This is a genomic window from Micromonospora sp. AKA38 (genome assembly GCF_027925725.1).
Lineage (GTDB): Bacteria > Actinomycetota > Actinomycetes > Mycobacteriales > Micromonosporaceae > Micromonospora.
The window spans coordinates 1,370,841-1,426,988 of record NZ_BNEI01000005.1; the positions used below are offsets into that span (position 1 = coordinate 1,370,841).

53 protein-coding genes (2 of these 53 running past the window's edge) are annotated in these 56,148 nt (G+C 73.8%); 27 read left to right on the forward strand and 26 right to left on the reverse strand.

Annotated features, from left to right (window positions below):
* From TPA0908_RS22910 to TPA0908_RS22970, 13 genes are all read right to left on the reverse strand, one after another.
* On the reverse strand, positions 1-750 hold the 5' portion of the coding sequence (locus TPA0908_RS22910; RefSeq protein ID WP_281941126.1) for an ABC transporter ATP-binding protein. Its footprint begins 258 nt before the window's first position; only the first 750 of its 1,008 coding nucleotides appear in the window; its start codon is at positions 748-750; its stop codon lies beyond the left edge, outside the window.
* A 55-nt stretch (positions 751-805) separates the two neighbouring features.
* Positions 806-1,840, reverse strand: coding sequence for an ABC transporter permease (locus TPA0908_RS22915; RefSeq protein WP_281941128.1), 1,035 nt, complete (start codon positions 1,838-1,840; stop codon positions 806-808).
* A gap of 3 nt (positions 1,841-1,843) precedes the next feature.
* A complete protein-coding gene (locus TPA0908_RS22920) occupies positions 1,844-2,821 on the reverse strand; it encodes an ABC transporter permease (protein ID WP_281941130.1) in 978 nt (325 codons plus the stop codon).
* A complete protein-coding gene (locus TPA0908_RS22925; RefSeq protein WP_281941132.1) occupies positions 2,818-3,918 on the reverse strand; it encodes an ABC transporter ATP-binding protein in 1,101 nt (366 codons plus the stop codon). Before TPA0908_RS22925 ends, TPA0908_RS22920 begins: the two co-directional genes overlap by 4 nt.
* An 88-nt stretch (positions 3,919-4,006) precedes the next feature.
* Positions 4,007-5,686, reverse strand: coding sequence for an ABC transporter substrate-binding protein (locus TPA0908_RS22930; RefSeq protein ID WP_281941133.1), 1,680 nt, complete (start codon positions 5,684-5,686; stop codon positions 4,007-4,009).
* Between the two features lie 123 nt (positions 5,687-5,809).
* The gene (locus TPA0908_RS22935; RefSeq protein WP_281941135.1) at positions 5,810-6,811 is read right to left on the reverse strand and encodes a LacI family DNA-binding transcriptional regulator; all 1,002 of its coding nucleotides are present in this window, start codon (positions 6,809-6,811) and stop codon (positions 5,810-5,812) included.
* Between the two features lie 224 nt (positions 6,812-7,035).
* Positions 7,036-7,806: an FkbM family methyltransferase gene (locus TPA0908_RS22940; protein ID WP_281941137.1), complete on the reverse strand. Its 771-nt coding sequence runs from the start codon at positions 7,804-7,806 to the stop codon at positions 7,036-7,038.
* Positions 7,807-8,058: 252 nt separating this feature from the next.
* Complete coding sequence (locus tag TPA0908_RS22945) at positions 8,059-8,439, reverse strand: YccF domain-containing protein (RefSeq protein WP_199199704.1); 381 nt, start codon at positions 8,437-8,439, stop codon at positions 8,059-8,061.
* Positions 8,440-8,624: 185 nt separating this feature from the next.
* On the reverse strand, positions 8,625-11,450 hold the full coding sequence (locus TPA0908_RS22950) for a DUF5682 family protein (protein ID WP_281941140.1): 2,826 nt from the start codon (positions 11,448-11,450) through the stop codon (positions 8,625-8,627).
* Positions 11,447-12,559, reverse strand: a complete 1,113-nt coding sequence (locus TPA0908_RS22955) for an ATP-binding protein (RefSeq protein ID WP_281941141.1) — start codon at positions 12,557-12,559, stop codon at positions 11,447-11,449. The genes TPA0908_RS22950 and TPA0908_RS22955 overlap by 4 nt, the downstream gene beginning before the upstream one ends.
* Positions 12,560-12,572: 13 nt before the next feature.
* Positions 12,573-13,892, reverse strand: coding sequence for a vWA domain-containing protein (locus TPA0908_RS22960; RefSeq protein WP_281941144.1), 1,320 nt, complete (start codon positions 13,890-13,892; stop codon positions 12,573-12,575).
* Entirely contained in the window at positions 13,889-15,286 is a 1,398-nt protein-coding gene (locus tag TPA0908_RS22965) for a hypothetical protein (protein ID WP_281941146.1), read from the reverse strand. The genes TPA0908_RS22960 and TPA0908_RS22965 overlap by 4 nt, the downstream gene beginning before the upstream one ends.
* The gene (locus tag TPA0908_RS22970; protein ID WP_281942660.1) at positions 15,286-15,756 is read right to left on the reverse strand and encodes a hypothetical protein; all 471 of its coding nucleotides are present in this window, start codon (positions 15,754-15,756) and stop codon (positions 15,286-15,288) included. Before TPA0908_RS22970 ends, TPA0908_RS22965 begins: the two co-directional genes overlap by 1 nt.
* Before the next feature lie 246 nt (positions 15,757-16,002).
* On the opposite strand from TPA0908_RS22970, the gene TPA0908_RS22975 reads away from it, so the two are divergent.
* The 3 genes from TPA0908_RS22975 to TPA0908_RS22985 are packed head-to-tail and all read left to right on the forward strand — an operon-like array spanning position 16,003 to position 17,936.
* Entirely contained in the window at positions 16,003-17,145 is a 1,143-nt protein-coding gene (locus tag TPA0908_RS22975; protein WP_281941148.1) for an acyl-CoA dehydrogenase family protein, read from the forward strand.
* Between the two features lie 9 nt (positions 17,146-17,154).
* Positions 17,155-17,370 (forward strand): DUF433 domain-containing protein, encoded by a 216-nt coding sequence (locus tag TPA0908_RS22980; RefSeq protein WP_107156812.1) that lies wholly within the window; start codon positions 17,155-17,157, stop codon positions 17,368-17,370.
* A gap of 59 nt (positions 17,371-17,429) precedes the next feature.
* Positions 17,430-17,936: an Lrp/AsnC family transcriptional regulator gene (locus TPA0908_RS22985; protein ID WP_281941152.1), complete on the forward strand. Its 507-nt coding sequence runs from the start codon at positions 17,430-17,432 to the stop codon at positions 17,934-17,936.
* Here the strand turns inward: TPA0908_RS22985 and TPA0908_RS22990 are convergent.
* Positions 17,866-18,477, reverse strand: coding sequence for a histidine phosphatase family protein (locus TPA0908_RS22990; RefSeq protein WP_281941154.1), 612 nt, complete (start codon positions 18,475-18,477; stop codon positions 17,866-17,868). The genes TPA0908_RS22985 and TPA0908_RS22990 overlap by 71 nt on opposite strands.
* 158 nt (positions 18,478-18,635) lie before the next feature.
* Between TPA0908_RS22990 and TPA0908_RS22995 the strand changes: the two genes are divergently transcribed.
* Entirely contained in the window at positions 18,636-18,830 is a 195-nt protein-coding gene (locus tag TPA0908_RS22995; protein WP_091057359.1) for a CsbD family protein, read from the forward strand.
* A 61-nt stretch (positions 18,831-18,891) separates the two neighbouring features.
* Here TPA0908_RS22995 and TPA0908_RS23000 read toward each other — a convergent pair whose 3' ends face one another.
* On the reverse strand, positions 18,892-20,298 hold the full coding sequence (locus TPA0908_RS23000) for a KamA family radical SAM protein (RefSeq protein ID WP_374709240.1): 1,407 nt from the start codon (positions 20,296-20,298) through the stop codon (positions 18,892-18,894).
* A gap of 143 nt (positions 20,299-20,441) precedes the next feature.
* Between TPA0908_RS23000 and kdd the strand changes: the two genes are divergently transcribed.
* The 9 genes from kdd to TPA0908_RS23045 all read left to right on the forward strand — a co-directional run bounded on the left by kdd (position 20,442) and on the right by TPA0908_RS23045 (position 30,643).
* The gene (gene kdd / locus TPA0908_RS23005) at positions 20,442-21,503 is read left to right on the forward strand and encodes an L-erythro-3,5-diaminohexanoate dehydrogenase (protein ID WP_458575196.1); all 1,062 of its coding nucleotides are present in this window, start codon (positions 20,442-20,444) and stop codon (positions 21,501-21,503) included.
* Between the two features lie 4 nt (positions 21,504-21,507).
* On the forward strand, positions 21,508-23,079 hold the full coding sequence (locus tag TPA0908_RS23010) for an amidohydrolase (RefSeq protein WP_281941157.1): 1,572 nt from the start codon (positions 21,508-21,510) through the stop codon (positions 23,077-23,079).
* Positions 23,076-24,635 carry a lysine 5,6-aminomutase subunit alpha gene (gene kamD / locus TPA0908_RS23015; protein WP_281941159.1) on the forward strand — a complete coding sequence of 520 codons (1,560 nt, stop codon included), beginning with the start codon at positions 23,076-23,078 and terminating at the stop codon, positions 24,633-24,635. The genes TPA0908_RS23010 and kamD overlap by 4 nt, the downstream gene beginning before the upstream one ends.
* Positions 24,632-25,384, forward strand: coding sequence for a lysine 5,6-aminomutase subunit beta (gene kamE, locus TPA0908_RS23020; protein ID WP_281941161.1), 753 nt, complete (start codon positions 24,632-24,634; stop codon positions 25,382-25,384). Before kamD ends, kamE begins: the two co-directional genes overlap by 4 nt.
* Complete coding sequence (gene kal / locus TPA0908_RS23025; RefSeq protein WP_281941163.1) at positions 25,381-25,779, forward strand: 3-aminobutyryl-CoA ammonia lyase; 399 nt, start codon at positions 25,381-25,383, stop codon at positions 25,777-25,779. The genes kamE and kal overlap by 4 nt, the downstream gene beginning before the upstream one ends.
* Before the next feature lie 46 nt (positions 25,780-25,825).
* Positions 25,826-27,160 carry a glutamate mutase L gene (locus tag TPA0908_RS23030; RefSeq protein WP_281941166.1) on the forward strand — a complete coding sequence of 445 codons (1,335 nt, stop codon included), beginning with the start codon at positions 25,826-25,828 and terminating at the stop codon, positions 27,158-27,160.
* A 555-nt stretch (positions 27,161-27,715) separates the two neighbouring features.
* A complete protein-coding gene (gene lnt / locus TPA0908_RS23035; protein WP_281942666.1) occupies positions 27,716-29,263 on the forward strand; it encodes an apolipoprotein N-acyltransferase in 1,548 nt (515 codons plus the stop codon).
* 22 nt (positions 29,264-29,285) lie between these two features.
* Positions 29,286-30,062 carry a polyprenol monophosphomannose synthase gene (locus TPA0908_RS23040; protein ID WP_281941168.1) on the forward strand — a complete coding sequence of 259 codons (777 nt, stop codon included), beginning with the start codon at positions 29,286-29,288 and terminating at the stop codon, positions 30,060-30,062.
* A 56-nt stretch (positions 30,063-30,118) separates the two neighbouring features.
* Entirely contained in the window at positions 30,119-30,643 is a 525-nt protein-coding gene (locus tag TPA0908_RS23045) for an FxsA family protein (RefSeq protein WP_281941170.1), read from the forward strand.
* Between the two features lie 69 nt (positions 30,644-30,712).
* Here the strand turns inward: TPA0908_RS23045 and TPA0908_RS23050 are convergent, their stop codons facing one another.
* Entirely contained in the window at positions 30,713-31,054 is a 342-nt protein-coding gene (locus tag TPA0908_RS23050) for an RNA polymerase-binding protein RbpA (protein ID WP_007460094.1), read from the reverse strand.
* Between the two features lie 198 nt (positions 31,055-31,252).
* Between TPA0908_RS23050 and TPA0908_RS23055 the strand changes: the two genes are divergently transcribed.
* Positions 31,253-32,734: a peptide MFS transporter gene (locus TPA0908_RS23055; RefSeq protein WP_281941173.1), complete on the forward strand. Its 1,482-nt coding sequence runs from the start codon at positions 31,253-31,255 to the stop codon at positions 32,732-32,734.
* Positions 32,735-32,768: 34 nt separating this feature from the next.
* Here TPA0908_RS23055 and TPA0908_RS23060 read toward each other — a convergent pair whose 3' ends face one another.
* The 3 genes from TPA0908_RS23060 to TPA0908_RS23070 all read right to left on the reverse strand — a co-directional run bounded on the left by TPA0908_RS23060 (position 32,769) and on the right by TPA0908_RS23070 (position 36,028).
* A complete protein-coding gene (locus TPA0908_RS23060) occupies positions 32,769-33,359 on the reverse strand; it encodes a pyridoxamine 5'-phosphate oxidase family protein (protein ID WP_281941175.1) in 591 nt (196 codons plus the stop codon).
* Positions 33,360-33,466: 107 nt separating this feature from the next.
* Positions 33,467-34,666, reverse strand: coding sequence for a hypothetical protein (locus TPA0908_RS23065; RefSeq protein ID WP_281941177.1), 1,200 nt, complete (start codon positions 34,664-34,666; stop codon positions 33,467-33,469).
* 12 nt (positions 34,667-34,678) lie between these two features.
* On the reverse strand, positions 34,679-36,028 hold the full coding sequence (locus tag TPA0908_RS23070) for an MFS transporter (RefSeq protein WP_281941178.1): 1,350 nt from the start codon (positions 36,026-36,028) through the stop codon (positions 34,679-34,681).
* Positions 36,029-36,100: 72 nt separating this feature from the next.
* Between TPA0908_RS23070 and TPA0908_RS23075 the strand changes: the two genes are divergently transcribed.
* The 7 genes from TPA0908_RS23075 (at position 36,101) to TPA0908_RS23105 (ending at position 42,138) form a co-directional block, all read left to right on the forward strand.
* Positions 36,101-36,751 (forward strand): TetR/AcrR family transcriptional regulator, encoded by a 651-nt coding sequence (locus TPA0908_RS23075; RefSeq protein ID WP_281941180.1) that lies wholly within the window; start codon positions 36,101-36,103, stop codon positions 36,749-36,751.
* A gap of 55 nt (positions 36,752-36,806) precedes the next feature.
* Entirely contained in the window at positions 36,807-38,114 is a 1,308-nt protein-coding gene (locus TPA0908_RS23080) for a flavin-containing monooxygenase (RefSeq protein WP_281941182.1), read from the forward strand.
* Entirely contained in the window at positions 38,111-38,935 is an 825-nt protein-coding gene (locus TPA0908_RS23085; protein WP_281941184.1) for an SDR family NAD(P)-dependent oxidoreductase, read from the forward strand. Before TPA0908_RS23080 ends, TPA0908_RS23085 begins: the two co-directional genes overlap by 4 nt.
* 10 nt (positions 38,936-38,945) lie before the next feature.
* On the forward strand, positions 38,946-39,455 hold the full coding sequence (locus TPA0908_RS23090) for an NUDIX hydrolase (RefSeq protein ID WP_281941186.1): 510 nt from the start codon (positions 38,946-38,948) through the stop codon (positions 39,453-39,455).
* Between the two features lie 105 nt (positions 39,456-39,560).
* Positions 39,561-40,802 (forward strand): sensor histidine kinase, encoded by a 1,242-nt coding sequence (locus TPA0908_RS23095; protein ID WP_281941188.1) that lies wholly within the window; start codon positions 39,561-39,563, stop codon positions 40,800-40,802.
* A gap of 41 nt (positions 40,803-40,843) precedes the next feature.
* On the forward strand, positions 40,844-41,440 hold the full coding sequence (locus tag TPA0908_RS23100; RefSeq protein WP_281942668.1) for a LuxR C-terminal-related transcriptional regulator: 597 nt from the start codon (positions 40,844-40,846) through the stop codon (positions 41,438-41,440).
* Positions 41,441-41,448: 8 nt separating this feature from the next.
* Positions 41,449-42,138, forward strand: a complete 690-nt coding sequence (locus tag TPA0908_RS23105) for a hypothetical protein (protein WP_281941189.1) — start codon at positions 41,449-41,451, stop codon at positions 42,136-42,138.
* Between the two features lie 11 nt (positions 42,139-42,149).
* Here TPA0908_RS23105 and TPA0908_RS23110 read toward each other — a convergent pair whose 3' ends face one another.
* The 4 genes from TPA0908_RS23110 to TPA0908_RS23125 form a co-directional block, all read right to left on the reverse strand.
* On the reverse strand, positions 42,150-43,163 hold the full coding sequence (locus tag TPA0908_RS23110; protein WP_281941190.1) for a LacI family DNA-binding transcriptional regulator: 1,014 nt from the start codon (positions 43,161-43,163) through the stop codon (positions 42,150-42,152).
* Entirely contained in the window at positions 43,160-45,580 is a 2,421-nt protein-coding gene (locus TPA0908_RS23115; protein ID WP_281941192.1) for a beta-glucosidase family protein, read from the reverse strand. Before TPA0908_RS23115 ends, TPA0908_RS23110 begins: the two co-directional genes overlap by 4 nt.
* A 236-nt stretch (positions 45,581-45,816) precedes the next feature.
* Entirely contained in the window at positions 45,817-47,064 is a 1,248-nt protein-coding gene (locus TPA0908_RS23120) for an ROK family transcriptional regulator (RefSeq protein ID WP_281941194.1), read from the reverse strand.
* Between the two features lie 80 nt (positions 47,065-47,144).
* Positions 47,145-49,478 carry a TIM-barrel domain-containing protein gene (locus TPA0908_RS23125; RefSeq protein WP_281941196.1) on the reverse strand — a complete coding sequence of 778 codons (2,334 nt, stop codon included), beginning with the start codon at positions 49,476-49,478 and terminating at the stop codon, positions 47,145-47,147.
* Positions 49,479-49,592: 114 nt separating this feature from the next.
* Here TPA0908_RS23125 and TPA0908_RS23130 point away from each other — a divergent pair, with 114 nt between their 5' ends.
* Positions 49,593-51,599, forward strand: coding sequence for a beta-galactosidase (locus TPA0908_RS23130; protein WP_281941198.1), 2,007 nt, complete (start codon positions 49,593-49,595; stop codon positions 51,597-51,599).
* Between the two features lie 49 nt (positions 51,600-51,648).
* Entirely contained in the window at positions 51,649-52,197 is a 549-nt protein-coding gene (locus tag TPA0908_RS23135; RefSeq protein ID WP_281941200.1) for a GNAT family N-acetyltransferase, read from the forward strand.
* A gap of 4 nt (positions 52,198-52,201) precedes the next feature.
* Here the strand turns inward: TPA0908_RS23135 and TPA0908_RS23140 are convergent, their stop codons facing one another.
* Complete coding sequence (locus TPA0908_RS23140; protein ID WP_281941201.1) at positions 52,202-52,597, reverse strand: YkvA family protein; 396 nt, start codon at positions 52,595-52,597, stop codon at positions 52,202-52,204.
* 112 nt (positions 52,598-52,709) lie between these two features.
* Here TPA0908_RS23140 and TPA0908_RS23145 point away from each other — a divergent pair, with 112 nt between their 5' ends.
* Genes TPA0908_RS23145 through TPA0908_RS23155 form a run of 3 tightly spaced genes read left to right on the forward strand, consistent with a single transcriptional unit; the run spans position 52,710 to position 54,238 of the window.
* Positions 52,710-53,186, forward strand: coding sequence for a DnaJ family domain-containing protein (locus TPA0908_RS23145; RefSeq protein WP_281941203.1), 477 nt, complete (start codon positions 52,710-52,712; stop codon positions 53,184-53,186).
* A 36-nt stretch (positions 53,187-53,222) separates the two neighbouring features.
* Positions 53,223-53,579 carry a hypothetical protein gene (locus TPA0908_RS23150; protein WP_281941204.1) on the forward strand — a complete coding sequence of 119 codons (357 nt, stop codon included), beginning with the start codon at positions 53,223-53,225 and terminating at the stop codon, positions 53,577-53,579.
* Positions 53,579-54,238: a nucleotidyl transferase AbiEii/AbiGii toxin family protein gene (locus TPA0908_RS23155; RefSeq protein ID WP_281941205.1), complete on the forward strand. Its 660-nt coding sequence runs from the start codon at positions 53,579-53,581 to the stop codon at positions 54,236-54,238. The genes TPA0908_RS23150 and TPA0908_RS23155 overlap by 1 nt, the downstream gene beginning before the upstream one ends.
* A 112-nt stretch (positions 54,239-54,350) precedes the next feature.
* On the opposite strand, the gene TPA0908_RS23160 is transcribed toward TPA0908_RS23155, so the two are convergent.
* Positions 54,351-54,965 (reverse strand): TetR/AcrR family transcriptional regulator, encoded by a 615-nt coding sequence (locus TPA0908_RS23160; protein ID WP_281941206.1) that lies wholly within the window; start codon positions 54,963-54,965, stop codon positions 54,351-54,353.
* A gap of 63 nt (positions 54,966-55,028) precedes the next feature.
* On the opposite strand from TPA0908_RS23160, the gene TPA0908_RS23165 reads away from it, so the two are divergent.
* A complete protein-coding gene (locus TPA0908_RS23165; RefSeq protein WP_281941209.1) occupies positions 55,029-55,910 on the forward strand; it encodes an NAD(P)H-binding protein in 882 nt (293 codons plus the stop codon).
* Between the two features lie 13 nt (positions 55,911-55,923).
* On the opposite strand, the gene TPA0908_RS23170 is transcribed toward TPA0908_RS23165, so the two are convergent.
* On the reverse strand, positions 55,924-56,148 hold the end of the coding sequence (locus TPA0908_RS23170; RefSeq protein WP_281941211.1) for a hypothetical protein. The gene runs 342 nt beyond the window's last position; 225 of the gene's 567 nt are visible here — the last part of the coding sequence; its start codon lies off the right edge, out of view; its stop codon occupies positions 55,924-55,926.

Sequence of the window (56,148 nt, forward strand, 5' to 3'; positions counted from 1 at the left end):
CTCGGCGTACAACCGGGCGGCGGGCGCCTCCTCGACGATCCGGCCGCCGTACATGATGGCGATCCGGTCGGAGAACTCCACCAGCAGCGACAGGTCGTGGGTGATGAACAGCACCGCGAAGCCGAGCCGTTCGCGCAGCTCGGTGAGCTGGCCGAGGATCTGCCGCTGCATCACCACGTCCAGCGCGGTGGTCGGCTCGTCCATGATGACCAGTTGCGGCTCCAACGCCAGCGCCATGGCGATCATGACGCGTTGCCGCATGCCACCGGAGAGCTGGTGCGGGTAGCTGTCCAGCCGGTCGGCGGCGATCCCGACCAGCCGCAGCAGGTCCTTCGCGCGGGCCAGCCGGCCGGCGGCGGTGCTCCTCGGCTCGTGCGCCTTGATCACGTCGAGGAGCTGGGTGGAGACCCGGTGCACCGGGTTGAGCGAGTTCATCGCGCCCTGGAACACGATCGACGTCTCCGCCCAGCGGAACTCGCGCAGCCGGGCGGGGCTCAGCGTGAGCACGTCCACCGGCGGGCCGTCGGTCGGGTGGTAGATCACCTGGCCGCCGCTGACCACGCCGGGTGGCGGCAGCAGCCGGGTCAGCCCGTACGCCAGGGTGGACTTGCCGCTCCCGCTCTCCCCGGCCAGGCCGAGCACCTCGCCGCGGTGCAACGTCAGGTCCACGTCGCGGACCGCCCGCACCGCGTCCGCGCCGACGCCGTAGTCGACGCACAGTCCCCGGATCTCCAGCACCTGGTCGCTCACCTGAGCCTCCCTTCGTTCGCGACTGCGGGGCTCCGCTCTGCTGCACTCCTCGCGCTCACGGCTCGACGTCCTTTCGGGTGTCCTGCATCTCGACGGGGGCCGCCGTCGGGGCCAGCACGGGGGTGAAGCCGACCCGCATCCGGACGGTCCGGCCGTCCGCGGTGCGGATCCGGGTCCGACCGCCGGTGCGCAGCCGAGGGCTGACGAACTCGTCGATGCCGAAGTTGATCAGCGCGAGCGCGGTGCCGAGCAGCGCGATGGCCAGCCCGGCCGGCACGAACCACCACCACGCGCCCTGCGCGAGCGCCTGCTGGCCCTGGGCCCAGAACAGGATGGTGCCCCAGTTCCAGGAGCTGACCGACGAGATGCCGATGAACGCCAGGGTGATCTCCGACATCACCGCGAAGATCACCGTGCCGACGAAGCCGGAGGCGATGATCGCGGTCAGGTTCGGCAGGACCTCGAAGCCGATGATCCGCCAGGTCCGCTCGCCGTTGGCCCGCGCCGCCTCGACGTAGTCGCGGCGCCGCAACGACAGCGTCTGGGCGCGCAGCACCCGGGCGCCCCACGCCCACGACGTGAGCCCGATGATCAGCGCGACCAGCAGGTCACCGGCCTGGTCGACGAGCGACGCCACGATGATGATCAGCGGCAGCGCCGGGATCACCAGGAACACGTTGGACAGCGCGGAGAGGCCCTCGTCGGCCGCGCCGCCCAGGTAACCGGCGGTCACCCCGATCAGCACGGACAGGATCGTGGCCAGCACGCCGGCGATCAGGCCCACCACCATCACGCTGCGCGCGCCCACCAGGATCTGGCTGAAGATGTCCTGCCCGAGGTGGGTGGTGCCGAACCAGTGCCGGGTCGACGGCGCCTGGAGCACGTCCGCGCCTCGCGCGTCCGGGTCGTACGGCGCGATCCACGGCCCGATGACCGCCAGCAGCACGTACACGCCGAGGATGGCCAGGCCGGTCGCGGCCTTGGCGTTGGCCACGAAGCGGAACCGGCGGCGCCGCGCCCGGGCCGACGGCTGCGCCATCGCGCCCTGGCCGGGGATGACCTGCTCGATGCTCGACGGGGAGATTGTCATCGCTCAGCTCTTTCGGGTCCGCGGGTCGAGGAGCAGGTACGCGACGTCGGCGAGCAGGTTCGCCACCAGCACCGAGATCGTGATGATCAGGAAGATGCCCTGCATGAGCGGGTAGTCCTTGCTGCCGACCGCCTGGAAGAGCTGGAACCCCAGGCCCGGATAGGAGAAGACGATCTCCACCAGCAGCGTGCCGCCGACGATGAAGCCCAGCGACAACGCGAAGCCGGAGACGTTGGGCAGCAACGCGTTGCGCGCGGCGTAACTGAGCGCCACCCGGCGCTCGGAGAGCCCCTTGGCGTGCGCGACCGTGATGTAGTCCTCGCTGGCGACGGTGACCATCATGTTGCGCATGCTGAGGATCCAGCCGCTCATCGAGGAGACCAGGATGGTCGCCGCGGGCAGGATGCTGTGCTGGAGCGCGCTCGGGATGAAGTACGCGTCGAACGCCGGCACCAGCCCCGGCTCGTAGCCGCCGGAGGAGGGGAAGAAGCTGCCCGGCCCGGCGAACAACGCGATCGCCACCAGACCCAGCCAGAAGTAGGGGATCGAGGAGAGGAACGTGGTGGCCGGCAGCAGCCCGTCGATCCACGAGCCGCGCCGCCAGCCGGCGCCCACGCCCAGCGCGGTGCCGAGCAGGAAGCTGACCACCGTGGTGACGCCGACCAGACCGACCGTCCACGGCAGGCTGCTCCCGATCACCTCCGACACCGGCGCCGGGAAGAACGTGAACGACAGGCCCAGGTCGCCGTGCAGGAGTTGCCCCCAGTAGGCGACGTACTGCTCCCACAGGTTGCGGTCGGAGTCCAGCCCGAACAGCACCCGCAGCGAGGCGATCGCGTCGGCGCTGATCCGACCCTGGTTACGGGAGATCAACGACTGCACCGGGTCGCCCGGCACGATCCGGGGGATGAAGAAGTTGAGCGTGATCGCCGCCCAGGCGGTGAACAGGTAGAAGGCCACCCGTTGCAGCAGGAACCTCATCGGGCCGCCTCCTCGCGCGGGCCGTGGCCGGCGTGCTCGTCGGCGACGGTGGCCCCGTCGAACAGCCAGCAGGCCGCCCAGTGCCCGGGCCGGTCGTCGATCGGGATCGGCGGCGGCAGGTCGGTGGCGCACCGGGGCATGGCGTGCGGGCAGCGCGGATGGAACCGGCAGCCGGCCGGCGGGCGGATCAGGCTCGGTGGCTCGCCGTGGTCCGGCCCGGCCGCCGCGACAGCGTCGGCGCCCGCGCCGGTGATCCGCTCCGGGTCCGGCGCCGAATCGATCAACAACCGGGTGTACGGGTGCGCCGGCCGCTGGGTGACCGTCTCGCTGTCGCCGCCCTCGACCATCCGGCCGGCGTACATGACGATCGTCTCGTCGGCGAAGTAGCGGGCCGAGGCGATGTCGTGGGTGATGTAGAGGATGGCCAGGTTCAGCCGGTCCTTGAGGTCCTGGAGCAGGTTGAGCACGCCGAGGCGGATCGAGACGTCCAGCATGGAGACCGGCTCGTCGGCGAGCAGCACCTCCGGGTCCGCGCCGAGCGCCCGGGCGATGGCGACGCGCTGGCGCTGGCCGCCGGACAGCTCGTGCGGGAACGCGTCGAGGTAGCGCTCGGGCGGGGTGAGGCTGACCCGGGTGAGCAGGTCGGCCAGCGCCTTCTCCAGCCCGTCCGCGCCGTCGCCGGCGTTGCCGTGGATGCGCAGCGACCGGGTGAGGTGGTAGCGCACGGTGTGCACCGGGTTCAACGAGGCGAACGGGTCCTGGAGGATCAACTGCACCCGGCGCACGTACGCCCGGAAGCGCCGGCCGCCGCGGACCCGGGTCGGGACGCCGTGCAGCCGGATGTCGCCGGCGGTGCGCGGATAGAGCTGGGCCAGCAGCCGGGCCACCGTGGACTTGCCGGAGCCGGACTCGCCGACCAGCGCGGTCACCCGGCCGCGGCGCAGCGCGATCGAGACGTCGTCGACGGCGTGCACCACCGCCGAGGTCCGGGAGAGGAGGTCGCGCAGCCGCCGGCGGACCGGGAAGTGCTTGGTCAGGCCGACGGCCTCCAGCACCACCTCGTCGGCCGGCGCCGGGGCGCTCTCGGTCGTCGTCATGCCGAATTCCTGTCTGGGGTTGCCGGGGTGAGGGGCGGGCGTCGTCTCCCCGGCCGGCTCGTCCGCCGGCCGGGGAGACGACGCCGGGTCAGCCGGCGGTCGGCTTGAGGTGCAGCACCACGTCCACCGCGTTGGGCTGGGTGGGCTGGAGCGCGCCGTACGGGTTCGAGTCGTCCGGCCAGCCGGTCCAGTTCTTCGTGCTGTACGCGCCGCCGATGTTGTCCGCGCCGACCGGGATCATCGGCACCTGCTCGACGAAGATCTTCTGGAGCGTGGCGAGCGCGGTGGTGCGGGCGGCGTCGTCGGTGGCGTTGGCGTACGCGACCAGGGCGTCGGTCGCCGTCTTGTCGTCGAAGCGGCCGAAGTTGCCGGCGGGCGAGGCGGTGCCGATCGGCTTGAGTACCCGGCCGTCCATGATCGTGCGGTAGATGTCGTACGGCGTCGCGCCGCTCTCGGTCCACCGGAACGTGGCGTCGAAGTTGCCCTGCTCCACGTTGCGGAACCAGGCGTCCTGGTTGGCCTTGTCGATGGTCGCCGCGATGCCGATCTTCGACAGGTTGTCCTTCACGATCTCCAGGCTGGTCTGGTAGTCGGACCAGCCGGCCGGGTCGGTGAGCTTGATCGTCACCGGCTTGCCGCCCTTGTCCTTGAGCGTGGTGCCGTCGAGCTTGTAGCCCGCGCCGGTGAGCAGCGCCTTGGCGCCCTCGACGTCGACCTTGTGCTCCTGGCCCTTGTACTCCGCCGCGATGAACGGGTCGCCGGCCGGGCTGGGCAGCCCGGTCACGCTCTTCACCTCGGGGTGGAAGTACGCGGCCTCGGCGGTGGTGAAGATGTCCGCGCGGTCGACGACCATGTTCATCGCCTTGCGCAGCGTCGGGTCGTCGAACGGCTTCTTCGTGGTGTTCAGGTAGAGGCCGTGGATGCCCAGCACCGGCGGCGCCCACACCTTGTGGTTCTTCTGGTCCTTGGCCACGAACACGGTCTGGTAGTTGGGGATGAAGACGAAGCTCCACTCCGACTCGCCGTTGGCCAGCGCGGTGGTCTGCGCGCTGTTGTCCGTGTACGAGGTGAAGCGCAGCTCCTTCACCTTCGGCGCGTCCTGCCAGTAGCCCTTGTCCCGTACGGTCAGCGTGGTGGTCGCCGGCGTGAACGACTTGAGCGTGTACGGGCCGCTGCCGACCGGCTGCTTCACCGGGTCGGTGGTCGGGTCGGCGATCTTCTCCCAGAGGTGCTTGGGCACGATCGGCACCCGCCACAGCACCTTCTGCTGGTTGACGAACTGCGGGCTGGACATCGAGATGGTGACCTCGTTGCCGGTCGCGACCGCGTCCGTGTAGGGCACGCCCTGGTCGTTGAGCGCCGGGAACTTCTTGACCAGGTTGTAGGTGAACGCCACGTCCTCGGCGGTGACCTTCTGCCCGTCCGACCAGGTGGCGTTGTCACGGATGGTGACCTTGACCGACTTGTAGTCCGCCGACCACTCGGCCTTGCTGGCCAGCCACGGCTTGAACGGGTCCGCCGGCTTGACCGGGTTCCACATCATCAGCGGCTCGTAGATCTGCCAGCGGTAGCCCAGCGACGCCGCGGCCGAGGTGGTCAGGAACGGGTTGTTGTTCTCCGCCTGCGGGCCGTTGGGCATGCCGACGTTCAGCACGGTCGCGGCCTGGCCGCTCTTCTTGTTCGCGTTCGGGCTGTCGCCGCACGCGGCGACCGTGGTGGTGACCATCGCGCCGGCCAGCGCGACGGCGAGGAGGTGCCTTCTTCTCATGGAGGTCTCCCTCGGTGGTCCCGCATGTCCTCGGGCGGGATGTGGTGGATGGAGGGTGTGCGGTGGTGCCACCGGCGGGCGGGGCCCGCCGGTGTGGTCGCCGGGTTCGGCGGGGGTGACTGCTCAGGTGACGCGGGTGGAGGCGCGGGCGGCGAAGCCGGTGGGGATGACGGTCGGGGTGTCCGGCAGCGGCGTGCCGGTGAGGTGGGCGATGAGGAGCCGGGCGGCGGCCGCGCCCATCTCCCGTAGCGGCTGGTGCACCGAGCTGAGCGGCGGGTGGGTGTGCCCGGCCAGCGGCAGGTCGTCGAAGCCGACCACCGCCACGTCCTGTGGGACGCGGCGGCCGGCGTCGCGCAGCGCCTGGAGCGCGCCGGCGGCGGAGAGGTCGTTGTGCGCGAAGACCGCGTCGAACGGCACGCCGTCGGCGAGCAGCCGGCGCACCGCCGCGCGCCCGCACTCGAACGTGAAGTCGCCCTCCACCACCCGAGCCGGCTCGATGGGTACGCCGGCGTCCGCGTAGCCGCCGGCGAAGCCGGCGAGCCGTTCGCGGGTGCAGCCGAACCGGCGCAGCCCGGTGATGACGAGCGGTCGTCGGCGTCCGAGCGCCAGCAGGTGCGCGGCGGCGGCCCGCGCGCCGGCCTCGTTGGTGGTCCGCACCGACGGGAAGCCGGGCTGGTGACCGCGGTCGTCGATCAGGATCACCGGCAGGCCGCGGCGGTGCAGCCCGGTGATGTAGTCCAGGGTGCCCTCGGGTTCGACCACGAGCAGGCCGTCGAAGGACTTCGCGGAGACCTGGGAGGCGAAGCGGCGCATCGACTCGTCGCCGTGGGTGCAGGTGAACAGCAGCATGCCGTAGCCGGCGGCCTCGACCGTGTCGGCCGCGCCCTGGAGCACCTCGCCCATCCACGGCCAGGTCAGCGCCGGCACCAGCATGCCGACCACCCGGGTACGCCCCCGGGCCAGGCCGACCGCGCGGGCGCTGGGCACGTAGCCGAGGTCGCTGATCACGGCGCGGACCCGGTCGGCGGTGCGGATGTGCACCTCGCCCTTGCCGTTGAGCACGCGCGAGACGGTCGTCTTGCTCACCCCGGCCCGGGTGGCGACGTCGGCGATGGTGATCGGCACGTGACGCTCCCGGGTCGCAGGGGTGAGGGGGATGTTTCGGAACCGGTTGCGGTAGCGGTTCCGTGGCAGTCAACCGAAGTGGCGCCGGTCACGTCAATAACGGGCAGATAACAAACCATGGCTAAGTTCGAGCCCTGAAAAAAGCGGCGGGGCAGCGGATCGGTGGATCAAGCCGGTGAGCAGCGTCGATTCGATGTCGGAGCGGTTGTCCGAGTGGACCGCCGTCAGCTCCGCGCGTACACGTCGCCGGCGTTCGCCTCGTGCGGCACCGCGCACAGGTACGCCGCCACCTCGGCGGCCGACCGCCAGCCGGGCAGCGCGAATCCCATCTCGTCGCCGAGCGCCACGGCGAACCCGGTGAAGCCCAGCGCGGTGAGTCGGTCCAGGCAGCGCCCGGCCAGGTCCCGTGCGATGGTGGTGAACTCGAACGACAGCGCCGGCACCGGCCGGCTCAGCCCGGCCAGCACCGCGTCCTCGAAACCCTCCACGTCGATCTTGATGAACGCCGGCACGCCGTGCTCGGCGAGGAGGGCGTCCAGGGTGGTGCCGGCCACCTCGATCTCGGCGTCCCAGGTCTCACCCGCCCAGCCGGCGGCCTGCCCGGCGGCCCGGACGAAGCCGGGGGAGGCGGTGGAGACGGTCGGATTGGCGGAGTTCACGTGCAGCCGCACCGGTCCGGTGGTCCGCCCGCAGGCCGCCTCCACCACGGTGACCGCCTCGTCGCCCGCGTGCAGGGCGCGCAGCACCCGCGCGCAGAGCGGCTGCGGCTCCACGGCCACCACCCGGGCGCCGAGCCGGCGGAAGCTGGCCAGCCGGTCACCCACGTGCGCGCCGATGTCGAGGACCAGGTCGCCGGCGCGCACCAGCGGCCCGTAGAACGCGTCCAGCGCGGCCTCGCGGGCCCGGTCACCGTGGTAGAAGTCCAGCGAACGACGCAGCCCGGCGAGCGCCGGATCCGCCTTGAGCGCCTCGATCACCCCGTCCCGACCCCCCACCTCACCGACCGTAGTCATCCGTGGTGGAACGCGAACCGCATTCGGCCGTTCTACCGACCACACTATCCTCCTAGGATGCTTTAGCGGGTGTGACCCGTCGGCGGCCTCCAGCGGGTCGCCCGCCCCGGGATGGTGCTGCTCCTGGCTGTCGGACACCGCCAGCCGTGGCGGCCCCTGAGTCGTTTCCGCCACCAGCGCGAAAGGGACCGACCAGGAGGAGCGGGTGCTGCCCGGCGGGCGGGAACGGCCCGGTCAGGGCGTCTCGACGACCTCCTGGCCGAGCGGCCACAGCGCGGCCGGGACCAGCTTGAAGTTGGCCACCCCGAACGGGATACCGATGATCGTCACGCAGAGCGCGACCCCGGCGAGGATGTGCGACAGGGCGAGCCACCAGCCGGCCAGCAGCACCCAGAGCACGTTCGCCAGCCCGGACGGGACGCCGGCGCCCGGCTTCGGCACGAGCGTGCGCCCGAACGGCCACAGCGCGTACGAGGCCAGGCGCAGCGAGGCCACGCCGAACGGGATGGTGACGACCAGGACGAAGCAGATCAGGGCGGCCACGCCGTAGCCCAGGGCCAGGACGATGCCGCCGCCGAAGACGAGCCACAACAGGTTCAGCAGGAAGCGGATCACCACTCCATGGTGCCCGCCGCCGGCAACCGGCCCGAACCGCGGCGGGGATCGGGTTACCGTCGGGTCGCGGCCCGGTCGGCCGCGCGGAGAGGAGCACGCCGTCATGGAGCCGTCGACCGAGGGCGTCACCCGCACCGAGTTGCAGCGCGCCCACGCGTACTTCGTGGACGACAGCCGGCCCCTGGTCACCCCTTACTGACCTCGGGCCGGTCCGGCGTCAGCAGGGCCACCACGGCGACGGCGGTGTCCGGATGCGCGGCGAGCAGCGGCGAGCCGCCGCCGGTCGGCTGTTCGGGCCCGGTGGGGGAGCGCCACGGCGCGTCGCAGCCGAGCAACGCGGCCACCGCGTCCAGCGCGTCCGGGTGGGCGACCAGCATGCCGGCCACCGGGCCAGCCTGGGTCGGCGGCGGTGCCGCCGTGGGCGCGGCGGGTGCGGCGGCCCACGGCGGTGTCCAGGCGTCCAGCTCGGGCAGCGTGGCGGGGAAGGTGCGTTCCGCCTCCCGGACCAGCAGCGGCACCAGCTCCGGGCCGTGCTCCCGCAGCGTGGTGATCAGGGTGGGCAGCCACGGCAACAGCACGGGGTCCGGCAGCCCGGCGAACGCGGCCGACATGGTCTCCACCACGAACGGCGCCAGCCCCGGCACCGGATCGAGGGCGTGCACGAACCCGGACAGGTACTGCGGGAACGCCGGCACCACAAGCGGGTTGCCCAGCAACTCGGCGCAGTGCTCCCGGAGTTGGGCCAGCGGCAGCAGGCCGAGCTGGTGGCGGGCGGCCCAGAGCAGTGCCAGCTTCGCCGGCGCCTCGGGGTGAGCCTGGGCGACGGCCAGTTCGAGCTGGGACCGGTCGCAGCCCAGCGACAGCGCGAGGCTCTCCATGTGGAACAGGAAGCCGAGCATGGCGCCGACCTGGCGGACGCCGGTGGCCTCGTCGACGAACGCGGTGGGCAGCAGCGTGCAGTAGTGGGCGTACCCGGTGGTGACGAACGCCTGACACCAGGCCGGCAGCGTCGGCGCGGTGGTGCGGTGGTGGGCGAGCAGCCGCCGGATGCGGCGCAGCACCTCCGGCGCGTCGTCGACGGTGCGTTCGGCCGCGAGCAGCTCCACCGCCCGCGCGCCGAGTTCGTCGACCAGCCGGGGACTGTCGAGCAGGCGGATGGCGTCCTCGACGGCGGCGAGCGCGCGGGCGGCGGTGGCGTCCGGGCCGCGGACCGCGCGCCGCAGCCGTTGCTCCAGCACCTGCTCGACGGTGACGCCCTCGTAGCCCAGCTCGATGAGGGCGCGTTGGTTGCGGCCGAGGGCGAGGTCCCAGCTCTCCTGGGTGGAGCGGTGGCCGAGGCGGCGCTCGCCCATGATCGGGCGGACCGCGTCGGCGGGCAGCAGGTGGCGCAGCATCCAGAGCAGGTCGGAGCAGGGTTCCAGCGCCGGGTCGGCGCGCAGGTCGAGCAGCGCCCGCTGCACGGTACGCCGCTCCAGGTCGAGCCCGAGTGGGCGGAGCCGGTCGAGCACGTCGCGGGCCAGCGGCGGCAGCGAGTCGTATCCGACCTGGCCGACGCGGTCGCCGCCGAGCAGGATCTCGCAGAGCCGGCGGACGTCGCGTCGGCCCGGCACCACGTCCTTCTCGATGCAGGTGACCGCGGCGTCGGCGAAGTCGTAGGGGGTCGGCTTGGCCCGGTTGCGCAGGTTGGCCAGCAGGATCGAGGTCTCGAACACGGCGATCGCGTCGGCGGTGCTGGCGAGGTAGCCGTTGCGGCGGGCGAGTCGGACGATGTCGACGCACCAGCCGCGCAGTTCCGCCTCGTCCAGCGCGTCGAGCGCCGGTGGCGCGGCCAGGAAGCCGCTGAGCCGGTCGGCGGTCTCGTCGGGCGGGGTGGCCGTCGGGGTCGCCCGGGTACGGCGGCCCTTCTTGCCGGTCTGCTGTCCGGCCAGCCGGTACGGCGTGAGCCGGGTGCGGCCGACCGCGGCGGCCCAGTTCGCGGCCGCGATGGAGACGGTGCCGGGGGCGAGGCCGAACTGCGCCTCGATGGCGGAGTGGCTGGACGGGATGAGGCCGTAGCGCCAGCGGGTGCCGGTGCGGGGGCTGATCGGGAAGTCCGGGGCGGTGGAGTCGAGGCCGAACTGTTCGACGTGGCTGGCGGCGTGGAACGCGCCGCAGACGTAGAGGCAGTCGGCCGGGTCGGCGCCGGAGGCGGCGAGGTGCTGGCGCATCCGCGTCCACATGTGGCGTTCCCGGTCCTCGTCGCGGTCGTCGCGGGCGGACCGGGTGGGGCGCAGGCGCCGGAACAGGCTGCCGATCAGCACCATGACCTGCCGGTAGGTGTCGTGGTCGGCGTCGGCGAGGGGGCGTTCGACGTACTGGTCCCACCACTCCGACCAGTGCCGGACCTTGCCGTGGTGCAGCAGGTGGGCTTCCAGTTCGGCGAAGCGGGGGCGCAGGTCGCCGATCTCCACGCCGACCGCGTCGCCGTGCAGCGCGGCGTCCTCGTCGGCGGCCGGCGTCGGGTCGGGGTCGGCCGGCTGGTCGTCGCGCGGGGTCCACTGGAAGACGTGGTCGGTGGAGCGGTCCACCAGCACCAGCTCGACGCCGGGCGTGTCCAGCGCGTACGCGATGGCCTGGTATTCCGCGGAGGCCTCGGTGATCGGGGCGATGACGCTCAGCGGGCTCCACTCGGCGGGGAAGCCGTCGAGTTCGGTGGCGAACGCCTGCACGGCCACCGGGAGGCGGCAGTTGCGCAGCTCGTCGAGCAGGGGGCGCAGGTCCTCGCAGAGTTCGAGGTAGATGACCCTGGGTGGGCGGGCGCGTAGTCGCCGGGCCATGGCCAGCGCGGACGCGGGGGAGTGGTGGCAGACCGGGAAGATCTCCAGCCGTTCGCCGAGGGCCCGGTCGACGTCGTCGACCATGCCGGCGAGGATCCCGGCGAGCGCGTCGGGGGACTCGGCGAATGCGGCGGCGGCGTCGGTGAGCTGCTCGCGCAGCGCGCCGAAGAGGCCGGTCCGGGCGGGTGCGGTCATGACAGCGACGCGATCGCCTGGCGGCCGCCGTCGAGGAAGCCGTCCCACTCGCCGCCGTCGGCCTTGGCCCGGGGCTCGACGACGCCGTGCAGGTACTTGTTGAGGATGGCCAGGTCCTCCGGGCTGCGTCGGGCCAGCGAGCCGACCAGCGACCCGGCGAGCGTCCCGGCGCGCAGGGTGCGGTCGCCGAAGAACTGGCTGTGCAGGACGGCGTCCTCCAGCACGCCGATCTGCTCGGCGGTGGACAGCGCCGACTCGAGCTTCTCGTCGTCGCTGGTGGCGGCGGACGCGGCGGCGCGCAGGTCGGCGAAGCTCTGCAGCAGGATGTCGAGCAGGGTGGGCGGGACCTCCAGCTCGATGCGGTGCCGGCGCAGCAACTCCTCGGTGCGGAAGCGGACGATCTCGGCTTCGCTGCGCTTGTTGGTGACCACCGGGATGCGGACGAAGTTGAACCGGCGCTTGAGCGCGGAGGAGAGGTCGTTGACGCCCCGGTCGCGGCTGTTCGCGGTGGCGATGATCGAGAAGCCGGGCTGGGCGAAGACGATGTTGTCCTGGTCCAGCTCGGGGATGGCGACGTACTTCTCGGACAGGATGGAGATGAGGGCGTCCTGCACGTCGCTGGTGGAGCGGGTGAGTTCCTCGAAGCGGCCGATGACGCCGCGCTCCATCGCGGTCATGATCGGCGAGGGGATCATCGACTCGCGGGACTGGCCGCGGGCGATGACCATGGAGACGTTCCACGAGTACTTGATGTGGTCCTCGGTGGTGCCGGCGGTGCCCTGCACGACGAGCGTGGAGTTGCCGCAGATCGCGGCCGAGAGCAGCTCGGCGAGCCAGCTCTTGCCGGTGCCGGGGTCGCCGATGAGCAGCAGGCCCCGGTCGGAGGCGAGCGTGACGATGCTGCGTTCGACGAAGCTGCGGTCGCCGAACCACTTCTGCGGGATCTCCCGCTCGAGGCCGTCGGCGCGTTCGGAGCCGAGCACGAACAGCCGGACCATGCGGGGACTCAGGCGCCAGGAGAACGGCTTCGGCCCGGTGTCGACCGACTCGAGGTAGGCCAGCTCGTCGGCGTAGGTGACCTCGGCGGGGGCGCGGAGCATGTCGGACATCAGGGGTGCTCTCCTAGGTGAGGAAGTTCTTCAGCTCGACGACGAGCTTGCGGATGTGGCCGGAGATGACGGGGGTGCCCAGGTCCTTCAGGCGTTGCCGGAACCAGGGGTTGACGCTCTGGTTGCCGGAGCTGTTGACGGAGCCGACCGGGATGAACTTCACCCCGGAGCGGTGCACGGCCTCGATGCCGTCGAACAGCGGCTGGGAGCGGTCGAACTCGTAGAAGTCGGAGATCCAGACCAGGACCGTGTTGCGGGGCTCGACGATCTTGGGGCGGGCCAGTGCCATGGCGACCGGGCCGTCGTTGCCGCCGCCGAGGTTGGTGCGCAGCAGCACCTCGAACGGGTCGTGCACCCACGGGGTGAGGTCCAGCGCCCGGGTGTCGTACGCGATGAGGTGCACGTCGACCTTGGGCAGCCCGGCGAAGATGGAGGCGAGGATGGTGCAGTTGACCATCGAGTCGACCATCGAGCCGGACTGGTCGACCACCACGATGAGCCGGGACGGCGTGGTGCGCCGCGCGGTCTGCCGGTAGTAGAGCCGGTCGACGTAGAGCCGTTCGTCGTCGGGGCTCCAGTTGGTGAGGTTCTGCCAGATCGTGCGGTCGAGGTCGAGGTTGCGGAAGACCCGCTTGGGCGGCACCGAGCGGTCGACCGCGCCGACGGTGGCCTGCGCGACCTGGGTGCGCAGCACCTCGGCGACCTGGTCGACGTAGCGGCGGATCAGTGACTTGGCGTTGGCCAGCGCCACCCCGGACAGGTTCGACTTGTCGCGCAGGAGCTGCTCGATCAGGGACATGCTCGGGGTGAGCCGGGCGGCCAGCGCCGGGTCGGCGAGCACCTCCCGCAGGCGCATCCGGCGGACCAGGTCGCCCTCCAGGCCGGCGAGTGTGGCGCCGAGACCGGCCCCGCCGCGGCGCAGCTCCCCGGGGGCGACGCCGCAGGCCTGCTCGAACCAGCCGGCGTCGGCCTGCCAGCGGGCCAGTTGCCCTGCGCTGACCTCGCCGGCGCCGGTGGCGAACACGTTGAGCAGCAGCTTCGAGGCCAGCGCGGCCCGGCGTACCTCGGTCTCGGTGGGCTCGAACGGGCCGGCCGGGGCGTCGGGGTCGGGGGTGAGCAGGTCGCGCAGCTCGTCGGCGAGCGCCGGGAAGCGCTGGACGACGGTGTCGACGGAGACGGCCGGGTCCAGCAGCGCGGTGGGCAGGTCGAGGTCGTCGACGACGGCGACGCTGGCGGATTCCAGCGCGGGCTGCTCGTCGGGGTGGAACAGGCGGGCGAGCAGTCGCCAGTAGAGCACCTGGCGGCGGTTGGCGTGGTCGCGGTCGGCGGTCATCGGCGCAGCAACCTTCCGGCGCGTTCGCGCAGCACGGCCACCGCGTCGCCGGCCCGCGCCTCGGCCTTGGCCACCTTCGGGTCGGTGACGCCGCACGCCCAGTCGCCGTTGTGCGCCTCGACGGTCTGCCGTTTGACGGTGGCCCGCACGGCGAGTGGTTGCAGCAGCCAGCGGTCGTCGTCCCAGCGGAGCAGGCCGAGGCACGCGGTGGCGGCGTTGAGAAGCGCGGGGGTGAGCGGCCCGGCGGCGGGCAGCCGGTCGACGGCCAGCGGGATCGTCCGGCCGTCGAGCGCGACCACCGGGTCACCGTCGTCGTCGCGGACGACGCGGCCCTCGACCAGGACCGGTTCGGCGAGCGCGGCGGGATGGCGTTGCAGCGGCGGGGTGGCCGGCGCGGTCGCGTCGGCGAGCAGCACCCGGGCGGTGGCGAACGGGTCGGCGGGGTCGCCGAGCACGGCGCGCTCCTCGACCCAGTGCAGGTCGCCGCCGTGCGCGGGCAGGTCGGTGACGGTCACGGCCCGCCGCTCGGCGAGGGCCTTGAGCAGCACCGGGTACGCCTCCAGCAGCCGCCAGCCGGCCGGGCCGACGATGGTGGCGACCTTGGCCGCGACGACGGTGACCCGGACCAGCCGGCCCGGACCGCCGCCGGCCGGTTCGAGCAGGGCGTGCAGCTGCGCCTGGAACGCGGTGTCGTGCTCGTGCACGTCGACGCCGAGCGGCAGCAGCCGGCCGGACACCGTCTCCGCCGGGGCGGCCTCGGTGGCGGCGCCGGCGGCGAGCAGCACGGCCCGGGTCCACAGGTCGGCCCACCGGCGGGTGGGCACCGGCGTCGCGGCGGTGACCGGCAGGCCGGCGCGCAGCTCGGCGGCGAGACCGTCGAGCAGCACCGCGAGGCGGCGCTGGGAGGGCTCGGCGAGCGTGGCCTCCACCGGCCCGGCGGCGCCGGAGAGCAGCTCGTGGTCGGCGCCGCGCCAGCCGGCGAGCGTCAGCTCGTGCAGCCAGGCGCGCGCCCCGGCCAGGGCGGGGGTGGCGCCCGGCGCGGCCGACGGCGCGGTGGGCCACGGGGCGCGGGAGCGGTGCAGCGCGGTGTCGAGCCGGTCCAGCAGCGCGTCGTGGACGGCGCCGAGCAGCGCGGCGCGGGCGCCGGCGAGGACGGCCAGGTGGTCCTCGGTGAGCGCGCCGGTGGTCGCGGCGCGCACCGCCTCGGCGGCGCGGTCGGCCAGCGGGGTGCCGTCGACCGCGGCGGCCAGCGCCGCCCAGGCGGCGGCGTCCGGCTCGCCCGGACGGGCCAGGCCGCGGGTCAGCGAGTCGTCGATGCCGTCGACGACGGCGAGTGCCTCGGCCAGCCCGGCGGGTGCGCCGTCGTCGAGCTGGGTGAGCTGCGCGGCGAGCATCAGCGCACCCCCGCGGTGGCCGGGAACCAGTGCAGCTCGGGCACCGGCGCGGTGCTCGGCGGGACCTCCAGGTAGGCCAGGTGGCGCAGGAAGCGGCTGAACACCACCGCCGCCGGCCCGGGCTCGTGCCGCGCGTCGGTGCGGGCCAGCAGCGCGACCCCGCTGTCGACGCCGTCGCCGGCGTCGATGCGCAGGTAGCGGGCGACCTGCTCGACGCCGTACTGGAGCACGGCCTCGTCGGCCAGCGCGTGCAGGTGCTTGCAGAGCAGGCTGCCGCGCAGGCCGCCGCAGGGGCGGTTGTTGTTGGTGCTGCAGTTGACCGCGTGGCTGCCGGCGGTCACCGAGGAGACGTAGACCCGCTCCACGTCGGACCCGCTGGACACCACCCCCTGCAACCGGCCGTCGGCCAGCTCCACGAAGGGCACCTTGGCCAACTTGCGGGCCCGCGCCGGGGGCGCGACCCGCAGCACGCTCCGTCGTCGCCGTGCGGCGTCCGTCGGCTCCGTCATCGTTTCGACCTTCCCGCCGGTGGGCGTCGCCGGGCACGCCGGGACGCCGTCGCCGGCCCGTGCTCCGTGCCGCTGTGACGACAAGGATCATGAACCACGGGTACGACAGCGACACGGACTCCCACCGCCGCCCAAACGACCGTTAAGCTGGCAGGGTCCGGACCCGGACGCCGCACCGGCTCACCCACCCCTGGAGCTCATCGCGTTATGAACGTCGACCGGATCCTGCCCACCGACGAGGCACACGACCTGCTGGAGCTCGCCACCGAGCTCGCCGACCGGGAGTTGGCGCCGAAGGCCGCCGGCTTCGAGGAGCGGGCCGAGTTCCCCCGGGACGTGCTGCGCACACTGGGCCGGGCCGGCCTCCTCGGCCTGCCGTACGCCGAGGAGCACGGCGGCGCCGCCCAGCCGTACGAGGTCTACCTCCAGGTGCTGGAGATCCTCGCCAGCCGGTGGCTGGCCGTGGCCGAGGCGGTCAGCGTGCACACGCTGTCCTGCTACCCCCTCGCGCAGTTCGGCACCGACGAGCAGCGCAAGCTGCTGCCCGACATGATCGGCGGGGAGCTGCTCGGGGCGTACTGCCTCTCCGAGCCGCAGGGCGGGTCGGACGCGGCGTCGCTGACCACCCGGGCGGTCCGCGACGGCGACGACTACGTGGTGACCGGCACCAAGGCGTGGATCACCCATGCCCGGGTCGCCGACTTCTACAACATCTTCTGCCGCACCGGCGGGCCCGGCCCGAAGGGCATCTCCTGCCTGCTGGCCGAACGGGCCACGCCCGGCATCGCACCGCAGGCCGCCGAGCGCACCATGGGCCTGCACGCCTCCCCGGTCGCGCAGATCGCGTTCGACGACGCCCGGGTGCCGGCCGAGCGGCTGATCGGCGGCGAGGGCGCCGGCTTCACCATCGCCATGTCGGCGCTGGACTCCGGCCGCCTCGGCATCGCCGCCTGCGCGGTCGGCCTGGCGCAGGCCGCGCTGGACTACGCGGTCGACTACGCGCGCCAGCGGCAGCAGTTCGGCCGCGCCATCGTCGACTTCCAGGGCCTCGGCTTCATGCTCGCCGACCACGCCACCGGCATCTCCGCCGCCCGGGCGCTGCTGTTGGCCGCCGCGCGGCTGCGCGACGCGGGCCGGCCGTACTCGATCGAGGCGGCGAAGGCGAAGCTGTTCGCCACCGACCTGGCGATGCGGGTGACCACCGACGCGGTGCAGGTGCTCGGCGGCGCCGGCTACGTCGCCGACCACCCGGTCGAGCGGTACATGCGCGAGGCGAAGGTGTTGCAGATCGTCGAGGGCACCAACCAGATCCAGCGGCTGGTCATCTCCCGGGCCCTGGCGAAGGGCTAACCTGTCGCGGTGACCTTCCCCCGGATCACCGCCGACCCCGACGTGATGGGCGGGGCGCCCTGCGTGCGGCAGTCCCGCGTCCCGGTGGCCACGCTGCTGGCCATGCTGGCCGACGGCATGTCCGTCACGGACATCCTCACCGATCTGCCGTTCCTCGACGAGGAGGACATGGTGGAGGTGCTGAACTACGCCGCCGACGCGGTCCGCGACCGCACGGCCCGCTGAGCGTCACCGCGGCGAGGCGGGTACGGCGTGGGAGCGCTATCTCCGGTAGGTTGCAGCGCGTGGAGGAGATCGACCGCGCGATCGTGGCCGCGCTGACCGGGGACGGTCGCCTGTCGTACACGGATCTGGCCGAGCGGGTGGGCCTGTCGGTGTCCGCCGTGCACCAGCGTGTCCGCCGGCTGGAGCAGCGCGGCGTGATCAAGGGGTACGCCGCCCGCGTGTCGTTCGAGGCGCTGGAGCTGCCGTTGACCGCCTTCGTGGCGATCCGGCCGTTCGACCCGTCGCAGCCCGACGACGCGCCGGAGCGGCTGGCCCACCTGCCCGAGATCGATTCCTGCTACTCGGTCGCGGGGGAGGATTTCTATCTCCTGCTGGTGCGGGTGGCCGGCCCGGCCGACCTGGAACGGCTGCTGCAGGAGATCCGCATCGCCGCGAACGTCACCACCCGCACCACCGTGGTGCTGTCCACGCCCTACGAGAACCGGCCGCCGAAGATCAGTGGCGAGCTGCCTGGTCGGGGCCGTCCCCGGTCGTCGTCGGAGCCGGCAGGTTCCACCGCTGGATGACCCGCCGGCCGTGCTCGTGACCGAGCACGCTGAGCGTGGCGGTGTCCAGCCGCAGCAGCCCGCCGGCCGACGGCGGCAGCCCGATCCAGCGTGCCCCGAGCACCCGCAGGCTGTGGCCGTGCCCGACCAACGCGACGGTGCCGTGCTCCAGCAGCGGCACGACCCGGTCGAGGACCCGGTCCAGGCGGGCGCCGACGGCGTCCGGTGACTCCCCGCCGGGGCCGCCGTCGGTCCAGATGCTCCAGCCCGGTCGTTCCTCCTGGATGGCCGCGGTGGTGCGGCCCTCGTACTCGCCGTAGTTCCACTCGGCCAGCTCGGGGTCGGTGGCGTCGACGGTGAGCCCGGCCAGCAGCGCGGTGCGGGTGGCCCGCTGCCGGGGGCTGGACAGCACCCGCACGAAGCGTCGGCCGGCGAGCAGGGGAGCGAGCGCGCGGGCCTGCCGCTCGCCGTCGGCGGTCAGCTCCAGATCGGTGTACGAGGTGTGCCGGTGGCTGGCGCTCCAGGTGGTCTCGCCGTGCCTTACCAGCAGGATCTCGTTCATCGGCTCAGTCAACCACGCGGGGACTCGACCCGCCCGGCACCCACCTTCACCCTATTGTCCTAGGACGCTTTAGGCGTGGTGTGCCACCACACGTGTTTGCGATCCGACGCACCGGGGACGCGACAGGAGGAACGCGCAGCCCAGACGAGGAGGGCGACATGAGCTTCACCGACAAGGCGAAGAACAAGGCCCAGGAGATGAGCGGCATGGCCAAGGAGCGCATCGGTGACGTGACCGACAACGAGCGGTTGCGGGCCGAGGGCGCCAGCGAGCAGAGCACGGCGCGCGCCAAGCAGGCCGGGGAGAACGTGAAGCAGGCCGGCCGCGACGTCAAGGACGCGTTCGAGAAGTGACGACGGACGACGGCGGGCCACCGGGACTCCGGTGGCCCGCCGTCGGGTGTGCGTCGGTGGGTCAGTCGTCGCGGTGGGCGTGCCACCAGGACTGGCCGGCCTCGGGCAGCGTGTCGATCGGGTCGTAGTAGGCGTAGCGCTTGTTGAGCGCCTCCAGGTCGGCGGACTCGATCGAGGTGCGGTAGTTCTTCGTCCAGTACGAGATGCCACGCTCACGGTCGTAGTCGGTGAGCATGTGCACCCAGCGCTTGCCGACGAACGGCACGTCGCAGACGATGCGCGGGGTGGCGTAGCCGGGCAGGTAGCCCATGATGTCGTGCTGGAGCTGCTGGGCGTGCCAGACCGGGACCCGCCAGTGCTCGGCGTTGGGGATCATGTCGCACATGTAGAAGTAGTACGGCAGGATGCCCGTCTCGCCCTGGAGCGCGAAGCAGAGGTCGAGCAGGTCGGCGCTGGTGGCGTTGACGCCGCGCATCAGCACGCCCTGGTTGCGGACGTCGCGGACGCCGACGTCGAGGGCGGTCTGGGCGGCCCGGGCGACCAGCGGGGTCAGCGACTGGGCGTGGTTGACGTGGGTGTGGATGGCGAGGTTGACGCCGCGCCGGGCGGCGGTGCGGGCGACGCGTTCGAGGCCCTCCACGACGTCGGGCTGGAGCCAGTGCTGGGGCAGGCCCATCAGGGCCTTGGTGGCGAGCCGGATGTCGCGGATGGTTTCGATCTCCAGCAGGCGCATGAGGTAGGACTCAAGGTTGCGCCAGGGCACGTTGGCGACGTCGCCGCCGGAGACGACCACGTCGCGTACGCCGGGATGGGCCTTGAGGTAGGCGATGTGGGCGTCGTAGCGGTCGACGGGCTTGAGCGTCAGCTTGAGCTTGTCGACGGCGGGGGTGGAGTTGCCGACGAGGTCCATGCGGGTGCAGTGACCGCAGTACTGCGGGCACGTGGAGAGCAGCTCGGCGAGGACCTTGGTGGGGTAGCGGTGGGTGAGGCCCTCGGCGACCCACATGTCGTGTTCGTGGAGGCTGTCGCGGCTGGCGTAGGGGTGCGAGGGCCAGTCGGTGCGCCGGTCGGAGGCGACCGGGATCATGTAACGGCGGATCGGGTCAGCGAGCAGCGCCTCGGTGGTCATGGGCGCGAACGGCACCATCGTGTTGATCATTTGTGGCGGCACCAGCATGGACATGGTGGCCAGGGCCTTCTGGTCCGCTTCGAGGTCGGCGTAGAAGGTCTCGTCGACGGTGTCGCCGAGGACGGCGCGGAGCTGCTTGATGTTCTTGACGCAGTTGACGCGCTGCCACTGGGCGTTCTCCCACTGTTCGCGGGTGACGTGCCGCCAGCCGGGGAAGCGGGTCCAGTCGGGTTCGACCAGGGGGGCGCGCCGATATTCGTAGGGCTGTCCGGCGGCGGGGACGGCGACCGGCGTGGAGCGGGGCGTCGGGATGGTCTCCACCGGTTGGGTCTGGGTCACGGCCCCTCCTCGTCTGCGGTGCGGGTTGATCAACCTTGCGAAGGCTACTGGAAAATCTGCGGTGAAGAAATTAGTCTGCCGTAAGTTTTCCCGCGACGCGAACCCCACCCCGGGGTTCGGGCGGCTGGACGTAGGGGGTCGGCGTGACGTCACCGGTGGGTCTGCACCGAGTCGTGGAACCGGCGGGGGTGCTGCCGCAGGCGGCCTGGCGGCTGGACGCCGACCCGCGGATCGCGGCGAACGAGGTGCGGATCCGGGTGGAGCGGCTGAACCTGGACGCGGCGAGTTTCCGGCAGCTGGCGGAGAAGCACGGCGGGGACGGCGAGAAGGTCCGCGCCGAGGTGCTGGAGATCATCTCGACCCGGGGGAAGATGCAGAATCCGGTGACCGGGTCCGGGGGGATGCTGATCGGCACGGTGGAGGAGGCGGGCCGGCGGTCCCCGCTGGGGCTGCGCGCGGGCGACCGGGTGGCCACGCTGGTGTCGTTGACGCTGACGCCGTTGACGATCTCCGACGGCCTGGAAAGGTGGGACGGGCGCAGCGAGCAGGTGCCGTGTGACGGGTACGCGATCCTGTTCGCCCGGTCGATCGCGGCGGTGCTGCCGGCGGATCTGCATCCGGAGCTGTCCCTGGCCGTGCTGGACGTGTGCGGGGCGCCGGCGTTGACGGGGCGGGTGGTGGCCGAGCAGGTGGCGCGGCGGGCCCGGGAGGGTGACGCGCGTCCGGTGTCGGTGGCGGTGATCGGTGGGGCCGGCAAGAGCGGGTCGTTGTCCCTGGCGGCGGCGCGGCGCGCGGGCGCGGGTCGTACGGTCGGGGTGGTGCCGGTGGCGGCGGAGCGGGACGCGCTGACGGCGGCCGGGTTGGCCGACGCGGTGGCGCTCGCGGACGCGCGGGATCCGGTGGGGTTGTCGTCGGCGGTGACCACGGCGTTGGGGGTGCCGGCGGACGTGACGGTGGTGTGCGTGGACGTGCCGGGTTGTGAGCACGGCGCGGTGTTGGCCACGGCGGACGGCGGGACGGTGATCTTTTTCTCGATGGCGACGAGTTTCGCGGCGGCGGCGTTGGGCGCGGAGGGTCTGGCGGCGGACGTGACGATGCTGGTGGGGAACGGGTTCGTGCCGGGGCACGCGGAGCTGGCGTTGGAGTTGTTGCGGTCCGAGCCGGGGGTGCGTGGTCTGTTCGAGGCGCGGCTGGCGGCAGACTGAGGTCATGACGAACCCCTCGACGCTGTACCGCGGTGGAGTGTTGCATTGTCCGGCCGAGCCGAGCGCGACGGCGTTGTTGGTGCGGGACGGGCGGATCGCCTGGTTGGGTGCGGACGCGGAGGCGCCGTCGGCGGACCGGGTGGTGGAGTTGGACGGTGCGTTGGTGACGCCGGCGTTCGTGGACGCGCACGTGCACGCGACGGATACCGGTCTGGCGTTGTCGGGGCTGGATCTGTCGGGGGTGCGGTCGGCCGGGGAGCTGTTGGACGCGGTGTCGGCGTTCGCGGCGGGGTTGCCGGGTGACGCGGTGGTGTTGGGGCACGGGTGGGACGAGTCGACGTGGGTGACGCCGGTGGTGCCGGACGCGGCGGCGGTGGACCGGGCGGCGGGTGGGCGGCGGGTGTATCTGTCGCAGGCGTCGATCCATTCGGCGTTGGTGTCGGCGGCGTTGCTGGCGGCGTGTCCGGAGGCGTCGTCGGTGGCGGGGTACGACCCGTCGGGTTGGTTGCGGCGGGACGCGCATCATGTGGTGCGGGCGGCGGCGTTCGGGTCGGTGACGCGGGCGCAGCGGGTGTCGGCGCAGCGGCGGGCGTTGGGGCATGCGGCGTCGTTGGGGATCGCGGCGGTGCACGAGTGCGGTGGTCCGGGCATTTCGGATGAGGAGGACTTCACCGGGTTGTTGGGCATCTCGGGGGCCGGGGTGCCGGAGGTGTACGGGTACTGGGGTGAGCTGTTGGGTGCGGCGAAGGCCCGGGAGTTGGGTGCGGTGGGTGCGGGTGGGGATCTGTTCGCGGACGGGGCGTTGGGGTCGCGGACGGCGCACGTGTCGGCGGCGTACCTGGACGGGGAGCCGGGGGCGTGTGGGCACGGGTACGTGTCGGCGGAGCAGGTTCGTGATCATTTGTTGGACTGTGCGGCGCACGGGATGCAGGGCGGGTTCCACGCGATCGGGGACGCGGCGATCGGCACGGTGTTGGCGGGGTTCGCGGCGGCGGCGGAGAGGGTGGGCACGGAGCGGTTGCGGGCGGCGCGGCACCGGGTGGAGCACGCGGAGATCATGAGCAAGCGGTTGATCGCCGGGTTCGTGGAGTTCGGGATCGTGGCGTCGATGCAGCCGGCGTTCGACAGGTTGTGGGGTGGCGCGGGTCGGATGTACGAGTCGCGGTTGGGTTTGTCCCGGTCGTTGGAGTCGAATCCGATGGGTGCGATGCACGGGGTGGGGGTGGCGTTGGCGTTCGGGTCGGATTCGCCGGTGACGCCGTTGGATCCGTGGGGTTCGGTGCGGGCGGCGGCGGCGCATCACAATCCGTCGCAGCGGATGAGTGTGCGGGCGGCGTTCGCGGCGCACACCCGGGGTGGGTGGCGGGCGGTGCATCTGGACAGCGAGGGGGTGTTGGCGTTGGGGGCGCCGGCGACGTTCGCGGTGTGGGATGCGCCGGCCGGGGTGGAGCGGGGGTTGCCGGTGCTGTTGGCGGCGGATCCGGAGTTGCGGGGGCCGGATGATCCGACGCCGCTGCCGGTGTGTCGGGCGACGGTGTTGCGCGGTGACGTGATCTATCAGGAAGGGTCTTCGTGACAGGGAAGCTTGGGCTGGATCCGGTGCTGGTGTCGCGGGCGCGGGAGTTGGCGCGTCGGGCGGGGCAGCCGGTGGTGGATCTGGCGCGCAGCCACACCACGGTGTCGGTGGAGCGGGCGGTGCTGCGGCTGGCCGGGGTGTCGGGCGCGGACCCGGACGGTATTCCGTGGGTGAACCGGCTGGTGGACGCCGTGGTGGCGGATGTGGGCCTGGGTCACGGGGTGGCGGTGCCGGTGTTCGACGCGTTGGCGCGGGAGGGCGTCTCGGATGTGACGTTGCTGGCGCAGAAGGCGGCGGCGGGGTCGGTGCGGTTCGGGGTGCCGTCTGGCAAGGCGGCGACGGCGGCGCGGCGGGCGGCCCGGAAGGCGGTCGCGGCGGGGATCCGGCAGATCGACCGGCGGCGCGCGGAGCGGGATCGGCTGGTCAAGCGGCACGGGGATCCGAAGCAGCGGCCGTGGATCTATCTGATCGTGGCGACGGGGGACATCTACGAGGACATTCCGCAGGCGCAGGCGGCGGCGCGGGCGGGCGCGGACGTGATCGCGGTGATCCGGTCGACGGGGCAGTCGTTGTTGGACTACGTGCCGGAGGGGGCGACCCGGGAGGGGTTCGCGGGCACGTACGCGACGCAGGAGAACTTCCGGTTGATGCGGGCGGCGTTGGACGAGACGTCGCGGGAGTTGGGCCGGTACGTGCGGTTGACGAACTACGCGTCGGGGCTGTGCATGCCGGAGATGGCGACCCTCGCGGGCCTGGAGCGGCTGGACATGATGCTCAACGACTCGATGTACGGGATTCTGTTCCGGGACATCAACCCGATCCGGACGTTCGTGGATCAGCGGTTCTCGCGGCAGGTGCACGCGCGGGCGGGGATCATCATCAACACCGGTGAGGACAACTACCTGACCACGGCGGACGCGGTGGACGAGGCGCACACGGTGACGGTGTCGCAGTTGCTCAACGAGTTCTTCGCGCACGAGGCGGGGTTGTCGGACGGGTTGTTGGGGCTGGGGCACGCGTTCGAGATCAATCCGGATGTGCCGGAGTCGTTCCGGTTGGAGTTGGCGCATGCGTTGTTGGCGCGGGAGTTGTTCCCGGACGCGCCGTTGAAGTGGATGCCGCCGACGAAGCACATGACCGGGGACGTGTTCCGGGGGAACCTGTTGGACGGGTTCTTCAATCTGGTGGGGACGATGACGGGGCAGGGCATTCTGCTGGTGGGGATGATGACGGAGGCGGTGGTGACGCCGTGGCTGTCGGACCGGGACGTCGCGTTGCAGAACGTGCGGTACGTGTTGGGCGCGGCGGGTGGGTTGCACGAGGATTTCGTGCCGGCGCCGGGCGGGTTCATCCAGCAGCGGGCGCACCGGGTGTTGGGTGAGGCGGTGGAGTTGCTGGAGCGGATCGGGGAGCAGTCGTTGTTGACGGCGATCGCCGAGGGCACGTTCGGGATCATGAAGCGGCCGGCGGACCGGGGCAAGGGCCTGGACGGGGTGGCGCGGCACGAGGGTGACTACTACAACCCGGCGACGGAGATCCTGGAGCAGCCCTCATGACGGGGAAGTCGGTGGTGCGGCCGTACGGGGACACCACGGGTGACGGCATGGTGCAGGTGTCGTTCACGTTGCCGGTGCCGCACGACAAGCGGGCCGAGGGCGCCGCGGTGCAGTTGGCGAACAAGATGGGCATGGATCCGGCGATGCTGGTGCACGCCAAGCCGATCGGGGACGGGTTCACGTTCTTCGTGGTGTACGGGCGGGTGAACCATCTGGTCGACCTGGACAGGGTGCAGGTGGTGGAGCGGGACTTTCCGCTGCTGTCGGCCAAGGAGGTCAACGCGGTGGTGAAGCAGCGGATGCGTCGTAAGTTGTCGGTGGTGGGGGCGTGTATCGGCACGGACGCGCACACCGTGGGCATCGATGCGATCCTGAACGTGAAGGGCATCGCCGGGGAGAAGGGCCTGGAGTACTACCGGGAGTTGCGGGTCAGCAACCTGGGTGCGCAGGTGAGTGTGCCGGAGCTGGTCGAGGCGGCCCGGAAGGAGAGGGCCGACGCGGTGCTGGTGTCGCAGGTGGTGACGCAGCGTGACGCGCACCTGCACAACACGCGGGAGATGTCGGCGGCGTTCCGGGAGGCGATGCCGGCCGGGCGGCGGCCCCTGTTGATCGTGGGTGGGCCGCGTTTCGACGAGACCATGACCGACGAGTTGGGCGTGGACCGGATCTTCGGTCGCGGGACGACTCCGGGCGAGGTGGCCAGTTACCTCGTGCACGCGTTGATCACCTCCAGGAAGGCGAGCAGTTGAGCGAGCAGGATCCCCGGGTGGGGTTGACCGTCACGCACCGCCGGTATGTGCCGTACTCGCACGCCCACTACGCCGGGAACCTGGTGGACGGGGCGTACGCCCTGGGGTTGTTCGGGGACGTGGCCACCGAGGTGTGCATCCGTACCGACGGCGACGAGGGGCTGTTCGCGTCCTACTCCGACGTGCAGTTCCGGGCGCCGATGAAGGCCGGTGACGTGTTGGAGGTGGTCGCGACCGTAACCCGGGTCGGTACCCGCAGCCGCACCATCGACTTCGCCGCGCGGGTGGTGTGCCGGGGCCGCCCCGACCGGGGTGAGTCGGCCGCCGAGGTGCTCACCGAGCCGGTCGTGGCGGTCACCGCCACCGGCGCGGTGGTCGTTCCCCCAGCGGCGTGAGCACGGTTGTGCGGCGACCGGCGTCGCTGACGAAGGGCAGCGGCGCGTGAACCTCGCCGTCTGCGCCGATGTCGGGTCGACGTACACGAAGGCCGCGGTGGTGGACCTCGACGGTGGTCGGCTGGTCGGCGCGGCGGCCGCGCCGACCACGGTGGGCACCGACGTGTTGCACGGTCTGGACGCGGCGGTGGGCGCCGCCACCGCCGGGCTGGCCGGCGGGGAGCTGCCCTGGTATGTGTGTTCGTCGGCGGGGGGTGGTCTGCGGCTGGCCGTGGTCGGCTACGAGCCGCTGGTGACGGCTCAGGCCGGCCGGCGGGTCGGGTTGTCCGCCGGGGCGAACGTGGTGCACGTGGCCGCCGGGCGGCTCGGGCGGGCCGATCTGGCGGCGTTGCGCGCCGCCCGGCCCGATGTGGTGCTACTCGTCGGTGGCACCGACGGCGGTGACGCGGACACCCTCACCCACAACGCGACCCGGTTGGCGCGGGCGCGCTGGCGGGTGCCGGTGGTGCTCGCCGGCAACGTCGACGTCCGGGGCGATCTGTGTGCCGTGTTGTCCGCGGCGGGGGTGCCGGTCACCGCCGCGGACAATGTGTTGCCGCGGATCGGGGTGCTGACGCCCGGCCCGGCCCGCGCGGCGATCCGGGAGGTGTTCCTGCGGCACGTCATCGGCGGTAAGAAGTTGTCCCGCGGTGGTCGGTTCGCCCGGTTGGTGCGGGCCGCGACGCCGGACGCGGTGCTCACCGGTGTGGAGGTTCTCGCCGACGCGCTGGGCGGGGACCTGGCCGTCGTCGACGTGGGTGGCGCCACCACCGATGTCTATTCGGTGCTCACTCCCGACGAGCGGGACAGCGGCCCCGGTCAGGAGGTCGCCGGCACGCTGTGGCGGGCCCGTACCGTCGAGGGGGATCTGGGGATGCGGTGGAGCGCCCCGGGTGTGGTGCGGGCCGCCGCCGAGGAGCGGCTGCTCGCCGTGGGGGAGGCCGACGATCTGGCGGCTGCGGCGGCGGTGCGGGCCGCGGATCCCGGGTTCCTGCCCGCCGACGACGCGGACCGGGCCGTGGAGCGGCGGATCGCCGGGCTCGCCGCGACGGTGGCGTTGCGTCGGCATGCCCGGGGCGCGGCGACCGGTGAACGCGCCGGCCGGGATCTGCGTGACGTGAAGGTGATGGTCGGCTCGGGTGGGGTGTTGCGGCACGCCGCGCCGGTCGACGCCGCCGGTGTGCTCGCCGCGGTGCTCGGTGACCACGCCGGGGGGTGGCCGCTGCCGCGGGCGGCGCGCGCCGTCGTCGACGTCGACTACGTGCTGGCCGCCGGTGGGTTGCTCGCCGCCGACCATCCGGGTGCGGCGGCGGCGTTGCTTTGTCGGCATCTGGGCGGCTGAGCCTTCGGCCGGGGGGGCGCCCGTCGGCTGTCGGCGTATCGAGACGCGCCGACGCGACACGCCGTGGCGCAACACACGACAGGCCGGGGTGGGTTGACAGCGGCGGGGGTGCACGCCGTACCGTCTTTGAGTCCTACCACGGGAAGCGGCTGTTGTTCGTTTCGTCCTCTCGTCCGCTGGCCGAGCGACCGGAAGGTTGCGGCGGCCAGGTCCAGCGGGCGGGGGTCGGCGGGGCGGCGCGAACCGGTCGCGGTTACCGGTGTACGGGCAGGGTGAGAGGAACGGCCAGTAGACAACGGCCAGGCGGGGGCAGCCAGTCCACGTCCGGTCGGTCCGAAGGTCGGCGCCGATCGTCCTCGCCCCACCGGCCGGGAAGGGCCTGGGAGCATCGGGGCGCGGCTTGGGCCGCGCCCCGATTTCCGTTGGCGGGCCACCTACGGGCAGGTCGGCGGGGCGGCCGGGTAGCCTTCGGCCCGTGATCGTGGTGAGGTGCCGGTGACGACGCTCGACCGGGAACAGCCGCGTGCCACCGACGGGGCACGCCTCCCGGGCGCCGTGGCGCGTCCGCTGCCGTTGAGGCTGGCCGTGCCGGCCGCCGTGTCGGCCGGGCTGGCGTTGCTGTTGGCGTTCCCGCCGTACGGGCTGTGGCCCCTCGCGCCGGTCGGGGTGGCGTTGCTGGCCGCCGCGGCGCACCGGCGGCGGCTGCGTGCCGGCGCCGGGTTGGGTTTCCTGGCCGGGGTGGCGTTGTTCGCGCCGCTGCTGGAGTGGACGAATCTGCACACCGGTTGGCTGCCGTGGGCGCTGTTGTCGCTGTTGCAGGCCGGCTACCTGGCGTTGCTGGGGGCCGCTAGCGCGTGGGTGTCGCCGTTGGCCGACCGGTGGCGGGTGGGGTGGCCGCTGCTGACCGGGGTGCTGTGGGTGGGGCAGGAGGCGCTGCGCGACCGCACGCCGTTCGGTGGGTTCCCGTGGGGGCGGTTGGCGTTCAGCCAGGACACCTCGCCGCTGCTGCGGCTGGCCGCGCTCGGCGGCGCGCCGCTTGTCACGTTCGCCGTGGCGCTCGCCGGTGGGTTGTTGCTCGCCGTGGCGTGGCGGGACTGGCGCCGCCCGGTGGGGCAGTGGCGGCCGGTCGCCGCGCTGACCGCCGTGCTGGTGGCGTTGCTGGCCGCCGGGGCGGCCGTCCCGGTCGGGGTGCGCGGCGGCGGGGACACCGTCACCGTGGCGATCGTGCAGGGCAACGTGCCGCGTCTCGGGCTGGACTTCAACGCCCAACGCCAGGCGGTGCTCAACAACCACGTCGACGCCACCGTCGAGTTGGCCGAGCGGGTCGGCCGCGGCGAGGCGCAGCGCCCCGACCTGGTGGTGTGGCCGGAGAACTCCAGCGACATCGACCCGCTGCGTAACCCGGGGGCCGGTTACCGCATCTCGCAGGCCGCCGACGCGATCGGCGCGCCGATCCTGGTCGGCGCCGTGCTGCTGGGTCCCGGCGCGGGTCAGGTCCGCAACGCCGGCCTGCTGTGGCGGCCCGGCGGCGGCCCCGACCTGGCCCAGGTGTACACGAAGCGGCATCCGGTGCCGTTCGCCGAGTACGTGCCGCTGCGGGCGATCGCCCGGAAGGTCAGCGCCGAGGTCGACCGGGTGCGGTCCGATTTCGTCCCCGGTGACCGGCCGGGGGTGTTGGACGCCGGGGTGGCCACGCTCGGCGACGTGATCTGTTTCGAGGTCGCCTACGACGGCATCGTGCGGGACACCGTCACCGGCGGCGCGCAGCTGCTGGTGGTGCAGACCAACAACGCCACGTTCGACGTGGCGGAGGCCCGTCAGCAGTTGGCGATGGTGCGGCTGCGGGCCGTCGAGCACGGTCGTGCCGCGTTGATGGCCTCCACGGTGGGGGTGTCCGGGTTCGTTTCCCCGGACGGGCGGGTAGACGGTGCGACCGGGTTCAACACCGCCGAGGTGGTGGTGCGGCAGATGCGACTCGGGGACGGGCGTACCCCGGCCACCGTGGTCGGGGCGTGGCCGGAGGTGGCGTTCGCGGCGTTCGCGGTCGCGGTCCTGCTCGGCGCGGCCGTGGCGCGTCGACGCCGGGAGGTCGTCCCCGGCTGAGCCGAGGAGAGGCGGTACGACGGTGGGTGCGCAAACCGGCCATCCCGGGGTGGGGCGGGTCCTGGTGGTCATCCCCACCTACAACGAGGCGGACAACGTGCGGCGGATCGTCGCCCGGGTCCGCGCGGCGGCGCCCGTGGTGGACGTGCTCGTCGCCGACGACAACAGCCCGGACGGCACCGGCGGCATCGCCGACGCGATCTCCGGCGTCGACCCGCAGGTGCACGTGCTGCACCGGCCCGGCAAGGACGGTCTCGGCGCGGCCTACCTGGCCGGGTTCGGGTGGGCGCGGGAGCGTGGCTACGACGCGGTGGTGGAGATGGACGCCGACGGGTCGCACGCCCCGGAGGACCTGCCGGCGCTGCTGGACGCCGCCCGCGACGCCGACGTGGTGATCGGCTCGCGGTGGACGCGCGGCGCGCGGGTGTTGGACTGGCCGTGGCGGCGGCTGCTGTTGTCGCGGGTCGGCAACCTGTACGCGCGGGTGGCGTTGGGCATGCCGGTCAGCGACGCCACCGGCGGTTACCGGGTGTACCGGTCGGCGGTGCTGGACGCCATCGACCTGGGGTCGGTGCGGTCGCAGGGGTACGCGTTCCAGGTGGAGTTGTCCCGGCTGGCGCACCGTGCCGGGGTGCGCATCGTGGAGGTGCCGATCACGTTCGCCGAGCGGGAACACGGCGACAGCAAGATGAGTCCGTTGATCGTGGCGGAGGCGTTGTGGCGGGTCACCCGGTGGGGGGTGCGGGACCGTCGGGCGGCGGTGCGGGGCCGTCCGGACGCGTTGGCCCGGTGGCCGTGAGCGGGGGCGTGTCATGCTGGAGGGGCGTGACGACACTTGCGGGCCGATGAGGTGAGATGCGCCGAGGACTGAAATTCGTACCGTTGGCTCTGTTGCTGCTGACGCTGCTGGAGCTGGCCGTTTTTGTCCTGGTCGGGCGGGCCGTCGGGTTCGGTGCGGCGCTGCTGCTGGTGTTCGCGGCGTCGTTGCTGGGTCTGGTGCTGTTGCCCCGGGAGGGCATGCGGGCGTGGCGGCGGTTCCGGGCGGCCGCGCAGGCCGGCCAGCCGCCGGGGCCGCAGGTGACCGACGGCCTGGTGGGGCTCGTGGGTGCGCTGTTGTTGGCGTTGCCGGGGCTGGTCAGCGGCGCGGTGGGGCTGTTGCTGCTGGTGCCGCCGCTGCGGCGCCTCGCCGGTGGTGGGGTGCGCCGCACCGCGGAGCGGCGGGTGTCGTCGATGGTTGCCGGTGACCTGTTCGGTCCGCGTCGGGTGCGGGTGTACCCGGGTGCGCCGCAGCCCGCGCCCGCACCGTCGCCGCAGTCGCCGCCGGCGGGGCAGTCGACGCAGCCGGGCCCGGCCATCGAGGGTGAGATCGTGGACCGCTGAGACCAGCTCGGACGTGACGAAGCGCCCCCGGGGATGATCTCCCCGGGGGCGCTTCGACGTTGTCGGTGCTCAGGCGCGCCCGCGGCGGGTGCGGACCTCCTGGAGCCGCTCGGCGAGGATGTCCTCCAGCTCGGCGATGGACCGCCGCTCCAGCAGCATGTCCCAGTGGGTACGCGGCGGCTTGGCCTTCTTCTGCTCCGGCTCGTTGCCGTCGACCAGCCGGGCGACGCTGCCGTCGAACTTGCACTCCCAGGTCGTGGGGACCTCCGCGTCGACGGCGAACGGCACCTCGAACTGGTGGCCCTTGGCGCACAGGTACTCGCGGGTCTGACGCGGCGCGAGCTCCGTGTTGCGGTCGGATTCGTAGCTGACCGCGCCCAGCCGGCTACCGCGCAGCATACGCTCGCCCATGATCGACTTCCCCTCGTTCGTGGTGCTGGTCCTCAGGTGTAACGGCCGGTCACCGCCCGCCCATTCCCCACCCGCGCCGGTCGGGCCGTACGCGGGTCGGGAGCGTCAAGGGTAACCGGCCGGGGCAGCCGCCCGAATCGGCTGGAGTGTTTCGCCCGTCACCGGGGATGTTACCCACCATGCGTGCCGGAGGTGACGATGAGCAGTGACGCGCCGGTCGGGGCCCGACCGCCCGCGGGTCGGACCTTCTTCGGTCACCCGCGGGCGCTGTCCACCCTCTTCCTCACCGAGATGTGGGAGCGGTTCAGCTTCTACGGCATGCGGGCCATCCTGGTGCTGTACCTGACCGCGACGGTCGCCGACGGCGGTCTCGGCATCGGCGAGTCCACCGCCAACGCCGTGTACGGCACCTACAACGCGATGGTCTACCTGATGGCGTTGCCCGGCGGCTGGGTCGCCGACCGGCTGCTCGGGGCGCGGCGCAGCGTGCTGTGGGGCGGCGTGGTGATCGCCGCCGGCCACTACGTGATGGCGGTGCCCACCGGGTGGAGCGTGTTCGCCGGCATGGCGTTGATCGTGCTCGGCACCGGCCTGCTCAAACCCAACATCTCCACCATGGTCGGTGACCTGTACGAGCGGGACTCGCCGCGCCGCGACGCCGGCTTCTCGATCTTCTACATGGGCATCAACCTGGGCGCGTTCATCGCGCCGCTGATCACCGGCTTCCTCGGCGAGAAGATCAACTGGCATCTGGGGTTCGGGGCAGCCGCGGTCGGCATGACCTTCGGCGTGGCGCAGTACGTGCTGGGCCGCCGCAACCTGGGCGACGCCGGCGCCCGCCCCGCCGACCCGCTGCTCGGCGCCGACCGGCGGCGGGCGCTGACCCGCGCCGGCGCGGTCACCGTCGTGCTGCTGGTGGTCCTGCTGGGGTTGCTGCTGACCGGCTGGTTCACCGTGAACACGGTGGTCAACCTGCTCACCGCGGTGACCGTGCTGGTGACCGTCGGCTACTTCGCGCGGATCCTCACCGACCGGGAGATCAGCGGCACCGAACGCCGCCGGATGAAGGCGTACGTGTGGCTGTTCGTGTTCGCCGCCGCGTTCTGGCTGATCTACGACCAGGCCGGCTCGGTGCTGAACATCTTCGCCGCCGAGCGCACCGACCGGAACGTGGCCGGGTTCACGTTCCCGGCGTCCTGGCTCCAGTCGGTCAACCCGATCCTGATCATCATCGGCGCGCCGCTGGCCGCCTGGCTGTGGCTGCGCCTGGGTCACCGGGTGTCGACACCGACGAAGTTCGCCGTCGGCCTGGTCCTCAACGGCCTGTCGTTCGTGCTGATGGCCGCCGCCGCGCAGGCCGCCGTCGGCGGCGGCCTGGTCTCCCCGTGGTGGCTGGTCGCGGTGTACGCGATCCAGGTCGCCGGCGAGTTGTCGCTGAGCCCGGTGGGCCTGTCGGCCACCACGAAACTGGCCCCGGTGAAGTACGCCAGCCAGATGCTGGGCCTGTGGTTCCTCGCCACCGCCGTCGGCGACGCGATCGGCGGTCAGGTCGCCCGGCTGGCGCAGAACTGGTCGCAGTCGGCGTACTTCCTGACGTTCGGGCTGGCGTCGGTGCTGCTGGGGGTGGCCGCGGTGATGTTCACCCGGCAGATCCGCGGCCTGATGGCCGGCATCCACTGACCGGCTACCGCGAGTCGGCTCAGCGCCGGACGGCTCACACCGCCGGTGTCGGCGGCAACGGCAGCGGCAGGCCGGGCAGCCCGTCGATGCTGGTCGCGACATGTTCCTTGCCGGCGAAGTACGCCGACAGCGACGCGTCGTCCTCCCGGGCGAACCGCCGCCCGTGCAGGTCCCGGTCGGTGTCGTAGCTCATCAGCGGCACCGCGTAGCCGCACGTGTCGCGGATCAGCTCGGCGCGCACCACGATCACCGCCCGCAGGCCGTGCGGTCCCGGGTCGATGTCGGGAAAGTGCCGCAGCAGGTCGGGCCAGCGCGGGTCGTCGCGGAACACCGGCTCGCCGCGCCCGTGCACCCGCACGATGTTCGGCGGGCCGGCGAACGCGCACCACATCAGCGTGACCCGACCGTTCTCCCGCAGGTGCGCGATGGTCTCGGCGTTGCTGCCGGCGAAGTCCAGATAGGCCACCGTGTGCGCGTCGAGCACCGCCAGGCAGCCGCGCAGCCCCTTGGGTGACAGGTTGACGGTGCCGTCGCCGGACAACGGGGCGGTCGCGACGAAGAACATCGGCTGCGCCTCGATGAACTCCCGCAACCGGCCGTCGATGCGTTCATGCGTCTTTCCCATGCCGTGATCCTCGCCCGGCCGGCCGGCGCCGCGCTGCCCCGTCCCGCTGCGTGGCCGGTCAACCGGCGCCGGCGCCGAGCCGCGCGAGCGCCCCGACCGGAATCCGGTCAGGCGGGACGTCCGAGCCGCGCGAGCGCCCCGGCCAGGTCGCTGACCTGGTCGGCGAGCTGCCCGGCGCGCCGTTCGGCGGCGTCGCGGTCGGTGTCCGCCGCGGCCAGCCGCGCCGCCGTCTCGGCGGCCCGCGCCTGCGCGACGTCCACCGCCCGCCGGGCCTCGGCCAGCTCGGCGGCCAGCGCCTCCCGTTCGGCCCGCAGCGCCGTCGCCTCGGCCCGCAGCGCCGTCGCCTCGGCCCGCAGCGCCGTCGCCTCGGCGCGGGCCGCGTCGGCCACCGCCACCGCCTCGGCGCGCGCGGTGTCGGCCCGTTCGGCGTCGGCGCGGGCCCGCTGCGCGTCGGTGGCCCGCGCGTCGGCGCGTTCGGCGGCGGCCCGCGCCGCCCGGCGGTCCTCGGTGGCCTGCGCCCGGGCGGCCTGGGCGTCGGCGCGGGCCACGTCCGCGTCGGCGCGGGCCCGCTGCGCCCGGTCCAGCGCCTCGGCCGCGGCGTGGGTGGCGCGTTCGGCGTCGGCGCGGGCGGTGTCCCGGTCGGCGGTCAGCTCGGCGGCCCGCTGCCGTTCGGCGTCGCGTTCGGCCCGCACGGTCCGCAGCTCGGCGCGCGCGGCGTCGCGGTCCCGTTCGGCCTGCACCCGCAGCGCCTGCGCGGCGCCGGCCTCGGCGCGGGCGGCGTCGCGGGCGGTCTCGGCGGCGTCGGCCCGCTCGACGGCCGCGCGGGTCGCCGCCTCGGCGGCGTCGGCGCGCTGCCGGGCCGCGTCGCGGTCGGTGCGCGCGGCCCGTGCGTCCTGCCGGTCGCGGGTGGCCGACGCGGCGGCGTCCTCGGCGTCGCGGCGGGCGTCGTCGCGTTCCGCGTGCGCGGCCGCGACCTGCGCCGACGTTTCGGCGCGCAGCTCGGCGAGCTGGCGTTCCACGCCGGCGGGGGACAGCTCGGCGTGCAGCGCCTCGGTGAGCGTCTCCACGATCTGGTCGAGCCGGTCCACCGCCTCCCAGGTGCGGGCCACCTGCCCGGGCAGGCCGGGGGCGTTGCGGTGCCGCATCCGCGAGTTGCGGGCGGCCCGCTGGCAGGCGCCGTCGTTGTCCCGGCAGTAGCGGAACGGGCGGCCCGCGCCGACACGCTGCGGCACCTCCCGGGCGCAGTGGGCGCAGGGGCGGGTCTCGGTGGCGGGTTCGGTGTCCGTCGGGGGCGAGGTGGCGTCCATCGGGGGCGAAGTCTAGTGGCCGGCGTCGGCGCGGGCCGCGCCGTCGAGCGTGTACCGGCGTTGCAGCAGCACCGCCACCACCATCACGGCGGCGGGCAGCAGCCCGAAGCCGTACCGCAGCGCCGTGAGGGCGCTCGCCGACTGGGTGACGGTCTCCCCGGCGCTCGACGCGACGAACCCGCCGGCGGTCAGGCACAACGCGTACGCGTACGGGCCGAGCGCCGCGCCGGTGGCCTCGGTGGCGGTCCACACGCCGGTGTAGGTGCCGGCGCGTGGCGCGCCGGCGGCGCGGATCACGTCGGGCAGCATCGAGAACGGCAGCAGCTGCATGCCGGCGAACGCCACCCCGAGCACCGTCACGGCGGCGACCAGCACCGGCAGGCCGGCGGCCCGGCCGACCGCCAGCACCAGCGACCCGGCCGCGAACGCGGCCTGCGCGGCCAGCAGGGCACGCTGCTTGCCGACCCGCCGGGCCAGCGCCGACCAGGCCGGCGTGACCAGCAGCGCCGGGGCGACGAACGCCGCCACCAGCACCGTGGTCAGCCGGGCGCGGCCCAGCTCGTACTGCGCGTAGTAGGGCACCCCGGCCAGCACGAGGTGGGTGGTGGTCGACATGGCCAGGTACGCGCCGGCCAGCCGACGGAACTGCCGGTCACGCAGGCTCGCCGTCAGCGACCGCCACCCGCCGGTGGCGTGCCGCAGCGCCGGGTCGCCCGCCGCGCGGCGCAGCCGGCCGATGCCCGACACCCCGATGAGCATCGCGGCGAGCATTCCGGCCGCCAGCACCCCGGCCATCCGCAGGTAGCCGGCGCGGGTGGCGTCGTCGCCGCCGGCCAGCAGCGGCGCCAGCAGCCCGGAGACCAGGATGCCGAGCGTGAGCACCACCATCCGGAACGCCATCAGCCGGGTCCGCTCGTGGTAGCCGATCCGCAGGTCCGCCGGGGTGGCCAGGTAGGGCACCTGGTAGGCGGCGAACAGCAGGTTGCCGGCCACGAAGCACACCGCCACCCAGGCCGCGGCGGGCGCGCCGGTGAGGCCGCCGGGCACCGCGAACAGGGCGGCGAACGCCGCCGGTAACGCGCAGCCGGCCAGCAGCAGCCGCCGGCGGTGGCCGCGGCGGGCCTGCTCGACGTCGCAGCGGTGCCCGATCCACGGGTGCAGCAGCACGTCGGCGACCTTCGGCAGCAGCAGCGTCAGCCCGGCCAGCCACGGCGCGACCGCGAGGACGTCGGTGAGGAAGTACAGCAGCAGCAGCCCCGGCACGGTGATCCACACGCCCATGCCCAGCGAGCCGGCGGCGAACCCGACCAGCGGGCCGCGTGGCAGCGCGCCGGTGTCGCGCCGCGGGTCCACCCCGGTCATCGCCGCCTCCTGTCCCGGGGCACGCCCACCCCAATCCAACGGATGCTGGATTGTAGGGGGAACAATGGCCGGATGACCATGCCCCGTCGCCGGCCGGGCCGGCCCCGCCGCGACGACCAGCGACCCACCCGCGACCTGGTGCTCGCCGCCGCCACCGCGCTGTTCGCCGAGCGGGGCTTCGACGCGGTCAGCGTGCGCGACGTGGCCGCCGCGGCCGGCGTCGACGTGGCCACCGTCGCGCACCACACCGGCACCAAGGCGCAGCTCTACGACGCCTGCTTCGCGCGGGTGTTCAGCGCCGAACGGGAGGCGGTGGAGGCGGCCGGGGACCGCGCCCGCGCCGCGCTGGCCGCGGGGCCCGCCGACGCGGTACGCGCGCTGCACGACCTGGTCGACGTGTTCGTGGACTTCCTGGAGGACCGGCCGGAGACCACCGCGCTGTGGTTGCGTCGCTGGCTGGAGCCGCGGCGGCACACCGAGCTGGACCGGCGCTACGCCGCCCCGCTGTACGCGCAGGTCGAGCAGTTGCTCGCCGCCGCGTCGGCGGCCGGGGCGCTGGTCGAGCCGGCCCCGCACGTGACGGTGCGCAGCCTGGTCTGGGCGGTGCACGGGCACGTGGTGGCGCTGGCCGCGGGCGCCGGCTCCGAGGCGCGGGAGCGTCGGGAGTTCCGCGCGTTCGTGCACCGCCTCCTCGACGGGCTCTATCCGCCGGCGACCCCTTGACCGGGGCACCGCCGACGGGGATTATCCAGCAGTCGTTGGATTAATGGAGGTGGGCATGGCAGCACCCAGGGTGGCGGTCGTCGGCGCCGGCGCGGCGGGACTGGCCACGCTCAAGGCACTGACCGACGTCGGCGTGCCGGCGGTCGCGTTCGAGGCCGCCGACACCGTCGGTGGCCTCTGGGTCTACGGCGCGCCCGGCTCCCCGGCCTACCGGACGCTGCACCTCAACACCAGCAAGGCCCGCACCGAGTTCGCCGACCACCCGATGCCGGCGGACTGGCCCGACTACCCCGACCACACCCGCGTCGCCGGCTACCTCGGCGACTACGCCGACCGGTTCGGCCTGCGCGCGGCGGTGCGGCTGCGACACACCGTCGACCGGGTCACCCGCGCCGGCGACGGCTGGCGGGTGCACGCCACCGGCCCGGACGGCCCGGTGCAGGTCGACGTCGAGGCCGTGGTGGTGGCCAACGGGCACAACCGGGCGCCACACAGGCCCGACCCCTACCCCGGCGAGTGCGCCGCCGAACAACTGCACAGCCACGACTACCGCGGGCCGGAACAGCTCGCCGGCCGGCGGGTCCTCGTGGTCGGCGGCGGCAACTCGGCCATGGACATCGCCGTCGACGCCTCGTACGCCGCCACCCGCACGCTGCTGTCGCTGCGCCGCGGCGTCTGGGTGGTGCCCAAGTACCTGCTCGGCCGTCCCGCCGACACGCTCAACGGGGCGCTGGCCCGCCGGCTGCCCTGGCGGCTGCGGCAACGGATCAGCCAGCGCATGCTCACCACCGTCGTCGGCCCGCCCACCCGCTACGGACTGCCCGCCCCGACGCACGGCTTCCTCCAGGACCATCCGACGCTCTCCGACGCGCTGCTGTCCCGGCTCACCCACGGCGACATCCACGCCCGGCCCGGCATCGCCCGCTTCGCCGGCGACCGCGTCGAGTTCACCGACGGCCGCGTCGACGCCGTCGACCTGGTGGTGTGGTGCACCGGCTACCGGGTGACGGTGCCGTTCCTCGACGCCGACCTGCTCGGCGACGGCGCCGACCGGCTGCCGCTGTACCGGCACGTGTTCCACCTCGACGCCCCCGGGCTGGCGTTCGTCGGGCTCATGCAGTCCACCGGCGCGGCGTTTCCGCTGCTGGAGGCGCAGGCCCGGCTGGTCGCCGCCCGCCTGGCCGGCACCTGGACGCCACCGGAGCGGGCGCGGCAGGCGGCGGCCTGCCGCGCCGAACTGCACGCCGCGACCGCCCGGTGGGGGCACCGCCGGCCGCACATGCGCGTCGACTTCGACGCCTACCTGGCCGAGCTGCGCCGGGAACTGGCCGCCGGACGGCGCCGGGCCGGAGCGGCCCGGTGAACGCGCTGACCGGCCGGCGGGTGCTGGTCACCGGCGCCCGCGGCACGTTCGGTCGCCACCTCGGCGCCGCGCTGACCGCCGCCGGCGCGCACGTGGTCGGGCTGGACCTGCACGCCGACGTCGACGCCACGCCACCGGTGCTCGGCGTCGACCTGACCGACCCGGCGGCCACCCCCGGCGCGGTGGCCGCCGCCGTCACCCGGCTCGGCGGACTCGACCTGCTGATCAACAACGCCGGCGTCGGCGGGCCCGCCCCCGCCGAACTGCCCCCCGACGAGGTGGTACGCCGGCAGATCGAGGTGAACCTGCTCGCCGCGTGGCGGACCACCGCCGCGGCGCTGCCCGCCCTGGAGGCCGCCCACGGTCGGGTGATCTTCGTGGCCAGCCGGATGGCCGTGCTGCCGCTGCCCCTCGCCGCCGCGTACGGGGTGAGCAAACGCGCGCTCGTCGCGTACGCCGACGCGTTGCGCCACGAGGTCGGCACCCACGTCGGGGTCACCGTCGTCTACCCCAGCATGGTCGACTCCCCGATCCACGACAGCACCGTCGCGGCCGGCCTGTCGCTGCGAGGCGTGTCCCGGCCGGAGCCGGTCGAGGGCGTGGTCGCGGCGATCCTGCGCGCCGCCGCCGCCCGCCGCGCGCCCCGCGACGTGGCCACCACCCGACGCGGCCGGCTGGAACTGGCGGTGGCCCGGCACGCGCCGGGCCTGGCCGACCGGCTGGTGCGGCGTACCGTCACCGGTCGCGTGGCCGCCGGTGACCTGGACGACGCGGCGCTGGCCGCCGGCATGGTCCGCCGGCACCGGCAGGGCGGCCGGTAGCCTGCCCAGCATGCCCGTGTCGCCGTACGTCGCCCGGCTGCGCCAGCATGTCGGCCACGACCTGCTCATGCTCTACGGGATCAGCGCCGTGGTGACCGACGACGCGGGACGCGTGCTGCTGGCCCGACGCGGCGACAACGGCCGCTGGTCGGTGCCCGCCGGCACCGTCGACCCGGGCGAGCAGCCCGCCGACGCGCTGGTGCGCGAGGTCCGCGAGGAGACCGGCGTCGAGGTGACGATCGTGCGGCTGGCCGGCGTGGCCACCCACCCCGTGCGCTACCCCAACGGCGACGTCTGCGAGTACCTCAACGTCTGGTTCCGCTGCCGGGCGGTCGGCGGGACACCCACCGCCGACGGCGACGAGTCCCTCGCGGTGGCCTGGTTCGCCCCCGACGCGCTGCCCGACCTGGACGACTGGGCCCGGCTGCGGATCGGCACCGCGCTGACCGACGACGCCGCGCCCTGGTACACGGCGCCGGGCGACCGGCACCCGGCGCTGTGCCGCCCGGACAGCCTCTGACCGGCACGCCCCGGGCCCGGGACCGCCGCCGGTAGTGCCAGGTCTACCCCGAGGGTCGCCCCAGCGCGCTGTCGGCGGCGGGCGACCGCCCCCTAGCCTGGTCACATGACAGACACGCTGCTCAGGGCGGTGACCAGGCGACGGTTCCTGGTCTCGGCCTGGCCGTGGCGTGGGTTCGCCTACTCGGCCACGACGGCGCTCGCCGCCGGCCTGCTGTGGCTCGTGCTGGCGGTGCCGCTGACACCGCTGATCTCGGCCGCCGTGCTCCTGCACGCCGGGCGGACCAGCGGCTACCTGATCGTGGCGGCCTGCCTCGGGCTGATCGGGGTGGGCCTGCTCGCGCTGCTGGGGCCGCAGATGGCGCTCTTCATGGCCCGGGCCGAGCGGTGGCGGCTGCGGCTCGCCGGTGACACCCCACCGCCGCCCGGGCGCCGCGGCGCGCTCTACACCGACCCGGCCACCTGGCGGGCCGTGGCCTACATGGTCCTGCTCGGCGTCGTCGGACCGCTCTGGCTCGGCGTGCTCGGGATCGTCGGGCTGCTCGTGGTGTCGACGCCGGTGTCGGTGGAACACCGGATCTCGGTCGCCGACTCGCTGCCCGGCATCGTCGCGCGCGCCGGCGGCGGCCTGCTGCTGATCCCGGCCCTGCTCTACCTGACCGCGCTGTTCGGCGGCGCGCACGCCGCGCTGGCCCGGATGCTGCTGTATCCGGAGCGGTCCGAGGAACTGGTCGAGGTGGCCCGGTCCCGGACCCGGCTGGTGCACGCGTTCGACGCCGAACGGCTGCGCATCGAGCGGGACCTGCACGACATCGCCCAACAGCGCCTGGTCGCCCTGACCATGCAGATCGGGATGGCCCAGCTCGATCTGCCGCCGTCCTCGCCGGCCGCCGCCGCGATGGCCGCCGCGCACGAGCAGGCCAAGACGCTGATGGCCGAGCTGCGCAACCTGATCCGCGGCATCAGCCCACGTACCCTGCGGGAGTTGGGCCTGCGCGCCGCGGTGGAGGAACTGGCCGCGGCGAGCTGCCTGGAGGTACGCGTCGACGTCGCCCCGGCACGCCTGCCGGCGGAGGTCGAGGCGGTCGCGTACGCGGCGATCTCCGAGGCCCTGGCCAACGCGGTGAAGCACGCCGCCGCCAGCGAGGTCACCGTCACCGTCCGGCGCGTGGCCGGGCGGCTGGTGGTGGAGGTCCGCGACGAGGGCGGCGGCGGCGCCGACCCCGGACGCGGATCCGGGCTGACCGGGCTCGCCGACCGGGCCGCCGCCGCCGGCGGCCGGCTGCTGATGTCGAGCCCGCCCGGCGGCCCGACGATCCTGCGGGTGGAGCTGCCGTGCGCGTCGTGATCGCGGAGGACTCGGTGCTGCTGCGGGAGGGGCTGACCGCGATGCTGCCCCGGTTCGGCATCGAGGTCGCCGCCGCGGTCGGGGACGCCCCCGCGCTGCTGGCCGCCGTCCACGAGCACCGCCCGGACCTCGTCGTCACCGACGTCCGGATGCCGCCGAACCACACCGACGAGGGGTTACGGGCCGCCGTCTCGCTGCGCGCCGAGGACCCCCGGCTCCCGGTGGTCGCCCTCAGCCAGTACGTGCAGCACAGCTACGCCGGGGAACTGCTCGCCTCGGGTTCCGGCCGGTCCATCGGCTACCTGCTCAAGGACCGCATCGGCGACGTGGCCGAGTTCGCCGGGCACCTGCGCCGGGTGGCCGACGGCGCCACCGTGATCGACCCCGAGGTCGTCCGGCAACTGATGCAACGCCGCCGCGACCCGCTCAGACAGCTCACGGCCCGCGAACGCGAGGTCCTCAGCCTGATCGCGCAGGGTCACTCGAACGCGGCCACCGCCCGGATCCTGTCCCTGACCGAGGCCGGTGTCGCCAAGCACATCGGCAACCTCCTCACCAAGCTGAACCTGCCGCTCAGCGACGACACCAACCGGCGGGTCCTCGCCGTGCTCGCCTACCTGCGCAGCCAATCCGACTAGGAGTTCCCTTGCCCACCCCCACCGCCCGGCGTCGCGACGTCGGGCTCCGCGCCATGGCCGTCCTCCTGGCCGCCGCGTTCTTCCTCGCCCCGCTCGCGCTGGGCCCCGACCGGCTCGACGACTTCCCGCGCGCCTTCCTCGCCTACTGGTCCGCGGGCGGCACGGACTTCCCGCCCGACCTCCAACACGCCGTCGACCACCAGTTCCGGTCCCACCTGATCCGGGTGCTGATCGCGGTGCCGCTGCTCGCGGTGCTGGTGACGCTGACCTACCGGGCCCGACGGTTCCGGCTGCCGCTCGGGGCGCTCGCGCTCGCCGCGGCGGTGCTGCTGATCGCCAACGTCCAGGGGGCCGTGTCGCCGTTCGGCACGCTCCTGCCGCATCTGACGGCCGGCCCCGCCGACGCCCGACTGGTCGTGCTGGCCCAGGTCCGCGACCAGCTCGACCACGGCCCGGTGTCGCCCGCGCTGGGCGTGATGCTCGACGAGTACGTGCGCTGGCACGTGGTGAAGGGCACGCTGGTCGGCCTCCTGGCCGCCGCCCTGACCGGCCTCGCGGTGCGGTCGTGGCGCCCACGCCGGTGGCTCAGCCTGCTGCTGGCCGTGCTGGCCGTGGCCGCGCTGGTGGTCGTGGCGGCCAACGTGAGCGTCATCGCGAACCCCCGTCCAGGGTTCCTGCTCCTGCTGGAGGACGGCTGACGAGGGCGGGCTCACCGGCTGGTGTCGCGTACGGTCAGCGTCGGTTCCAGCAGCGTCACCTCCGGCACCGGCTCGTCACCCAGCCGCCGCATCAGCAGCGTCACCGCCTGCCGGCCCACCTCCTCGGCCGGCACCGGCACGCAGGTCAACCCGGACGGTTCGGCCAGCTCGTCGGGGCAGATCGCGACCACCGCGACGTCCTGCGGCACCCGCCGGCCCAGCGTCGGCAACGCGGCCAGCACCGGCCCGACCGCCGACTCGTTCTGCACCACCAGCCCGGTGACGTCGGGGTGGTCGGCGAGCAACGCCGCCAGGTCCCGGCGCACCGCCGCCGGGCCCTCCTCACAGGGCCGGGTCACCGCGTCGACGCCGAGCCGCTCGGCCGCGGCCGTCACGCCGGCCCGGGTCCGGTGGGCGAAGCCGGTGCCCCGGTCGTAGACGGCGGCCGGGGCGCCGAGCAGCGCGACGCGCCGGTGCCCGGCGGCGGCCAGGTGCTCCACGCACAGCTCCCCGGCCCGCCGGAAGTCCAGGTCCACGCAGGCCAGGCCGGTGCTGTCGGCCGGGTGCCCGATCAGCACGCCGGGCAACGCCAACTCCCGCAACAGCGGCACCCGGGAGTCCTCCAGCTCCACGTCCATCAGCAGCACGCCGTCGACGAGCGCGCTGCCGGCGATGCGGTGCAACCCGGCCGGCCCCTCGTCGGCGGTGACCAGCAACACGTCGTGGTCGTGGCGACGGGCGGTGGTGACCACCGCGGTGGCGAAACGCATCACCACCGGCACCTGCATGCCGGTACGCAGCGGCAGCACCAACGCGATCACGTTGGCCTTGCGGCTGGCCAGGGCCCGCGCCCCGGCGTTCGGGTGGTAGCCCAGCGCGCGGACGCTGGCCAGCACCCGCCCCCGGGTGGCCGCCGAGATGGTCCGCTTGCCGCTGAGCACGTACGACACGGTGCTCGCCGCCACCCCGGCGTGGCGGGCCACGTCGGCGATGGTGACCTGCTCGCCCGCGGCGCGGCCGCTCACCGGGCCGTCCCGGAGCGCTCCGCCGCCGAGGTGGCCGCCCCGTCTCCGCCGTGCACGGCGAGCGCGCCCACCAGCCGGACGTCCCGGGCGGAGCGGCCCACCAACAGCGAGTGGGTGGCGTCCTCCACCACCATGGCCCCGCGGGTTTCGTCCCACCAGGCCAGCTCGGCGGTACGCAGCCGCAGCGTCACCCGGGCCGCGCACCCCGGCTCCAGGGTGACCCGGGCGAAGTCGCGGAGCTGCCGCAGCGGCTGCTTGGCCCGGGAGCGTCGCTGCCGGGTGTAGAGCTGCACCACCTCGGTGCCCGGGCGGCGGCCCGTGTTGGTGACCTCGACGCTCACCTCCACCTCCTCGTCGGTGTGCGCCGTGGCGGTGCTCAACCGGAGGTCAGCGTAGTCGAACTCGGCGTAGCTGAGCCCGTGGCCGAACGGGTACAGCGGTTCGCCCCGGTGGTAGAGGTAGGTGGCGTCGGCGCCGATCACGTCGTAGTCGAGCAGGTCGGGCAGCTCGGCGGTGTCGGCGTACCAGGTCTGGGTCAGCCGTCCGCCCGGGTCGGCGTCGCCGAGCAGCACGTCGGCCAGCCCGTGACCGTGCTCCTGTCCGCCGTGGGCGCTCCACAGCACCGCCGGCAGGTGCTCCCGGGCCCAGCCCACCGCGTACGGGTAGCTGCTGGTCAGCACCAGCACGGTACGCGGGTTCGCGGCGTGCACGGCGCGCAGCAGTTCGAGCTGGCCGGTCGGCAGGTCCAGGTCGACCCGGTCCTCGGTCTCCCGGCCGTTGACCATCGGGTGGTTGCCGAGCACCACCACCGCCACGTCGGCGGCGGCGGCCAGCGCGGCGGCCTCGGCCGCGCCGTCGACGCGCAGCTCCACCGTGAACGCGGCGGGCTCGCCGACCGCGACGCTCAACCGGCCGGCCGGGTCGACGCCGACGTCCCGGCCGGTGGCGAGGTGGTGCAGCAGCACGGTGCCGTCGGGCCGGTGCCGCGGGCGGAACGTCTCCCGGACCACCCAGCCGCCGGGGCCGGGACGGTCGTCGACGAGCGCCCCGGTGTCGTCCGCGCCCACGTACCGGCCGTGGTGGGCCGCGCGCAGCGCCACCACGCCCTGCCCCCAGTCGACCACCTCGAACTCGGTGGGCGCCGCGTCGGCGAGCGTCAGCGGCCCGCCGTCGACGCACCGGACGGCCCGGTCGCCGACCCGCAACGTGATCCGGTCGACGCCCGGGTGGGTGGTGACCTCGGGCAGCCGCCCGAGCAACCCCTCGAACGCGCTGACCGCGTACGGCAGGGTGCCGCTGTACCAGTCGGTGAGCACCGTGTCGGCGAGCGGGCCGAGCACCGCGACCCGCCGGTCGGACGCGAGCGGGAGCAGCCCGTCGTTGGACAGCAGCACGACCGACTGGCGGGCCGACTCGCGGGCCAGTTCCCGGTGGGCCGGGCAGTTCACCACGTCGGCCGGCACGTCGCCGTACGGGTCGTGGCCGGGCGGGTCCAGGTCGCCCAGGCGCAGCCGGACCGACAGGATCCGCCGGACCGCGCGGTCCACGTCGGACTCGGCGACCAGCCCGCGCGCCAGCGCCTCGGTGAGCCGGTCCACGGTGGGGCGCGGGTCGTCGTCGTCCTCGGTGAAGCTGTCCACGCCGGCGCGCAGCGCGGCGGCGAAGCCGGCCACGTGGTCGGGCAGGTACTTCTGCATGCCGGCGATGTTGCCGACCGCGCCGGCGTCACCGACCACCATCACCTCGTCGTCGGCCCAGCCGCGCAACTCGCCGTCGATGAGCGGGCTCAGGTGCGCCGGCACGCCGTCGACCAGGTTGTACGACGCCATCACGGCGACCGCCGCGCCGGCGGCCAGCGGCGCGCGGAAGGCCGGCAGCTCGTACTCGTGCAGCACGCGTGGCGGCAGGTCGTTGGAGGTGAGCGCCCGGTCGGTCTCGTTGTTGTAGCCGAGGAAGTGCTTGAGCGTCGGCGCGGTCCGCAGCCGGGTGGGGTGCGCGCCGCGCAGCCCGGACGCGTAGGCGGTGGCGAGCCGGCCGGTGAGCCAGGGGTCCTCGGACCAGCCTTCCTCGTTGCGTCCCCACCGTGGGTCGCGCAGCGGGTTGACCACCGGCGCCCACACGTTGAGGCCGACCCGGTCGGGGTCGGCGCGGTGCTTGGCCCGGACCTCGTCGCCGACGGCGGCGCCGACGGCGGTGATCAGGTCCGGGTTCCAGCTCGCGGCCAGGCCGAGCGCCTGCGGGAAGACGGTGGCCTCGCCGAGCCAGGCGACGCCGTGCAGCGCCTCCGTGCCGGTGCGGAACCCTGGCAGGCCGAGCCGGGGGACGGGCGCCTGCCACTGGTGCAGCAGGCCGAGCTTCTCTGCGACGGTGAGGCGGGCGAGCAGGTCGTCGACGCGGTGGGGGGTGGGGTCGGTCATGGCGGGCGCCTCCGGTGGGCGTGCGGGTCACACTCCCGGCCATCGAAGCGCTTCGATTGCCGGGTGGTGAGGACGGCGGCACGCACGCAAAAAGGGGGTGGGGTGGTCGGCCGGCGGGTCGGCCCGGAGCTGCGGTGAAGCGCTTCGACAACCGCCGGAAAACAGGCCGCCCACGGATTGCCCGGTCCGGAAGCGGCGCTACCGAGGTTGGCATCCGGGGCCGGTGCGGTCAAGGGTCAGGCGGCGGGTAGTTGCCCGGCCTCCACGGTGGCCAGTGCGGCGGTGGCGCCGCCCAACGCGCTGGCGGCGGAGCCGAGCGTGCTGGCCTCCAGCCGGACCCCGGCCGGCGGCGCGAGCGTGCGGGCGGCGAGTTCGGTGCGGGCGGCCGGCAGCAGCCACGGCGCGAGCGTCGCCAGGTGGCCGCCCACCACGACCACCTCCGGGTCGAGCAGGTCGACCAGGACGGACACCGCACTGCCGAGGTGCCGGCCGATCTCGGTGAGCCCGGTGCGCACCGGCTCGTCGCCGGCGCGGGCGAGTGCCTGGATCCGGTCGATCTCCGGCAGGTAGTCGGTGACCGGCGCGTCCGGCGCGGCGTCGGGCAGCAGGCGGCGCACCACGGCGTCCACGCCGGCCAGCGACGCGAGGCAGCCCCGGCGCCCGCACCGGCACGCCGCGTCCCCGAGCCCCGCGGTCGCGGACGGGGAAGCGCCGGCCAGGACCGGCAGGTGGCCGATCTCGCCGGCGAAGCCCCGGCCACCGCGCAGCAGCCGGCCGCCGCTGACCAGGCCGGCGCCGACCGCCAGCCCGCCGGTGAGGTGGATCAGGTCGGCGGTGCCGGCGTACGGGCCGTGCCGCAGCTCCGCCGAGGCGGCGAGGTTGGCGTCGGTGTCCACGCCGACCGGGAAACCCGGGTCGCGTAGCGCGCGGCGCAGCTCGGCGGCGAGCGGCACGCCACGCCAGCCCAGCGCGGGGGCCAGCGGGACAGCGCCGTCGGCGTCCACCAGGCCGGGCACGCCCACGGTGAGGCCGAGCACCGTGCGCCCGGCGCCGGTGACCCGGGTGACCGCGCGGCGGGTGAGCGCGGCGAGCGCGCGTACCGTCTCCTCGGGGCCGGTGAGCGCGGCGGCGAAGGCGCGTCGCCAGGTGAGCAGCCGCTCGCCGCTCAGGTCGGCGGCGACCACGACCAGCTCGTCGGCGCCGATCTGCAGGCCGAGCCCGACGTAGCGGGCGCCGTCGAGCACGAGCATGGTGGCCGGGCGGCCCACCCGGTTCTCGGTCAGCCCGGTCTCGCGCAGCAGCCCGTGCTCGATCAGCTCGCTGACCAGGCTGGAGACGGTGGCCTTGTTGAGGCCGGTGCGGGCGGCGACGTCGGCGCGGGAGCAGGGCGCGTGCCGCCGCACGTGCCGCAGCACCACGGCCCGGTTGGCGACCCGCACGTCGCCGAGGTCGGCCGTCTGGACCGGCCGGTCGATGCTGATCACGTGCTGTCCGCCTCCTGCGCCGCCGTCCGTCGGGTTCGGCCAAAGCTTAAACTAAATCGGCTTGGTGCCCGCCGGGCGGCTCAGCCGCCGAACCACGGCGCGAACGGGGTCACCGGGACCGGCTCGCCGTCGAGCACGACCCGGCGCGGCGCGTCCGCGCCGACCACGCTGACGCGGCGCACGTCCAACGGCCCGTCCACGCGTACCCGCAGCGTGTCGCCGTCGCGGACGGCGGTGACCGTGCTGTCGCCGTCGTCGTCGCGGACCACCGTCACGCCGTCGGTCCCGCCCCACGACACCAGCGTGACGTCGCGGAACGGGCCTTCGGGCACGGTGGGCGCGGGCGCCACCGTCGGGATCAGCGCGCCGCGCCGCACGTACAGCGGCAGCCGGTCGAGCGGCGCCCGCACCCGCAGGTGCCGGCCGCCGGGGTGACGCTGCCCGGTCGCCGCGTCCAGCCAGTCGTCGCCGGCAGGCAGGTAGACGGCGCGTTCCCCGCCCGGGTCGAGCACCGGCGCCACCAGCAGGTCGACGCCGAGGCGGTACTGCAGGTCGATGGCCCAGGCGGTCGGGTCGTCCGGGGTGTCGACGAGCAACGCCCGCAGCATCGGGCTGCCGGTGCGGGCCGCGTCCACCGCCGCCGACCACAGGTACGGCAACAGCCGGTAGCGCAGCCGCAGCGCCGCCACCGCGTGCCGTTCCGCCTCCGGCGGGAAGTCCCACGGCAGCCGGCTGGTGGTGCCGTGCAGCCGGACCAGCGGCGACAGCGCGCCGAACTGCGTCCAGCGCACGTACAGGTCGGGCTCCGGCGTGCCGTGGAAGCCGCCGGTGTCGTGGCTCCAGAACGGCACCCCGGACAGCCCGTGGGACAGCCCACCGCGCAGCGTGCTGGCCATGCCCGGCCAGGTGGCGTTGACGTCGCCGCTCCACTGCGCGCTGTGCCGCTGTCCGCCCAGGTACGACGAGCGCGCCCACACCGTGCGGTGCCCGGCGACCTCCTCGGTGACGTCGGCGACCACGTCGTTGAACAGCAGCGCGTACACGTTGTGCAGCTCGACGCCGGTCATGCCGTTGTGCGCCACCGCGTCGGCGGGCACCCCCTCGGCGAAGTCGGTCTTGAACACCGCGACGCCCTGGGCCAGCAGCGGTCGCAGCAGGCCCTGGAACCAGCGCACCGCCGCCGGGTTGGTCAGGTCCACGATGGCGCAGACCGGATAGCTGCCGTGCCAGGTGTCCGCGACGTACGTGTCGCCGTCGGGGCGGCGCAGGAAGTAGCCGGCGGCCTCGGCCTCGGCGTACAGCGGGCTGTCGGTCATCAGGTAGGGGTTCATCCACAGGCACACCCGGAAGCCCGCCTCGGCCAGGTCCTTGAGCAGGCCGGCCGGGTCGGGGAACGCCTGCTCGTCCCAGCGCAGGTCGGACCAGCGGCCGGCGACCTGCCAGTAGCAGTCCAGGTGCAGCACGTCGCACGGGACGTCCCGCTCGCGGATGAGGCGGGCCCGCTCGCGCACCCGCTGCTCACTGTCGGGGAAGAACCCGGAGGAGATCCAGGCCCCGAACGCCCAGCGGGGCGGCAGGTACGGCCGGCCGGTCAGCGCGTCGAACCGGTCCAGGATCCGCGCCGGTGTCGGGCCGGCCAGCACGTAGTAGTCGAGCAGGTCGTCCGGGACGAGGATCTGCACGCTGCTGTGGGTGCTGGCGCAGACGTCGAACTGCACCGGCAGGCCGCTGTCGACGAGCACGCCGTAGCCGCGGTCGGACAGGTAGAACGGCACGTTCTTGTGCGACCGGTCGGACTCGCCCCCGAACGCGTCGAAGTTCCACATCAACGGTCGCTGGCCGCGCTTGTCCAGCGCTGTGAACTTCTCACCGAAGCCGACGAACCGTTCGTCGCCGGGCGCGACGAAGCTCTCGTGCCAGGCGACCGGGTCGCCGTCGGAGGTGGAGCGTCCGAGCGGCAGCGTGCGCCGCCGGCCGCTGATGTCGCGGGTGCCGCCGTCGGCGGCCACCAGCAGCCGACCGTCGGCGTCGAGGAAGCGCAGCCCCCACGGGTCGAGGCGGATCTCGGCGCGCACACCGCCGGCGTCCACCCGGGCGTACGCGTCGTCGACGGTGACCTCGGCCGGGTGCGGTACGGGCCGGGTCAGCGTCAGCGCCCGGGCGGAGCGGCTGCGCACCGAGAGGTCGTCGGTGAGCCGTACCCGGATGATCCCGTGCCCGGCGGCCTCGACGCGCGCGACGAGCGTGCGGCCGGAGGAGCAGGTGGCGGTGAGCGTGACCCCGTGCGGCTCGACCGCCGCCACCTCGGCCCGCAGCACGTCGTCGGCGCCCTCCTCGCCGGGGGCACGCACCGGCAGGTCGGGTGGGTCGGCCACGAACGTCTCGTACGGGACCAGGGGCGGGCGGTACGGCATGGGCGTCTCCTCGCGGCGACACGGGCGGCCCCGCAAGTTTCTTGGGAACCACAACTAACTGTCAATGATCTGTCGCATTGACTTTCATCCTCACCTCTTTCTACTTTGACGGGGATGACAACTAAAGCGTTGTGGAGCGACGGTCGGCTGAGCTACGGCGGAGACTGGAACCCGGAGCAGTGGCCACCGGCGGTGTGGTCGGAGGACGTCGCCCTGATGCGCGCGGCCGGGGTCAACCTGGTCACCGTGGGCGTGTTCGCCTGGTCCCGCCTGGAACCCGCCCCCGGCCACTACACCCTCGACTGGCTCGACGAGGTGTTGGACCTGCTGCACGCCGCCGGCATCCGGGCCGCCCTGGCCACCCCCACCGCCTCCCCACCACCCTGGTTCACGCGGCGTCACCCGGACGCGATGCCGCTCACCGCCGACGGCGTCCGCCTGCACCACGGCAGCCGGGACACCTACTGCGCCGCCGCGCCCGCCTACCGTGCCGCGGCCCGGAGCATCGCCGACGTGCTGGCCACCCGGTACGCCCACCACCCGGCGCTGGCCCTGTGGCACGTGCACAACGAGTACGGCACCACCTGTCACTGCGACCACGCCGAGACGGCGTTCCGCCGCTGGCTCACCGGCCGGTACGCCGACCTCGACGCGCTCAACGACGCGTGGGTGACCAGCTTCTGGGGGCAGCACTACTCCGACTGGGCGCAGGTCGGCGTGCCCCGCGCCACCCAGTACCTGGCCAACCCCGGCCAACTGCTCGACTTCCGCCGCTTCTGGTCGGACACGCTGCTGTCGGCGTACACCGAGCAGCGGGACCTGCTGCGGGCGGCGAACCCGGCGGTGCCGGTCACCACCAACCACGTGCTCGGCGACTGGGTGCCGGTCGACCACGCCCGCTGGGCGCGCGAGGTGGACCTGGTGGCCGTCGACCACTACCCGGACCGCATCGACGGCGGCGCGGAGGAGCAGACCGCGCTCGCCGCCGACCTGGCCCGCGGCTGGGCCCGCCGCGGCGCCGGCCGCCCCGCGCCGTGGCTGCTGATGGAGAGCGCACCCAACCAGATCCACGTCACCGGGCGGATGCACACCAAGGAACCGGGCCGGATGACCCGGCACAGCCTCGCGCACGTCGCCCGCGGCTCGGCCGGGGCGATGTTCTTCCAGTGGCGCGCCCCGGCCGGCGGCGCCGAACGGTTCCACTCCGCGGTGGTGTCGCACGCCGGCGCGGACACCCGGGTGTTCCGGGAGGCCACCGACCTCGGCGCCGCGCTCGGCCGGCTCGCCGGCACCGCGACGGGGCAGGTGGAGGCGCGCGTGGCGATCGCCCACGACGCCGCCAGCGGCTGGGCGCTGCGCCACCCGGGGATGCCCCGCGACGGCCTCGACCACCCGGGCGAGGTGGCCGCCGCGCACCGGGTGCTGTGGCACGCCGGCCTCACCGCCGACCTGGTGACGCCCGGCGACCCGCTCGACGGCCACCGGCTGCTCGTGCTGCCCGCGCTCTACCTGGCCGCCGACGCCACCGTCGACTGGGTACGCCGACACGTCCACGCCGGCGGGCACCTGCTGGTCACCTGGCTCAGCGGCGTCGCCGACGAACACGCCCGCGTCCGCCTCGGCGGCTACCCGGGCGCCTACCGCGACCTGCTCGGCGTGCGGGTGGAGGAGTTCCACCCGCTCGCCGACGACGAGCGGGTGCCGCTGACCAGCGGCGGGTACGGCCGGATCTGGTCGGAGACCGTGCACCTGGCCGGGGCGGAGCAGGTCACCGCGTACATCGGTGGGGTGCTGGACGGCCGCCCGGCGGTCACCCGGCACCGGGTCGGCGCCGCCCGCACCTGGTACGTCTCCACCCGGCCCGACGACGACACGTACCGCCGGCTGCTCGTCGAGGCGGCCCGGCTCGCCGGCGTCACCCCGACCTGCCCCGCGCCGCCCGGCGTCGAGGCGGTCCGCCGCCGCGACGGCGACCAGAGCTGGCTGTTCCTGCTCAACCACACCGACCGCCCGCAGCGGGTGCCCGCGGCCGGGCACGAGCTGCTCACCGGCGAGCCGGTCGACGACCACGTGACCGTCGGGCCCGGCGGCGTGGCGGTGCTGCGCGAACCGCCGCGCTGACCGCGTGCCGGCCTCGCGTTCACCCCCTGTGACGCGCGACACTCGGACGATGTCCGTCGTGCTGTCCGCCGCCGCCACCCCGACCGCGCCCGGCCTGCTGCTGCGACCGTGGCGCGACGGCGACGCCGACGCGCTGCTGGAGGCCTACCGGGACCCGGTGCTGCGCGCCTGGACCCGCTTCCCGGTGACCACCCGCGCCGAGGCGCGCGCGTTCCTGCGCCGGGCCCGGCAGGGCTGGGCCGCCGGGCGCCGGTTCAGCTTCGCGGTGCTGGAGGACACCCCGTCGGGGGAGCGGCTGGTGGCCTGCGTGGTGCTCAAGGAGGTCCAGCCCGGGCGGCCGGCCGCCGAGGTCGGCTACTGGACCGCGGCCCCGGCCCGTGGCCGGGGCGTCGCGCCGCGGGCCGTCGACGCGGTCACCGGCTGGGCGTTCGCCCGCTTCGCCGCCGGCGGCCTGACCCGCCTGGAACTGCTGCACCAGGTCGACAACCCGGCCTCCTGCCGGGTCGCGGAGAAGAGCGGGTACGCCTTCGTCGAGGTGCTGCCGGCCCGCCCGCCGTTTCCCCGCGACGGCCACCGGCACGTACGCCGGCTGCCCTGAGCCGTCACCGCGCGGCCGGGCCGAGCAGGCGCAGCAACAGGCGCGGCTCGCCCGGCCACGCGTCGAGCAGCACCTGCCGGGGCACCTGCCGCCCGGCGTAGCGCAACGCGAGCGCCACCACGACGATGTCGTCCAGCGGGCCGATCACCGGCAGGAACTCCGGGATCAGGTCGATCGGGCTGGCCAGCCACACCCCGGCGACGACGATCGCGATCCGGGCCCGGCGCGGCACGCGCGGGTCCCGGCGCAGCCGCCGCACCGTGGTCAGACAGTCGGGCACGAACGCGGCCAGGTCACGCAACAGGCCGGGTCGCAGCCGCCGGGCCGCCAGCACCAGCACCGCCCAGCTCGCGACCAGGCATCCGGTCGCCACGCCGAGGCCGATCAGCCAGTCACGCACGTCGCCGCTCCTCCCGTCGGCGGAACACTACGCGCCGGGAACACTTCCGCGCGCCGCGACGCTGACCATGGTCGGCAACCGGCGGATACGGTGGGAGCGGGAGGTGACGGCGGTGACGACAGGCTGGGAGGCCGCGGTCGAGGCGCAGATCCGCTCGGCGCAGGAACGCGGCGAGTTCGACAACCTGCCGGGCGCCGGCAAACCGATCCCGGGCCGCGACCAGCCCTACGACGAGGGCTGGTGGATCCGCAGCTTCATGGAGCGGGAGCAGATCCCGTCCGACCTGATGCTGCCCACCCCGCTGCAACTGCGCCGTCGCGTCGAACAGCTTCCCGCCGAGCTGCGCGACCTGCCCACCGAGGACGCGGTCCGCTCGTACGTGGCGGCGCTCAACGCCGAGGTGGTGGCCTGGCTGCGTGCCCCGACCGGCCCTCGGGTGGTGGTCCGGCCGGTCAACGTCGACGAGGCGGTACGGCAGTGGCGGGCCGACCGGCAGCAGCGTGTCGTGACCGCGACGCCGGTCGAGCCGGCGCCGCCCGCCCCGCCCGCGGCCCGCGCCCGCCGCCGGTGGCGTTGGTGGCGTCGCTGAGCCCGACCGCACGTCAAAGCGACTATTCTGTACGGCATGGACCCGATCGGCTCCGTTCGCAAATCGCGAAGACCCTATGAGGCCCGCCCGGGACGCCGGGCGATCGTGGCGGCTGATCTGAGTGAACTGAACGGACCGACCACCGGGATCGTTGAGCTGCCGCACCGCCTGTTCTGGCAGCCCGACCGGCACGTCGACCTCGACAAGCCCGGCTTGTTGGCCTGGATGTACGAGACGGTGCTGGCGGAGGCCGTCCGTCCCGAGGAACTGCGGAGCTGGTTGCACGGGCCGACCCTTACGCGGATCTGGCCCACGCTGCACCTGCCTCGCGGCGTCCGCCGCGCCTGGGAGGAACGCCATCATGTGCTTCGCGTCCGGGGCATCGCCGCCTGATGCCGCATGTTCCCGATCCCTTTCAGCACGAGGTCACCCGCATTGCGCTCGCCACGGCCGCTCGCCACGGCTTCGCGCTCGCCGGGGGTCAAGCGCTGATCGCCCACGGCTTGGGAACCCGGCCCACCGAAGACATCGATCTCTTCACTGATACCGAGGGCGGCGTCACCGCCGCCTCGGAACTGGTTCGTGACGCCTTGTGCGACGCGGGCCTCCAGGTCGAGATCATGAGTGATCCCAGCGAACTCGACGAGGTCTTCTACGGATTCGATCAGGACATGGTCGAGTTCGAGGTACACCGCGACGCTCAAGCCGTCCGCGTGCAACTCGTCCGCTTCGCCCGGTTCAGCACCCCGGTGGTGCTCGACATCGGACCCGTCCTCCACCTCGACGATGTCGTCGGCACCAAGGTGGCTGCCATGATCACACGAGCGCAGCCACGCGATTACATCGACGTCGCGGCAGTTCTCGACCGCTATGACCGCCAGAATTTGATCGCGCTCGCCCGCAAAGCAGACCCTGACATCACTGACGACGAAATTCACGACGCTATACGTCGGCTCGACGGCCTACCCGATACCGTCTTCGTGCTCTACCGCCTTGCACCCGCGCAGATCAACGAGGTTCGCGCGGCCTTCACCGACTGGCCCCGAGGATAGCTGCACTGCCAGCGATCGGCAGAGGCCGGCCTTGGCGCCTCAGCCGCCGCGACCACACCGGGATGACGCTGGTGGCGTCGCTGAGCCCGACCGCAGGTCGCCGCAGAACGCGTCAGGAGTCGCCGGCCGCCCGGCCCAGTCCGGCGAAGGCGCGGTCCGCGTCGACGACCGCCTCCGGGTGGACCTCGTGCGCGGTCCGCCCGTCGGCGATCTTCTGCCAGTTGTTGCGCGCCAGCACGCGGTGCACGGCGATCACCTGGGCGGCCAGCAGTCGGGGCCCGAGGCCCGGGCCGAGGGCCGCCGCCAGCGCCTCCTCGTCGTCGTGCAGGTACTGCATGAGCCGTCCGGCCAGGCTCGGCGTGCTGAACACCAGTCGGTGGAACGCCACCACCTGGGGATGATCGTTGAGGCCGGTCACCGGCTCGAAGCGGTCGAGGCCGGCCCGAAAGTGCCGGCGCAGCGCCGTCATCGGCGCGACGTCGGGCCGGCGGTCGCGTACCACGCGTGCGGCCTCACCGTTGTGGTCGGCGAACCGATGCAGGATCAGGTCCTCCTTGGTCGCGAAGTAGCGGAACAGGGTCGGTTTCGACACCTCGGCCGTCGCCGCGATGTCGGACACCGACACCTGCTCGAACCCGCGCGCCAGGAACAGCGTGATCGCGGCGTCGGCGATCGCGCCCCGGGTCTGCGCCTTCTTGCGGGCCCGCAGCCCGCCCGGCTCACTCACCGCGTCAGGGTAACAAGTGTTACCTGGTTGCGTTTTTAACCGGGTAACGGTTCGATGGTGGGCATGAAACGTACAGACGCGGTGCTCGTCACCGGGGCGACCGGCCGGATCGGGCGCGCCGTGATCGATCAACTGGTCGACGCGGGCGTGCCGGTCCGCGCCCTCGTCCGCCGCCCCGAGTCGGCGGCCACCCTGCCCACCGCCGTCGAGGTCGTCACCGGTGACCTCACCGTGCCCGCGTCGCTCGACGCGGCCCTGACCGCCGTCCGCGCCGTCTTCCTGGTCTGGACCGCCCCGCCGCACACCGCGCCGTCGGTCGTCGACCGGCTGGCCGCCCACCCGCGACGGGTCGTCTACCTGTCCGCGCCCCACCGCACCCCGCACCCGTTCTTCCAGCAGCCGAACCCGATGGCGACGCTGCACGCTCGCATCGAGCAGCTCATCGCGGCGACCGGTCTCGACGCGACGATCGTCCGGCCGGGGATGTTCGCCTCCAACGCGCTGCACTGGTGGGCCCCGGCGATCCGTCGCGACGCGGTGGTCCGGTGGCCGTACGGCGCGGCCCAGACCGCCCCCGTCGACGACCGGGACGTCGCCGCGGTCGTCGCGCGGGTCCTGTCCGAGAACGGGCACGCCGGCGGCGACTACGTCCTGACCGGCCCCGAGTCGCTCAGCCAGGCCGAACAGGTCAGCCTCATCGGCGCCGCCCTGGGCCGGCCGATCGCCTTCGAGGACCTGCCGCCCGACGAGTTCCGTCGCCAGGCCCCGGAGGCCGCGCGTCCCGCCGTGGACATGCTGCTGGCCGCGTGGCGCGCCACCCTGGGGCATCCGGCGCACGTCACCACCACGGTGTCGCGCCTGCTCGGCACGCCGGCGCGCACGTTCCGTCAGTGGGCCGCCGACCATGTCACCGCGTTCACCGCAGCGGCCGATCCGGCGACCTGAGCCAGCTTGCTCCTCAGCCGAGCGCGGCCCGCCACGTCCACGACGTCCGGCGCGGCCGGTCGCCCAGCGGGGCCCGGCCGGTCAGCCAGAGCAGCACCGGCGCCGGCGCACCGGCGGGCGCGTCGGGGAACAGCCGACGCACCACCCCGGCGCACAGCCCGGCCGGCGGTGACCAGGGCACGTCGAGACCACGGGTCACGTCATGGGTGTGCAGCAGGATCTCGGCCACGCCCATCGC

What these genes read in the sequence shown, in the direction of transcription:
- TPA0908_RS22955 (WP_281941141.1), bottom strand. Translation starts at nt 12,559, where the DNA reads ATGTCCGACATGCTCCGCGCCCCCGCCGAGGTCACCTACGCCGACGAG.
- TPA0908_RS22925 (WP_281941132.1), bottom strand. Translation starts at nt 3,918, where the DNA reads ATGACGACGACCGAGAGCGCCCCGGCGCCGGCCGACGAGGTGGTGCTG.
- TPA0908_RS23150 (WP_281941204.1), top strand. Translation starts at nt 53,223, where the DNA reads ATGGACCCGATCGGCTCCGTTCGCAAATCGCGAAGACCCTATGAGGCC.
- TPA0908_RS23060 (WP_281941175.1), bottom strand. Translation starts at nt 33,359, where the DNA reads ATGGGAAAGACGCATGAACGCATCGACGGCCGGTTGCGGGAGTTCATC.
- TPA0908_RS23090 (WP_281941186.1), top strand. Translation starts at nt 38,946, where the DNA reads ATGCCCGTGTCGCCGTACGTCGCCCGGCTGCGCCAGCATGTCGGCCAC.
- kamE (WP_281941161.1), top strand. Translation starts at nt 24,632, where the DNA reads ATGACGGGGAAGTCGGTGGTGCGGCCGTACGGGGACACCACGGGTGAC.
- TPA0908_RS22990 (WP_281941154.1), bottom strand. Translation starts at nt 18,477, where the DNA reads ATGAACGAGATCCTGCTGGTAAGGCACGGCGAGACCACCTGGAGCGCC.
- TPA0908_RS23130 (WP_281941198.1), top strand. Translation starts at nt 49,593, where the DNA reads ATGACAACTAAAGCGTTGTGGAGCGACGGTCGGCTGAGCTACGGCGGA.
- TPA0908_RS22920 (WP_281941130.1), bottom strand. Translation starts at nt 2,821, where the DNA reads ATGAGGTTCCTGCTGCAACGGGTGGCCTTCTACCTGTTCACCGCCTGG.
- TPA0908_RS23165 (WP_281941209.1), top strand. Translation starts at nt 55,029, where the DNA reads ATGAAACGTACAGACGCGGTGCTCGTCACCGGGGCGACCGGCCGGATC.
- TPA0908_RS23070 (WP_281941178.1), bottom strand. Translation starts at nt 36,028, where the DNA reads ATGACCGGGGTGGACCCGCGGCGCGACACCGGCGCGCTGCCACGCGGC.
- TPA0908_RS23045 (WP_281941170.1), top strand. Translation starts at nt 30,119, where the DNA reads ATGCGCCGAGGACTGAAATTCGTACCGTTGGCTCTGTTGCTGCTGACG.
- TPA0908_RS23055 (WP_281941173.1), top strand. Translation starts at nt 31,253, where the DNA reads ATGAGCAGTGACGCGCCGGTCGGGGCCCGACCGCCCGCGGGTCGGACC.
- TPA0908_RS23080 (WP_281941182.1), top strand. Translation starts at nt 36,807, where the DNA reads ATGGCAGCACCCAGGGTGGCGGTCGTCGGCGCCGGCGCGGCGGGACTG.
- TPA0908_RS22975 (WP_281941148.1), top strand. Translation starts at nt 16,003, where the DNA reads ATGAACGTCGACCGGATCCTGCCCACCGACGAGGCACACGACCTGCTG.
- TPA0908_RS22965 (WP_281941146.1), bottom strand. Translation starts at nt 15,286, where the DNA reads ATGCTCGCCGCGCAGCTCACCCAGCTCGACGACGGCGCACCCGCCGGG.
- TPA0908_RS23135 (WP_281941200.1), top strand. Translation starts at nt 51,649, where the DNA reads ATGTCCGTCGTGCTGTCCGCCGCCGCCACCCCGACCGCGCCCGGCCTG.
- TPA0908_RS23050 (WP_007460094.1), bottom strand. Translation starts at nt 31,054, where the DNA reads ATGGGCGAGCGTATGCTGCGCGGTAGCCGGCTGGGCGCGGTCAGCTAC.
- TPA0908_RS22995 (WP_091057359.1), top strand. Translation starts at nt 18,636, where the DNA reads ATGAGCTTCACCGACAAGGCGAAGAACAAGGCCCAGGAGATGAGCGGC.
- TPA0908_RS23115 (WP_281941192.1), bottom strand. Translation starts at nt 45,580, where the DNA reads ATGACCGACCCCACCCCCCACCGCGTCGACGACCTGCTCGCCCGCCTC.
- TPA0908_RS23155 (WP_281941205.1), top strand. Translation starts at nt 53,579, where the DNA reads ATGCCGCATGTTCCCGATCCCTTTCAGCACGAGGTCACCCGCATTGCG.
- TPA0908_RS23095 (WP_281941188.1), top strand. Translation starts at nt 39,561, where the DNA reads ATGACAGACACGCTGCTCAGGGCGGTGACCAGGCGACGGTTCCTGGTC.
- TPA0908_RS22950 (WP_281941140.1), bottom strand. Translation starts at nt 11,450, where the DNA reads ATGACCGCACCCGCCCGGACCGGCCTCTTCGGCGCGCTGCGCGAGCAG.
- TPA0908_RS23065 (WP_281941177.1), bottom strand. Translation starts at nt 34,666, where the DNA reads ATGGACGCCACCTCGCCCCCGACGGACACCGAACCCGCCACCGAGACC.
- TPA0908_RS22930 (WP_281941133.1), bottom strand. Translation starts at nt 5,686, where the DNA reads ATGAGAAGAAGGCACCTCCTCGCCGTCGCGCTGGCCGGCGCGATGGTC.
- TPA0908_RS23075 (WP_281941180.1), top strand. Translation starts at nt 36,101, where the DNA reads ATGACCATGCCCCGTCGCCGGCCGGGCCGGCCCCGCCGCGACGACCAG.
- TPA0908_RS23125 (WP_281941196.1), bottom strand. Translation starts at nt 49,478, where the DNA reads ATGCCGTACCGCCCGCCCCTGGTCCCGTACGAGACGTTCGTGGCCGAC.
- TPA0908_RS22915 (WP_281941128.1), bottom strand. Translation starts at nt 1,840, where the DNA reads ATGACAATCTCCCCGTCGAGCATCGAGCAGGTCATCCCCGGCCAGGGC.
- TPA0908_RS23010 (WP_281941157.1), top strand. Translation starts at nt 21,508, where the DNA reads ATGACGAACCCCTCGACGCTGTACCGCGGTGGAGTGTTGCATTGTCCG.
- TPA0908_RS22960 (WP_281941144.1), bottom strand. Translation starts at nt 13,892, where the DNA reads ATGACCGCCGACCGCGACCACGCCAACCGCCGCCAGGTGCTCTACTGG.
- TPA0908_RS23100 (WP_281942668.1), top strand. Translation starts at nt 40,844, where the DNA reads ATGCTGCCCCGGTTCGGCATCGAGGTCGCCGCCGCGGTCGGGGACGCC.